Raw genomic sequence first — 57671 nt, forward strand, 5'->3', positions numbered from 1 at the left:
CCGTACCCGGTGAGGAGCCCAAGCCCGACACCATTCGCCTGCTCGGGATGGTGAGCAAGGGACACCCCACGGCGAGGATGCGCACCTCCGGCTGGGCCGCCACCCCCGCCGACCGGATGGCCCAGCTCTGCCGCCACCACGGCGTCGAACTAGGCCTGGTCACCGACGGCCGCTGGTGGACCCTCGTGTGGGCGCCCAGGGGCGGCGTCACCACCACCGCCGTCTTCGACGCGATCCCGTGGCCGGAGGCCGCCGAGCGCGACGTCCTGCGTGCGTTCGTCTCACTGCTCAACGTCGACCGCTTCTTCTCCGTCCCCGAGGGTGAGCGGCTGCCCGCGTTGCTGGCCGCCAGCCTCGACAGCCAGGAGGAGATCACCGAGGCCCTCGGCGTCCAGGTGCGCCAGGCCGTCGAGCTGCTCGTCACCGCGATCGGCCGGGCCGGCGTGCGCGACGACGTCACCGCGCACGACGTCTACCGCGGCGCGGTGGCCGTGATGATGCGCGTCGTCTTCCTGCTGTTCGCCGAGGAACGCAGGCTGCTGCCCGCCGACAACGAGGTCTACGCCGCCTCCTACTCCGCAGGACGGCTCTGCGCCGAGCTGGAACAGCGCGCGATCGAGGGCACCGAGGAGGAGCTGACCCACGGCTACGGCGCCTGGCACCGCCTGCTGGCCGTCTTCGAGGCCGTCTACCGGGGCGTCGACCACCCGCGCCTGACCATGCACCCGCACGACGGCTCGCTGTTCGACCCCGACACCTCCGCGTGGATGCCGCTGACCATCGACGACCGGACCGTCCTGCACATGCTCAGGGCCGTGCAGTACGTCGAGGTCGGCACAGGGAGGAACCGCGAGCGCCGCAAGCTCAGCTTCCGCTCCCTGGACGTCGAGCAGATCGGCTACGTCTACGAGGGCCTGCTGTCGTTCGACGGCCGCCGCGCCGCCGACACCGTCGTGGGTCTCGTCGGCAAGCCGGGCCGGGAGGAGGAGGTCGACCTCGTCGACCTCGAACACCTCGCCGCCGGTTTCGGCGGTACGGCCGACGCCGGGTTCGCCGCCAAGCTCGCCGAGAAGTACAAGGACTCCGGCATCGGCACGGCGGGCGCCCTGACCAAGCGTCTCGCCCCGCTCGACGAGGCGGCCGGGCTGGAGGCGACCCGCAGGCTGCTGGCGGCCACCGACGGCGACGCCGAGCTGACCCGCAGGCTGCTGCCGTTCTTCGGCATCCTCCGGGAGGACCTGCGCGGCCTGCCGGTGGTCATCCTGTCCGGCACGCTGTATGTCACCGAGTCGGCGCTGCGCAAGAACACCGGCACCCACTACACACCGAGGAAGCTCGCCGAGGAGGTCGTCGCCGGGGCGCTGGAGCCGCTGATCTACACGGTAGGCCCGCTCCAGACCGCTGACCGGACCGAGTGGAAGCCGAAGACGTCTCGGGAGATCCTGGCGTTGAAGGTCGCCGACATCGCGATGGGCTCGGCCGCCTTCCTGGTCGCCGCCGCGCGTTACCTGGGTGACGCCCTGGTCGAGGCCTGGTCGCGGGAGGGCGACGAGCGCGCGGTCGCCTACCTTGAGGCCGCCCAGGAGCGTACGGCCGACGCCGACGCCGACCCGCTGGTCATCGAAGCCCGCCGCCAGATCATCGAGCACTGCCTGTACGGCGCCGACATCAACCCCATGGCCGTCGAGATGGCCAAGCTGTCCCTCTGGCTGGTCTCCATGGACCCGGCCAGGCCGTTCACGTTCGTGGACGACCGGCTGGTGGCGGGTGACTCGCTGCTGGGGATCACCTCGCTTGAGCAGCTTGAGTACATGCACATGGACCCGGTGAAGGGCCGGGAGATCCACTCGGGCATCTTCGACTGGACGGCCGGCGTGCGCTCCAAGGTCGCCGAACTGGCCGAGAGCCGCCGGAGAATCGCCGAGATCGAGCTGGGGGACGACCCGATTGCGGCATTGGCCAAGAAGCGGGCGCTGCTGGCCGACGCGGAGGTGGCGTCAGGGCAGTTGCGGTTGTTCGCGGATCTGGCGGTGGGGGCGGCACTGGCTTATGCGGGGAAGGGGGAACGGGGGCTCAGGGCGGGGTCGGAACGGGCGGCGAAGCTGGCGAATGACGTTTATGAGGGGCGGGGGGAAGTTGAGGCTCGGGAGACTCAGAAGAGTTGGCTCGCTACTGATCAGATAGAAGGGAACTTCGACCGGCAGCCGATTCACTGGCCTCTCATCTTCCCTGAAGTCCTCCAGAGATGTGGGTTTGACGCCATTATCGGAAACCCGCCATTTCTGGGAGGGCAAAAGCTCACCGGGACCATGGGAATCTCCTACCGTGAGTATATGGTGGAGGCAATTGGGCGGGGAGCCAGGGGCAGTGCCGATCTTGTTGCTTACTTCGTTCTTCGTGCTCATGAACTGCTGAACGATGGAGGACAGACAGGCCTGATCGCCACTAATACCCTCGCGCAGGGAGACACCCGGGAGGTGGGCCTTGATCGGTTGGTAAAAGGCGGGGTGACGATCAGGCGAGCTGTAAAGAGTAAGCCTTGGCCATCTAAGTCGGCAGTCCTGGAGTATTGTGCAGCGTGGACCAGTCACGCTTTGCTGGGGGAAGGGGCTGAGCGGATTGCAGACGGTCTCGTAGTTCCGATGATCTCCCCCTCTCTCTCCCCTGAGTCTCGGGTTAGCGGTAATCCATACCGTCTTGCTGTAAACGCTGGAAAATCCTTTCAAGGGTCCAATATTCTCGGCTTGGGCTTCACTATGGAGCCTGAAGCTGCGAAATCCTTGATCGAAAGAGATGCTCGGAATGCGAACGTTGTTTTTCCGTACTTAAACGGCCAGGATCTTAATTCTCGTCCCGATTGCTCGGGGAGTCGCTGGGTTATCAACTTCCATGACTGGACAGAGGAAAAGTCCAGTGAATATGTAGAGATATACAATCAAGTGCATCGTCTAGTGAAGCCTGAGCGTGATAAGAATAATCGAGTATCTCGCCGTGATAGATGGTGGCAGTATGCAGAGCGCGCCCCTAACCTATACAAAGGTTTAGTGGATTTGAAGCAGGCTATAGTGATCACGCTGGTGAGCAAGACTGTGATGCCGGTTATCGTACCTACGGGCCAGGTGTTCTCACATGCACTCGGCGTCTTTGCGATGGACGACACGGCGATGCTCTCGTTGCTTTCGAGCGCGCCGCATTACTGGTGGGCGCGTTCACAGGCATCATCGATGAAAGCCGACCTTCGCTATACGCCCTCAGACGTGTTCGAGACGCTACCTTTTCCAGAGCTCACCCAGGAGATGCGTGACCTCGGCAACCAGCTCGATGCCTTCCGTCGGGACCTCATGCTCGCCCGCCAAGCTGGGCTGACCGCGACCTACAACCTCGTCAACGACCCCAAGTGCAAAGACGGGGATATCGTCGAGCTGCGTCGCATTCACAAGGCGATCGACGAGGCAGTCTGTCGGGCGTATGGCTGGGATGATCTGATCGATCAGCTTGACCACGGCCATCACCCCGTGGGCCGGGAAATTCGATACACCGTCGGGCCCGGCGTGCAGCGGGAGCTCGTTGATCGGCTGCTGGAGCTCAACCATGAGCGGTATGCCGAGGAGGTCGCCAAGGGCCTCCACGACAAGGGGGCGAAGAAGGGGGCTCGTGTCGTCCGTTCCACCGCGAAGAAGAGCACGCAGGCCAAGAGTGGGGACGACTCCGCGAACGCGCTCTTCTAAGGGCCGCGCCATGCCGTATTGAGCCATGGTGAGCCGGATTGGGGAAGGCCGACTCACCATGGGGTTTGTGGGAGCGGTTCGAGAAGGCCCGTCGGGGGAGTGAAGGCGGCTATCGGACCAGGCCGAACAGGAGGGCGGTCCACATGGCGTCCGCTTCGGCGATCGGCCAGCGGTCGCTCTCCGCGATGGATGGGCCGCCCACCGTACGTCTCGTGCGGCGGATGAAGCGCAGGCCGCCCGCCTGGCACAGTTCGTAGAAGACCGTCTCGCAGTCACAGGTCCACTGGACGGCCCTGGCCTTCTCTCGTGTTCTTGGAGCGCTCCAGATCAATGGCTCGTAGTGGGAGCGCGGGGAGGCGACGTGGGGGCTCAGGCAACGGGGTGGGTACTCCCACTGGATCATCGTGTCTCACTCGCCCGTCGGCCGAAACCCGCAGGAAGCCGCCGACCCGGCGGAACCAGTTGGAACCAGACCACCCGACCGGCCGGGATCTCGTGCCAGCCCCAGGCGGAGGCGATCTCCTGGACCAGCCACAGACCACGTCCGCCGCCGCTGCCAGCGTCGATCTCCGAGCAGAGACGGGGGTGGCGATCGGCTGATCCGCCGTCGGTGACGTCGATGTGGACCGTTCCATCATGCGCGGCGACGGACACCGTCACCCGTCCGCCGGGGTGGCCCGAGTGGGAGTGACGGACCGCGTTGGCGACGAGTTCGGTGACGAGAAGGAGCGCGTCGTCGTTGTCCGTGTGGCCGATGGAGTCCAGCAACTCGCGGACGTGGCGCCGCGCGGCGGGGACGGAGGAGATCTCCCCCGGGAGAGCGACCTGTCCGAGCATCCCCAGTGTCTTCATGGTGTGACACCCTTCCCGATCTTCCCGAGGGCGGCCCGAATGTGATCGACGACCTGGGGCGCCTGGTTGTCGCGCCGACGCCAGGCGAACACCGAGACGCGGCCTCGGCAGAGTGCCATGCCCCTGGACCTCGACGGCACGAAGATCTCCAGACTCGCCCGCCGCCCGCGCGGAAGCCTGACCGTGGCGTCAAGCCCCAGCTCACCCAACTCCCACGCCAGTTCTACAAGGCGAACCTTCCACCTCTGGTGGTCACGCACTTCCGTCCTCCCTGACTTCTACCGAGGTCCTGACTCTGACCGAACATCTGCCCATCACTCTCAATGAGAGATCCATCACTGTGTGTGCTCAGTCTGTATGATCGAAGAGCTCCCAGCAAGAAGAATCGAAATGAACATCGTGCACGTTGATGAGGGGCGGCCGGTGAGGCAGACTGCGATGGGTCAACTACGGAGAGGAGTGGCGTGGGTGCAGAGCGGGGTCCGTCAGTTCGCAGACGTCGTCTGGCGGCGGAGTTGCAGCGCCTTCGCAGAGAAGCAGGACTGACACGCGACCAGGTCGCTGATCATGCCGGATGCTCGCCCGTCACCGTCACTCGGGTCGAATCCGCCACGAGCGCTGCCAGCGTCGCGCTCGTGGCCATGATGCTCGATCTCTACGGTCTTGTTGGCGAGCGCCGGGAGGCGCTGCTTCAACTTGCGCGCGATGCGCGCAAGAGAGGGTGGTGGTACAAGGTCTCTGAGGCGATCCCGGAATGGGTGCAGAGCTACGTCGGCTTGGAAGAGGAGGCGACGACCTTTCAGGAGTATCAGCCGGAGTTCGTCCCTGGTCTGCTCCAAGCCGAAGGCTACGCGCGAGCTGTGATGAGATCCGCCCCTGTTCTGCCTCCCGAGTCGGAACTGGAACGCCGCCTGTCGATTCGTATGGAGCGACAGCAGCGAGTGCTTGAGCGGGCGCATCCACCCGAGATGTGGTTCATCCTCAATGAGGCGGTCATCCGCCGTCCAGTTGGGGGAGCGGAGGCGGTGCGAGAGCAACTTGAGTTGCTGATCCGGCTCTCCGAGCTGAACCACATCACCCTGCAGATCTTGCCTTTTGCCGCTGGTGTTCATCCGGCCATGGACGGCGGGTTCACGATTTTGAGCTTCCCGAAACCCGCTGATCCTGACACCGTCTACGTGGAGTATTGGCAGGGAAGTGTCTATTTGGAAGATAGATCCGAAGTGGGCGCGTACGTCTTACTCTTCAACCACCTGCGTGCGCGAGCTCTTGGACCAGATCAGACTCGTAGCCTGATCGCGCAGGCTGTGCAGCAGATATGACTGGATGGAGCGGAACAGCCATGATGGGTTTTTCCTCCGTGCTCTGGCGTAAGTCCAGCCTCAGCAATGCCAATGGCGGACAGTGTGTTGAGGTCGGTGTCTGGCACAAGAGTTCCCTCAGCGGAAACGGTCCAGACTGCGTTGAAGTCGCGACCGTCGACGCCACCCAGGAGCAGGAAGGGGCAGCCGCTGACCGGCTCTTCCTGGTCCGTGACTCCAAGGACTCCGACAGTCCGGTGCTGGCCTTCACCCCTCCTGAGTGGGCCGGGTTCCTCGATGTCATCAAGGGCGGCGGCCTCGACGATCTGGTTGTGCCTCCTGAGGTCTGATCCGGTGCGGTGACAGAGAGGGCTCATCGGGCTGGAGGCCGTTCCTCAGCGCCGGCCCCCTCTCGCCTCGCCGCCCGCCGTACCGGCGCCTGGATGACCCCGCATGTGGTGAGGGCGGGCGCCAGGCGCCCATGAAGACGGTGCCGGATGCCTGTGGAGAGGGTGAGGGCAAGCGTCGGACGAGGGCGAACACCCGGTGGATCCGGACATGGCGCCCGCAGGCGGTCGTCGCGTCGGTACGGCGAAAGCCATGATCCTTCATCTCCCCACCCGTCACGCCGGTCGGACAGGCGGTGCCCGGCTTGCCGGTCCTGAGCGTCAGTGTTGGGCGGCGGAAGGTGGGACCTTCTCCGGGACGGCGCGGAGCTCGTCCTCAAGTGTGTCGAGGAGTGCCCTGGCGGCCTGGCGGAGCCGTGCGCGGCGGGCGGTGAGATCCTCGGCGAACGTCCGGGCCTTCGGCCCCGTCCACACCGGCTGGCCGGTGAACTGTCCGTGGGCTGGGTCGAGCGCGGCCTCCAGAATGGCGATCCGTGCCCTGACCTCAACCAATGTCTGTTCCAACACCTGACGTCGCGGGTTGGGCACCAGATCTGTCATATATCCCTCTTCGGATGCCGATACACCGGACGGATCTATTGGACATTATTGGATCTACAACACATCGGCCAGCCCCGGAGGAATTTCATGGGACGTTCTGTACGGCTCGGCGTCGCGGCTTGCGCGGTGACGTTGCTGACGGTGGCCGGCTGCGGCGACAGCGGCCCCACGGCGGCTGAAGCAGGCGAGACCCTCAAAGCGCACATCACCGAGCTGATGAAGGAACGTCACGCTTTGGATGTCCAGATCACCGATCCGGGTGGACGTGATATCCCTTGCGGTGAGGGCAAGGCGAAGCGGACCTTCGCAGCCATCGGTAAGGATTCGGCGGAGCAACGTGAGCCGGACAGCCTCAATGATCTCCTGCTTGGGGCGCTCTCCCGGGTGGCAAACTATCGGATCGCCGAGGATCCCGGAAGAGGTCCTATCCGGCTCGCCAGCGATAAATACAAGACAGTGATCATCTTGGAGTCGCCGAGAAACGGACAGTACGGTGTCCGGGGCGAAACCGAGTGTCTCCCCAATTCCTGAGTTAACTGTCGAAAGCTAAGCCTCGCTCTCTCCCTCGTTTGTTGCGGCTCTCGAATCGGTCTGCCATGGCGCCGGACAGGTCTCCTAGAGAGAGCTCGTCCTTGCTCCCCATCCCATTGGCGGCTATCCACCTCTCGAAGGCCTCAAGCCCCTTGTTCCCCTGCTTGATCAGCTCGGAGAACGGTTTGAGGTCGCCGTTCGCGTCGGCGACGGCCACGCCGGGCGGACAGGCGGCTTGAAACTCGGTGGGTGTCACTTTCGGCTTGAAACCGTTGGCCATGAGGATCTGGGCGTAGGCGTGCTGGCGGCCGAGGGTCTCGATAGCGTCTTTCTTGTCGGCCCGGTCCACCCGGGTCTCCTCTTCGCCGAAGATGTCGTTGGCGGTGTCGTAGGTGGAGAGGGAGAAGCCCACCAGGGTCCAGAAGTACGAAGCCGCGACGGTCGGAGAGAGGTAGAGGCCCGCCGCTCCAACAGCCGTGTCACGCAGATACTTGAGCGCGTCGGCCTGCTGCTTGTCGAGCTTGTCCAGGTTGCCCTGCACCTTCTCGACGGCCGCCAACTCGAAACCACGGACGTTACCCAGAGCGGTGAACACCCGGTCCATGTGCTCGACGTCCCCGGTCCGCCGCGTCTTCGCCGAGGCGTCGGCGATCACCTTCTCGGAGAACCGTCCCATCCCCTCGTCGAACGGAGCGAGGTTCTCGGTCGAGTCGGCGAAGGTTTTCAGGAAACGGTAGGTGTCCTTCGGGCTCAGGGTGAACGTCGACGTTGTGCCGAACGTCGAGGTCGAGGGCTTCAGCGTGCTGTCCTCGGTCATGTTCGCGTCACCGATGTTCGCGCCCTCGGTGATCTCGGTGGCGTACGCGCCGGCGATCTCGGCCAGGTGCTTACGGACCCCCTCGCCGAGTTTGAGGTCGTCGAAGGTCGTCATCACGGTGAAGGCGAGCGCCGCTGACTCCTCGCTGTGCTTACCGTCCTCCTCGTCATAGACCCCGGCGGCCGCGGCGAGCATCCGGCCGAAGGCGTCGGAGCCGGCCGCCGAAGAGACGTACTTGCCTCCGGCGTGGTCGTTGAGGTTCTTCAGGAGCGTCTTCAGCTTCGACTGGTCCTTGGCGTACGGCCCGACCAGCGCTGTGATCGTCTGACGTGCGGCGGCAGGGTTGTTTCCCAGAGCGTAGAGAAGCCCGGGGTTCGCCTTGCCGGTCGCCGACAGGCCGTGGGCCAGTACCGTGCCGGACAGCCATTCGGCGGGAAACCTGCCCGAGCTCAGCAGGAGGCTCGCCCCGAATCGGTCCTCGCCTGACTGGCCTGGATTCCGTACCGCGTCCTTGATCTTCGCGAACCCGGGGACCTGTGAGCCTCCTGAGACGGCGGTGCCGAAGGCTTGGCTCACCGTACGGAGTACCTCGTCGTCGGAACGGGGTGGGCCAAGGGTCGCCTGGAAGTGGGGAGTGTCGATGTTCTTGCGCAGCAGGACCGGGAGTCCCAGAGTCCCCTTCACGCCGAGGGCGGCGAAGAAGGCGGCGGTGTAATCGGAGTCGTTCTTGTGGGCCTCCAGCTGTTTGATGATCTTCTCGTACTCCTCGGACGAGGTGCGCCCGAACCAGGGGACGTCGACCGGTTCGGCGGCCAGCAACTGTTTGGCCAGATCCGTTCCCTGTTTGCGGGCCTCCGCGGGGGAGAGGATCTTCCCCTCGTCATAGGCGACGAGCCGAGAACCCGGCAGCCATGACAGCTTGTCGGCGGCCTGGATCGTCTCCCCGCGTTTGCGTAACCCTGGCAGCTCGCCGTCGACCCAGCCCTCGATCTCCTTGATCGGCCGCAGTCCCACCGCCGACACCTCGGCCCTCGCCAGCAACTGCCGGATCCGCTCGGACTGCTCGCCGATCACGTCGCGGCCACGTTCCAACGCGCCGATGAAGCCCTGCATCAGCTCGGGGTCGATCCCGCTGAAGTCCGGTGACAGAGGCCCCGCTCCCGACGTCATCGACTTCACCGTACCCTCTCGCCCTATATGCAGTTATTTCACTCTAACCACGCAATAGAGGTGCCGAGTGCTGAATGCGAGGTTATGTGCAACACGGTGGCGATCGTCGACCAGACCGTGACTTATTTGATGAGGTGGCGATAGCAAATAAGCGCTGCGGCGATGGCAACGAAGGCTGCGGAGCGGTCTACTCGGCATTTGTAGCAGCGACGGCAGTTGGACAGCCAGGAGACGGTTTCGACGATCCGGCGGTGCCGGCCAAGTCGGTGGGCGGACTCGACGCCCCAGCGGGCGATGCGCGCGACGATGCCGCGGCTGCGCAGTCTTCAACCCCGGTCGTGCCTCAGCACTCATGCTGCTCGGGGCCGTAACCGCGGCATTCCATCGTGAAAGGTACTCGCCGCTCAATACCAATCGAGAGTTCAGCATCAAATCCTCTTAAAACCTGTCCGCCATGGTGATTGAGGCATGCGATCACCATGGCGGCCCCTGGAAGCGGGTTCTTAGATTCGTGAAGGATTCACCCGGCGAGCCGGTTCGGCGGGCACGTTGTCTCTAGCCTGGTTGTTGAGATCTCATCCGGAGAAACCATGAAGCTTGAGACGGTCGATCAGTTCGTCCATGTTCTTGGGCTCCAGCCATCCCGATCGCGCTCCCGCGACGTCCAGCGGTTCGATTCCGCCGACGAGTGTCTGGACACCGGCCTTGTTCTGCTGCGCAAGTCCCTGCTCCTCGAACACGAGGCCCTGAGGAGGGGGGCTGGTGAGAATGGCGTTCTCGGGGAGGGGTGCCCCCGGCTTCACGACGGCTCCGTCGTACGGGAGGTGCTCGTTCACGAAAACCGTAGCCCTGGTGCCGGAGGGAATGGACTTCTCGAAGTCCTCTGGAGACTTCCTGGGCAGCCACTCCTCCGGTTTTTTCGACTCGTCCCGGACGACAGCGCCTCGGTACAGGTCAACAAGGATCACCGAATCGTTTTTGATTTTCCCTTCCCTGAGCCCCTTCAGGGGCTGAGTGACCTTTATTCTGAGGAAAATCCGGTGTTCGAGAGGTCCGTTGGGATAGGAGGCCAGAGCGGGGCCTTCCTGCCAGCCGTCCACGACACCCGCAGCGACAATCGACTGAACCCCGGCCAGCGCCTCCGGCGAGGGTAAGGCCTGGAAGTCGGCTTCCATGATCCGAAGGGCTGATACGTCAAGAGTTTCGCGCCTCTCCTGGGAAGCCTGGGCTGCGGAGATGCCACCGGTGGCCTCCTTCTCCGCACAGCCGCTCAGGCCAAGGGCCGAAACAATGGCGAGGACAGCGACAGACCGCTTCACTGACTGAGTCCTTTCCAAATCAGGGCCACCATGAGTTCGCGTGACTGATGTGGTGACTGTTGTATTGCCATATCCATGATCCGGTAGGATTGCTGGCGTATTTGACATCTCCGCTGGTCATGCAGTCCAGCACGCCTCCGGGCGGGATGGCCGGGGGGCTGGCAAGGGCCGAATAATGATCGAATCCGGCTGTGTGTCCCAACTCGTGACACACCGTCTTAATATACTGATGATGCGGGTACTGTGAGGCCTCGATGGTGCTGGCTGCTATGGTCACCTTTCGCTGGTCGCAGTGAGTACTGTTGGACGCCGTCTCCACGAAACAGGGGGCGGTTCCGAACGCCCCGTTCAGGTTTCCCTGGATCCACATGACGTCGGTCGCCGGGTCGCCGTCTTGATTTGAATTCTGTGAGTCGCATGTGGCATGTTGAGGGACTCCGGGAATGGTGGTCGAGGTGTAGAGATTGTCCATCGCCCCCGGGATGTAGGACTTGAGTGTCGAGCTGACCGATGAGTGATAGCACCAGCTGTGCGTGCTCTTGTCGGGATACATTCCATCGAATGGCCAGGTGTTGGCAAGAAGTGACGTAGGCGTCACGACCGATGCCACCGCGACAGCCATCGCGGAGAGTGCTGAGACGACAATGAAGCGCCACTTACCGGTAATCATTTTCGCCTTTCTGGTGATGACTGAGAGAGGCCCTTACCCTCCTTTGGCTTTGGCCCTCGTGATCTCCTTGAGAAGATCATCTGCACGGATGGCATGACATTCAAGTGTTGACATTTCTTGTCATCTATCATACGGATGGTTCGAAGTTGGACGGCTACTCGGAGTTATTTTCGAGCGACTTTCGACTGAGGGTGGAGACTTCCATCCGGAAGTCTCTGAGAAATGACGTCCAGGTGACTTTTCATGCCGGTCGTCGATCGTCAGCGAGAAGGTATCGGTGTTCGACGGACGCTTCGGGCGGCAGCCTGACCGTCCCCTGAAGCGCGAAGTCATAACGACTTGAAGGCTTGACCGGTCAGGGCTGTAGAAGTCGGGCGCGTGGCGTCGTGGCCCTGACGTGCTTTGATAACCGGCGTGCGCGAGGCGCATCGAGTACGGCAGTCCTCCAGAGGACGGCGGATCAGCATCCGCAGAAGTGGTGCTCCACACAGTACTGAGAGTGAAGCTGGAGGTTGCTCCGAACTGGAGATCGTGAGGCCGCTCGGGTGCTTTACGCGGGCCAGGTCCGCTTGATCCAGGTGGTGACCTCGTTGCCGTCGCGGTGGGCGGCTCGATGAGCGGGGTAACGCCCGGCAGACGGGCGACCTGCGGCGGTGAGATCTTTCCGGCGAACATGTTCGCGGCCTGGAGCCGCAGCGCTTCACGCCGATCTTGTTCCGGCGCGGACAGTCCTCCGCTTCTGTCGAAGTACCGCAGGCTTCCAGGCCGCTATCGAGGGCAAACAGCCGCTGTTGGGCACCCGCTCTCGATCACGTTCACATTTCTGGATCAGTACGTGTGCTCCGGCCACCAGGTCGTCAGTGGTCAGAGGCGTAATAGGCGAATCGCCAGGACGGTTCCGTCCTCGTGGACAGAGACGGGACCTCCCCATTCCTCGTCCCATACCTGCTCGGGCCAGGTCCCACGTCTGTCGTATATCTCTCTGCGGTACTGCTCGACTCCTCCCGGCAGCGGCTTGTCGTTCCTGCCTCTGGGGGAGAGGAGAGTGAACAGATCCTCCGCTACTCCGGAGAACGCCTCCACACGCTTGTCGTTCAACCGGAAGACGTGGTCCGTGCCGACGAACGGGATGTCGAACAGTACATGACCCGCGTCCTTGACACTTCCTGTCGTAGGGTGCGCGAAACCGGTGGCATAGCGATCACGCCCCTGGCGTTTGGTCAGATACTGGGCGGTGGTGCCACCGTCGCCGGCGAATGCCGCCACTCCGGCCGTGGCCGTCCGTGCCAGGACGTGATGGAACCAGGGGTAGTGCTGGAGCTGGACGTGAAACCCAGGTTCGGAATCCGGGACCTTGCTCCCTGTGAGGGGAGGCTGGATTCCCGGCATGAGGTTCAAGTCCCTGGCGACGTCGTCCAGGTTCTCCAGCGGGTGCTTGGGTGAAGGAGACAACCAGCCACCCTCTCCAGAGGCGTGGAGGCAGTGGGTCGTGACGGGACCCTCCGCTGAGAACTCCGTACTGAAGACGAGACAGGGGGTCCGGCCCCATGTTCCGATGTGCACGGCCTCCGCATAGGCCGAGCACGCCGCGAGCTGCCTATAGGAAGAATTAGGCCCTCGCCCGTGGTTCCCCTTGACCGCCATCGGAAAGACTCGCGACGGTTCACCTGGCTTCCAGACCTCTGCGAAGAAGTCAGGCTGGTACGGATAGCCGGATGATCTCTTTGGCCATCCCGCACGGATGACGACGTCTGCGCTGACGATCGATACGAAATGATCCGGGTAGCGCTTTCCGAGAATTTTCCTGGCCAGCGCCAGGGCGAGCCCCTGCGCCAGCTCGTGTGACTGGAGCTTCTTGTAGTTCCGGGCTATGCCCTTGCCTTCGCCGGACAATCGTATGTATGCATCGGGGGCTGCGGTCAGCGCCTGGCAGTATTTAAGGCTTCCCCAGTGTTCCGCAAGGCCGCGACCGGCGCCTTGACGTGACAAGGAGAGAGCCTGGGCGAGATTGTGTAGCAGATGCCACGGAGTCAGTCGAAGTGACTTCCCGACCTCAGAACCCGGAAGGGCAGAAAGACCGCCCTTCCGACGTAGTTGCCGCCCTCCTTTCTCTTTCCGTTTTCGGTCTTCTTTTGCCGCGGTCTTTTCCACGCTGCCGACCAGTGCCGCACTTGAGTGAACCGCTATGTTCGATGGCTTCGCCAACTCCTTGAGCACGTCCTGCGTGGACTTTCTTGTCGGCTTCAACCTCACCCCTTCCGTAGGTGCGGCCGGTGCGCACCACCATGAGCTTGCCACCGAAGGGCGAAAGATCCTCTAACCGGATGGGGAGTGTTCTTTTACCTTGACATCGATTGTTCTGGAGGCATCCTAAGGTCCCATGTAAAGCTGATCACGGATTCATGATCTCTCGTCGATTCGCCACGAGCCCAGGCTCTAGGGATCGGATAATGACTTCGATCTCTCCGCACGGTCACAACCATGGAATTCGCGTCAGCGGCGAGCCCGGCATTCTCCTGCTCCACTTCCCCGCTCTTCGACGTGGTTCGTGATTCCTGTGACCTACCCGGGAGGCCGGGTTCGGCTGATGCAAGGAGCTCGGCGATCCCTGCTTCGGTGTCTCGTTTGATAGTTTTTGGTGTTTTATTTAATGAATTTACCGAACTGTTCGAACGTGCAAAGGGTGGTCCTGGGCGCCCGTGCCATCAGGAGGGGCCGTCGACAGGTTCAGGCCGTATCGTGTTTTGCTCTTTCATCTCCAGGTCATGGCCTTCACCATCCGGAACGAAAGATTTGACTTTCCAACCGGACAGGTGGGCGAGACGGTGACGTTCATCGCGTTCGACAAAGAATCGAATCGGTGAGGCGAAGATCGTGTAACGCCTGACAGGGCGAGAGAGATTTGTGATGATGGGGGCACGAGAGAGCGGCATACGGAATGCGGGAAGGAGAAGCAGTGGTCTACGATCCGAAACTGGCCGCGGCGCTCTCCGGGGCCACGCTTCGCCAGCTCTCACATTGGCGCAATACCGGTGCCAGGCGTGGAGCGGTGCTGATTCCCGAAGTCTCCAGCAGGCGTCCTGTCCTGTACTCCTTCCGTGATGTGGTCGCGTTGCGGACCTGCGTCAAGCTGCGGAACGACGCGTCGCTACAGAAGATCAGGCGAGCGCTCGACACGCTCCGCGACGACCTGAAGGAGCGGGAGCACCTGTCGAGCTACAAACTGGTCGCCGACGCGGGAACCATCTACTTGGCGGCCTCTGACCAGGCCGTCGATCTGGTGCGGAGGAAGGCCAACGTGGTCATCCACCAGATGGTGGACGTTCTGCAGCCCTTCTACCGAGACGGCAGACACATCCCGTCGTTGCTACAGCCTCGCCCCCATGTGACGGTGGATCCGGCGGTTCGCGGGGGAGTGCCGGTGATCGAAGGCACTCGCGTGCCTTACAACGAGGTCGCCGCCCTGCTCCGAGACGGGGTTCCAGCGGAACGGATCTCCGATTACTACCCGAGCGTCACGGCCACCGCGGCCCTGGACGCCGCTGACTTCGCTGAATACGTCGACAGTTACGACCCCGATCCCCCCAGGGAGTCGCGTGAGGCTGCTGCTGGATGAGAACGTCTCCAGACCTCTCCACCAGGCCATCAAGGCCTTCATCCTGAATCATGAGATCGTTCACCTGCTCGACCTCGACCGCTGGTCTGGGACCAAGGACGAGAGCCTCTACCCTCGTGCGGCGGATGAGGGATTTCACGCCGTTCTGACGAACGACGCCCGGCAGATGCAGCGTTCCAGGGAGGTCGCGGCGATCGCGGCTTCCGGGCTGCACCGGATCGAGTATCCCCACCGGCATCCAGGGCTGGCCGGAGTAGGGCTCGCGATTGCCACGGTCGCCGCCGGTCTTCCCGTCGCCTTGGAGCTTCTCACCGAAGCGGAGGGGCAGCGTCCGGTAATCCTGCGAGGCATCGATCCGATGCCTGCCAGCCGTCTACGCGTCGTGGACCCGGCCGTCTCTCCGCCCAAATACTGGCCGGACTCGGCGTGACCTGACGTGCTCTGGCCGTGGGCGGGTCCGAGTTCGGCTTCCGGAACGACGATCCGCGACGCCGTCGGTTCTTTTGTGCGATTTTCCCGCCGGGACCCGAGAGGTTCGTATTATTTTCAGCGTGCATCCCGCCGGTGGTTCCGCCTCCTATCATCACCGCGACACCGGCGGGCGTATTCCCGACCGGCCTTCCTGGCGGGGTTTTCCCCTCAGCCTGGTCTGGGCGCTGGCGCCGCTGTACACCTGCGGATTCGCGACGCCCTTCATCGTCGGGCACGCCGCACTTCGTCTGAAAAACCGGAACCTGAGCTTCGCGACCGGTGCCTACGGCCTACTGCTGATGGCCTATTGCACGATCGCCATCACTTTCAGTGACAACAATCCGGCGACCCAGGATCCTCACGTCAACACGGCCGCGACGATCTGGATGCTCACAGGCTGGCTAGGCGGCACGATACACACGCTTGTGCTCCGGTCGGTGGTCTTCGGGCCTCGACCGCCAAGGCATGCGCCCTCGGTGGTGCGGCGGCACCACCCCATGCCACCGGTATACCAGGCTCCGCCCGCTGCAAGTTCGTACCAGGCTCCGCCTGCCGCGCCGCCGTACCGGCCTCCCACCGTTTCGTATCAGACTCCGCGGGCTTCTCCGTCGTACCGGTCTCCCACCAGCCCCTACCAAGCACCGTCAGTTCCTCCGACGCCTTCCTCACCCTCGGTGAACGGCATGGTGGATGGGGCCATCTTCCGCTCCCTCGGCATGGTTGGGCCGTACCCCCTGATTAGGAAGCTCGGTGAGGGAGGCCAGGGGACGGTCTACCTCGCGCAGGGGCTGGACGGGCAGCAGGTGGTGATCAAGGTGATGCACAATCGGATCGTGGGCGGCGCGGCCGAACGCGAGAACTTCGTCAGGGAGGCCGCGATGGCCCGGCGGGTGCGTCCCTTCGCCACGGCGAGAGTGATCGACGCCGACGTCGCCGGAGACCTGGCCTACATCGTCAGCGAGTACGTCCCCGGCCCCTCCCTGGACCGACTGGTCAGGGAGAAGGGGCCACGGGACGGCGACAGTCTGACCCGGCTGGCCGTCGGGACGGCGGCGGCGCTCAAGGGCATCCACACCGCAGGAATCGTGCATCGGGATTTCAAACCGGCCAACGTCCTGCTTGGCCCGGACGGTCCTCGCGTGATCGACTTCGGGATCGCCAGGGCGCTGGACCAGATCACGATGACCTCCGGCGTTCTCAAGGGCACTCCGGCCTACATGTCTCCCGAGCAGATCTCCGGTGAGCCGGTCGGGCCGGCGTCCGACCTATTCAGTTGGGGTGCGACCATGCTTTTCGGCGCAACGGGTAAGCACGTCTTCGACGCCTCCTCCCTGCCTGCGGTCTACAAGATGATCGTCAACCATCACCCAGATCTGTCCGTGCTGCCTGTGGCGCTCCGAGCGCTGGTGGCCGACTGTCTGGCCAAGGACCCCCGGGAACGGCCGACGGCCGCCGAGGTGATGCTGGGGATCACCGGCTGAGGGGCTCTCCCCGAAACGGTCACCAGCCGATCCGGGACACCGCCCCGGCGTACAGATGGATCGGTCTCGGCGCGCGGTCGATCACGCCGGGCAGCGGTGGCAGCTTTTGGACGAACGGCAGCAGCCGGTGGAAGACCTCGTTGGCTCGTTGTGGACGCCGGCCAGGATCCTCATCGAGCAGGGCCGTCACCAGGGCGTCGAGTTCCCGAGGCGCCGAGGTCTCCAGCAGCGCCGCGGGATATGGGGTAGGGAAGAGATGTCCGCCGGTCGTCGTGTGGAAGACCTGTCCGGTGAGCATCTCGTACAGGATGCAGCCAACGGAATACAGGTCGGTCAGCGCGTTGGTTTTGCCGCCATAGGCCTGCTCGGGAGCCATGTACCGGTCGGTTCCAGGGGCCCCGAGTGTTCCGGTGATCACTGAGAATTCGGGTGAGCCCGGTACGGCCGCGACGCCGAAGTCCAGCAGGACGAGGGTCGCGTCGCGGCGGAGCATGAGGTTGCCCGGCTTCAGATCACGATGAACGAGTGAATGGTCGTGCGCCGCCGCCAGCGCGGCGCAGAGCTGCGCGCCGATCAGGGCCGTCCATGCCACGGGAAGCGTGTCGTGCGCGTCGAGCACATCCGTGAGGGTCCAGCCGTCGATGAACTCCATGACGAGGAAGAGCCCATGCTCGTCCTCCCCGAAGTCGTAGACGACAGGCACGCCGGGATGGCGGAGCAACGCCATGATCCGCGCTTCACGCTTGAAACGCCGGACGAACTCCTCGGTGATCCTGTCCTGTCGGACACGCTTGAGGGCCACCTGGCGGTTCAGGCGGACGTCGACGCCCTCCCACAGCTCTCCCATGCCCCCACGACCTATCAGCCGACGCAGTTCATAACGCTGTGCGACCACCATGGAATCCTCGGCCTCTTTTCACCATGGAACCCGGCTCCCCTGCGGGGTTCTCCATTCGAAGTATGCTGATCTATGCCTCACAAAGGGGTGCGGCGATCAAGAACATATGTTCAGATGTATTGGCCGTGCAAAGTGAAAGCAAAGCTGCTTGCGGCTAGCATGGTTTTTCGAGGATGTTTCCGGTGAGCCGCGCATTGTTCGTGGCGGCCAGACGGGAGGCCTCGTCGAAGTCGGCGGCGCACACGAATCCTCGGCGTGTGGTGGAGTATGGCTCCGACACCCAACGCCCCGGGTTCGCCAAACAGGCGGCTTCGCTGTAGCCGATGGCGGAGCACGCCGGGCTGTTGATGTGGACCTGTCTTGTCCGGATCGTGGTCCACTCGGTCTCGTAGGCGATGTCGGCGCCGGTGGCGCCGCCGCCGGTGGCGGTGTCCGAATCGTCGGTGACGGCGGAGTTTTTAGTGATGGCTGGGCTGTCCTCGCTGCTCCATATGAGAGGTCGAAAAAGGAACAGCCCGATCGCAAGGATCGCTGCTCCGGTTGCCGCTCCGGCCAGTACCGCGCCGCGTAGTGAGACCTTCTCAGTCTTTTTCGCCTGGTCTTCTCGACCTTCAGGGGGAATGGCAGGGCTGGTTGCGGATTCCGTGACTCGTGGGACACTTTCTGGAACGATCCACCAGTTCCAGTACGGCGGAGCCGGTGGCCAGTCCTCCTCAGGGCCTCCCCAGGCTTCCGTCGGCTCCCAGTCGTCCAGGACAGGTGGCCAGCCTGGTGGGGGATTGAACTGCCACGTGGGGCCGGGACGAGGGGGAATCCGCATGAAAAACCCTGCCGATCAAGAAGTCGGGAGATCAATCAGGACGCGATTATCCTCATGACGACAATCCCTGTCCATCGGATGCGCGGCCACCGGGCGGAGATCCGCATCCCTGTCATCCGGTGCTGACCGTTCAAGATGTGAACGACCTCCTCCAGATCATCCGCGTACCCTTGAAGCGAGCACCCTTGAACATCCCCCCATGTCCTGGCGAGAACTGGCGGTTCAACGCCCCTCCCGGTTGGCCGACTCCTCCAGAAGGTTGGGTTCCCAGCGTGGCCTGGGGAGGGCCGGAAGACGACTGGCCCTCGGCGCCGCCGTACTGGCGCTGGTGGGTTCGGGCGGACGGTGGCCCTGCGGCACCTCCGGCGATTCCGGAACCCGATGAGCCGAAAGGGCTGACATTTCGAGGCCGCAGGGCTGCAGCGGTCTCCATTCTGCTCGCAGCAGGGTTGGCCGCGACGCTTGCCGGAGTTTCGGTTTACCTCTCCCAGCGGGAGCGGCCCCAGGAACGACTCGTGGCCGAGGCGCGAGAGGCACCGGCACCGTCCGCTTCCTCGGTGTTCGTGGAAACAACCCCTCCGACGCCCTCCCCAACGTCGGTGGCTCATGAGCAGGCCGTAACCGTCGACGAGATCCTCGCCCTGAGCGAACCCAGCCGAGGGGCTCTGCGCCGCGGTATCGGGCAGGTCCTCGCGTGCACCGAGGCCGAACAGGGCATCAGGACCATTCGTCAGGTCACCCATGAGCGAAAGGAGCAGCTTGAACGGGCTGAAGGCCTTGCGCTCGACGCTCTCGACGGCGGCGACGAGTTGAAGTCGACGCTCATGAACGCGCTCTCGGCCTCCCACCGCGCCGATAAGTCGTACCTCAAGTGGGCCAAGCGTTTCGAAGCCGGCGGATGCCAAGGCGCGACGGTCGGTGATCCGCTCTATGACGCCGGAAACGCCGCATCGGCTACAGCCTCCAGGGCCAAAGCCGAATTCGTGGCTCTCTGGAACTCGATCGCCCGTCGTGAAGGTCTTCCCACGCGTTCCTCGGACGAGATCTGACACCTCGACGCACCACCACCATCCAAGATGATCCTTTCGGGTCACCCGGACGCGGGAGGAAGGAGCTTGGCTAGGAAGCCCTGTGTCTCCGAATCGGTCGAGTACAGAACCGTACCCGTCAGACCGCGGGTGAGGAGAACTTTGTAGGTGTTACGGACGAACCGGTCCGCCTGTTCGGCGGTCGTTCCTCTTGTCAGGGCCGGGTCTTTGCTGGCGGAACGCATGGTGACCAGCCTGCCGTCGCGATAGACCAGATCGGGTCCGATGATGACGCCGTTCCAGTCGTATTCGAATCCTTGAGCAGCGTAAACGCTTCCTACCTGCCCGAAGCCGCCTTCCTGAGTTGCCCACAGGGCACTCGCTGGCGCTTCACCGACGGCTCGGTCACCCTTGACGGTCCATGGGCGGGACCAGTCTCCTATCCGAACATCGCGCACGAGAGTGTCGTCCTCGCGGGGATCGCTCCACGGCCAGCAGAATCCGGCCGTCACGCGTGCTGAGTAACCCTGGTCGTGTTTGACCCGTAGAAGTGCTTCGAGCTCATGCGGCGACGCGGCGAGAGAGACGTCGAAGTGGTCGTCGCCCATCCACGGCTCGGGAGGGTCGTCGTGAAGGCCGAGGAGCCGCAGCACCCACTCGTCGTAGGCACGGCTACCGCCGTAGCGAAACTGCTCATCAAGAGAGACCTCATGAACACGGAATCCACGCGCTGCCGCGCGGCCTCTGATCGCGGCCGTGGTGCCCATCTCGCCGGGGCGTATCACCTGATGTTCGTCAAGGAAGAAGACGGGGACTCGCGCGGCGTCGATTAACTCATCTATCTGGAGCCGATCGCTACGTAGGCGAGCCGGGGTGTATCGGTTCTGCGAGGTCTCGCGGATCCGGTGGGCCTCATCGCATATGAGCACATCAAGGCCATCTGGATCGGCCTGCATGAAGCTGTTGAAATACCTGAAGAGGTTCTTCACCTTGCTGGATCCCCTGCCTGGGACTCGGCGCAGGGTCTCGGTGAACGAGCGGGAACCCGTGGCATGCATAACACGATGTCCTCGCCGTGAGAGTTCGCCGAGCAAAGATAGGGCGATAGCGCTTTTTCCACTTCCTGGGCCGCCGGTGATGATGACGACCTCTTTGGAGTTTGCGGTGCGGGCCCTGTCCACGGCGTTCAGAACGATCTCGTAGGGGAGTCGTTGTTCCGCCAAGAGGACAAGTTGTTCGCGATGCCTGATTTCCTCAGTGGCGATTTTGATGAGCTGTTTGGAGGGGCGGACGGCGCTGCTCAACAGCCGGTCGGCAGCACCGATGCCGGGCAGAGGGGCGAACCGCTCCTGGAGGTAGTCGAGAAAGGCATCGCGCCGTGTCCTGCTGAACAGTCTGGCCCGCTCGTCCTGAGCATGGCCGTACAGGTCCTTGATGTTTTCGTCACCTGCCTCATACAGGTAAACGACACCGCTGACCCTCTCGTGGTGATGTTCCAGCGTACTGATGAAGTCGGAGAGATAGTCGCAGTAGCCAAGCACCTGAACAACCGGGTGCAGCTTGGGCTGGTCGTTCTCCGTGGAGGCAACCACGAGGTTCGGATCACCCTCGTACAGTTCGGCCTGGCTCCACTGCTTCAGTTCGACGATGACGTAGGCGTCCTCGCCGGTGCGCGGATCGATTCCCGCCAGGATGACGTCAGCTCGCTTGCTGGTGAGCGGCAGCTTGAACTCGACCAGCATCTCCACATCACCGAGCCCGGCCTCGATCAGGTCCCGAGAAAGAATCGCCAGGCCGCTCTGCAAGGACTCAGTCTCCGCCGAGGACGGCCCTGTGTTCTGGGGGGCACTCAGCTCGGCGGCGATCAGCTTGCTGACCGCGCTGCCGTCCTTCGACGTCAGCGCGGCAAGGTCCCGTGCTGAACGACGGACCGCGGCCGAACTGTGGTTAGACATGCTGAACGCTCCTACGATCGAGTGCCGGGTTCGGCGGTCACCCAGTACCCGTCTGCCAGTGGTAACCCCCTCCCGTCTGAAGACGAGGTTACCCATTGCGAGGAACCTCGACGGGAGACCGTCCTGAGCAGGCAAGGGAGCCCGGCAACGCCCACGACGCCGTTCCGAGGTGTTTCGTGGCCGTCAACTGTCATCGACGCTCCGGGGTCAGCTCCTCCAGCCAGCCGAGAAACTCGGTGAGCTGGTTGTTCTCGGCCTCGGAGAGCTGGCTGGCGTGATAGTGCGCAAACTTATTGCGAATTCTTCGCACAACCCTGAGCTCTCCTGTGAAGACATCCTGATCGATGTCCCAGCCGAGCCTGGTCCAGCAGTCTTCACTGCTGAAAGCACGTTCCAGGTCACCCATGGTCAGCTCGCTGGGAGCTTCAACGGCCCGCCTACCGGTAGCGCTTCGCAGCTCGTCGACCGTGGGGCAGACATGAGTGAGAATCTCACGAAGCCGTGACTCGATCTCTCCGATGAGAATATAGGGACCGCTCAGCTTCTGGTGGGCCTTGTTGACATCGGACAGTGTGACGATTCCACTGATCAGCCCGCCTTCATCGCGAACGAGGACGAAGCGAGGCGCGCCAACGGTGGGGAAGACTTTCCTGACCTCCTCGTCGATCGACGCCACTTTGACCGGCTCGGTAACGGAGGTCAAGGTGAGAAGGCGGCCTGTCATGTCCGCAGACATGATGCTCTTTCGCGTCACGGCCCCGGCAGGAGTTGAGGAGTCGGTCAGCACGGGAAACTGGGCGTACCTGTGCCTGGTGAAGAGAGTCTTGACGCGTTTCAGAGTGTCGTCCGGAGTGACACTGACGAGTCTGGGCAGACGTGCGGTGGGAAGGTGCTCGATGCGCAGCGTAATGCCGCGCTCGCCGTTTGCGGGCAGCATGAATCACTCCACGGGTAGGGGCTTCCCTCAACCGCTTGCGCGGCGGGAGCCCGACGGGCCGTACGTGTCACGGAACACCGTAGCGGTCCCCTGTGACATTCGCGACAAGTATCCCTCCCGTGCGTTCCGAAGAACGCGGAAGGCGTGAACACCATGTCGTTTGACGTCAAATGGTGAATGGTTTTGAGAGAAGCGGAAATTATTTCGGTCTTCTCTTCATAGGGAGACATCGCTGCTCTTCGGTTGTTCTGTGGTTGTAGATGCGGTCAAGTTCGCCCCAACTCTGCTCTAATGGACGGTCATAACGTAGGCGTCAGCGAGAGGTGTCGGCGGGCGTGGCGGATGACCAGGAAGACCTGTTTCCCGAGCTAGGGGACAGGCAGCAAGGGCTCGACCTGACGGCCGGGGCCGTACCGGAGTCGATGAAAAAGCAGGTGTCCCACGCCCTGGACGTGCCGCAGAGTTTCGTACCAGCCACATCCTTCGGGGTCCGTGATGCCTTCGAGGAGATCGTCCGGCGTGACCTGCTCGGGCCGTGGGGCGGTGACACCGAGGAGTTTCCCCCCAAGGCGGGCGGGCCGCGGGAGCGGTACCTGGTCGGCATGCTCGGGCCCAAGCCGTCGCGCCGGTCACCCGACGAGGACGCCGGGGAGGTGCCGGAAACCGAGATCGGAGTCGAAGGCGACGGCTCGGAGGGAGAGCTGCCGGAGGTGCTCACCCCGCAGAACCTCGGCCGCATCTGGGCATCCTCCATGGGGTTGTCGTTCGCGGTGCCCGGCGACGTTGACGCGATCTCCGTCAAGGCTTCCTGGGGGCGCTACCACAAGACCGAGGTCGTGGTCGAGGACGCCAGGGGGCGGGAGCGGACCGCCCGGGCTTGGTCGCGGGAGCCGGTCAGCCATCCCCTGGAGGTCCAGCTCGACGGCGAGGCGACGCAGCGTCTCCCGCTCACGATGGAACGTGCCGAAGAGCCGGGCGTCCTGCTGGTCGCCGCTGTACGGCCACAGCGTGACGGGCGGCGCGTGGTCGAGCTGACGCTGGTCAACCAGCAGGCCGAGCCCGAGAGCGGCGGCGCCGACACCGCATGGCTGTTCCAGACCGAGTTGCGCGTGACCGCCCTGGACGGAGCCGCCTGCCTCTTCCTGCCGATCGACGACCCCTTGGACGACCTGGAGGCCGTCGGCGACGACGCCGAGGAGCTGCACCTGCGGCTGCTCTACCGCGACGAGCGCCGCTACGCTTCCGGGCGCAATGTCGCCGTGCACGCGACGGTGGACGCTGGGGAGCGGTGCGCCCGCGAACTGCGGACGACCTGGTTGCCCGCCTACAACGTGCCGGCCACCGTCGCTCCGGTCGGTGAGGGCACCGACCTGGCCGGTGCCGGGCTGTCCATGGACGCCCTTGCGGCGGCCTCCCCTGAGGAGCTCGCGGCCGGGCTGCTTCCCCTCGCTGACGGGTACGCCGCCTGGCTGGGACGGCAGCGGGATCGGATTCCCGGGCTGCCCGGGCCGCTTCGCGACACCGCGGCGGCCGCCGTGTTCGAGGCTGAGAAGGCCGCGGCTCGCATCCGCGAGGGCGTCGCCCTGCTCAGCGACCCGAACCGCCCTCGTCACGCCGACGCGCTGGCGGCCTTCAGGTTCGCCAACGAGGCCATGGCGGCGCAGCGCCGCCGTACCGAGGTGGGAAGACTCCGCGACGAGCAGGAGATGACCTTCGAGCAGGCCATGGCCGAGGTGGAGGAGCGGGGAAGCAAAGCCGCCTCCTGGCGACCCTTCCAGCTCGCGTTCGTGCTGCTCAACCTGCCCGCGCTGACCGACCCCGAGCACACTGAGCGGGCCGCGGACTCCTCAGCGGTCGTCGACCTGCTGTTCTTCCCGACCGGAGGCGGCAAGACCGAGGCCTACCTCGGCCTGACCGCCTACACCTTCGCGATCCGCAGGCTCCAGGGGGTGGTCGGCTCGGGGGCAGACGCCCGCGACGGCGGGTACGGGGTGGCGGTGCTGATGCGCTACACCCTGCGGTTGCTGACCGCCCAGCAGTTCCAGCGGGCCGCCGCCCTGGTGTGCGCCGCCGAGGCGCAGCGCCGCCGGGATCCGGCGACGTGGGGCGAGGAGCCGTTCCGCATCGGCCTGTGGGTCGGCGGCTCCGTCTCGCCGAACAGTTACAGGGAGGCGGCCGAGCAGGTCGATGACGCCCGGCAGAAGGGCAACGACCGCAGGACCAACGTGCTGCAGACGCTCACCTGCCCGTGGTGCGGCGAGAAGCTCACCGGCGACCGCAACCTCCACCTCGACGAGGACCGTCAGCGGGTGCTGTTGTACTGCGGCAGGGGCATGGAGGGCGACCCCGACCCGTGCCCGTTCTCCCGGCTCGGTGAGGACCGCCTGCTCACCTCCCGCTTCGACGACCCCGGGGAGATCGCCTCCCACAGGGAGGGGCTGCCGATCCTCACCGTCGACGAGGAGATCTACCGGCTGGTGCCCAGCCTCGTCATCGCCACCGTCGACAAGCTGGCCCAACTCCCCTGGCGGGGACAGGCCGGACACCTGTTCGGCCGGGTCGGGCAGCGCTGCCCCCGGCACGGCTACCGCCACGGCGACCTAGACGACCAGGTGAAATGCAGCACCAAGCACCACGCCAAGGGCAAACTTCCCAAGGTCGTCAGCCAGCCGGTGATCCGGCTCCGCCCGCCTGACCTGATCATCCAGGACGAGCTGCACCTGATCTCCGGTGCCCTCGGCACCGCGGTCGGTCTGTTCGAGGCGGCCGTCGACGAACTGTGCACGTGGAGCCCATCACCGGGGAAGCTCACCGGACCGAAGATCGTCGCCTCGACCGCGACCACCAAACGGGCCAGGCTTCAGGTGCTCCGGATCTTCGGGCGGGAACTCGCGGTCTTTCCGCCCCAGGTCGTCGACGTCTCCGACACCTTTTTCTCCCGGCAGGTGCCGGTTACCCCGAAGACCCCGGGGCGGCGCTACCTCGGTGTGTGCGCGCACGGAACCCGGCTCAAGTCCGCCGAGATCAGGCTCGCCGAGATCCTCTTCCTCGCCGGGCAGACCATGTTCGACCGGTACGGCGAGGCGGCCGACCCCTACATGACCCTGGTCGGCTACTTCAACGCCACCCGCGAGCTGGCCGGCATGCGCCGCTACCTCGACGACGACGTGACCACCCGGATCCGGACCCATGGCAGGAAGAAGGGGCTGTCCAACCGGCTCGCGAGCAAGTTCGACCTGCTCACCGTCGTCGAGCTGACCTCCCGCATCTCCTCCGGCGACATCAGCGAGGTGCTCAAGCGGCTGGAGATCGGCTTCGACCAGGACGTCGACACCTCGCGCCGCAGGACTGAGGTACGCGAGGAGTACGCCAAAGCGCGGAAGGAGAAGCATCCGAAAGTCCACCCGCTCGCCGAGCGGTACTACCGGCGGGGCACCGACCGCCAGCCGGTGGACGTCGTGCTGGCCACCTCGATGCTTCAGGTCGGCGTCGATGTCTCCCGGTTCGGCCTCATGGTGGTCACCGGGCAGCCGAAGAATACCGCCGAGTACATCCAGGCGTCCTCCCGTGTCGGCCGAGACAGTGAACGCCCCGGCCTCGTCGTTACCCTCTACAACTGGTCGCGCCCCCGGGACCTGGCCCACTATGAGGACTTCGAGCACTACCACGCCACCTTCTACCGCCAGGTCGAGGCCCTGTCGGTTACGCCGTACACCCGTAGGGCGCTGGACCGCGGAGCCACCGGGACGTTCGTCGCCGCGGTGCGCAACGCCGAGGAGTCCCACTCCCGCAACCGGGACGCCGAGGATGTGCCACTGTCCGGCGAGGTCGTCGACCGGATCGTCGACCGTTTCCTCATCCGTGCCGAGGCGGCGGGGGACGAGCGTGGCCGCGACTACCTCCACGAGCGGATCAAGGTCGTGATCGATCGGTGGGAGCAGGCCAAGACCAACGCCGCCCGTCTCGGCTACGAACGGCGCAAGAGCGGTGGGGGAGAGATCGTGGTCAACCTCCTGGAGCGGGCGGGCAACGGCCGGTGGGGTGACCTGACGGTCGGCAACTCGATGCGCGAGACGGAGAACGAGATCAACCTGCTGCTGCCGCCCAGCGGGGAGTTCTTCAACCCCGCCTACGGGGCCACGGAGTGGGCGTTCCAGACGACGACAGAGGACGGTCCGGACGTGGAGTTCGCATCGGGAGACGAGATGGGCGTGTCCACGCTGGACGAGAAAGGAGGTCGGTGATGGCGGACGTCGCACCGTACCGGCGCAGGGTGGGCGCGATCCGCCCGAGCCACCTGATGTTCACCTCGGGTGTTGGCTCCCTGGTGGACCTGCCGAACTTCTCCGTGCTGGTCAGCGGGGTCGACGAGTGGCGTTTCGACAAGCTCGGCGACAACCGGCAGAGTATCGTCGAGCCCAGGCTGCTCGCCGCCGTCCAGCGGGTCCTCAAAACGGTCAAGGAGCTCAGGCCCGCTCCGTGGATACCGGGGCTCGACAGCAACCCCAACGGCGACGCCTCCCGGGTCGGGGTGCCGGTCACACCGTTCCCGAGCTGGATGCGCTGCACCGCCTGCAACCTGCTGGCACCGATCGAGACGCGGGCCTTCGAGTTCCGCAACGATACCCCTCGCAAGCCGCACGAGGCGAGGTTCTTCCACCAGTGCGGGAAGGGCAACAAGCAGCGCCTCGTGGTCGGCGCCCGTTTCGTCTTGTCCTGCGCGGCGGGGCACTTGGACGACTTCCCCTACCAGGAGTTCGTGCACCGGGGCGGGACGTGCCCGAAGGCGGCCAAGCCCAACCTTTTGATGGAGGATTACGGGGGCAACATCGGCGCCAACGTGCGCATCGTCTGCCAGCGCTGCGGGGAGGACCGCAACATCCGCGAGGCCATGGGGCGGCGCGGCCGGGACCGGCTCCCACGCTGCCGGGGCCGCCACCCCCACCTCGGAACGTTCGCCGAGCAGGGGTGCGACAGACAGCCACATCTCCTCGTCGTCGGTGCCTCCAACCTGTGGTTCGCGCAGACCCTGTCGGCGCTGGCCGTCCCCGAGGCCGGGACGGACGCGCTCGACGCGAAGGTCGAGCAGCACTGGGAAAGCCTGCAGCATGTCGCCGGACCGAACTTCCTGCCGTTCATGCGGTCCATGCCGCACCTGTCGCACGAGTTCGAGAAGTGGCCCGACGACGAGGAGGTCTGGGCGGCCATCGAACGCCACCGGGCGAAGCTCGACGGCGTGAGCGCGGTGGCGGAAGGCCACCCGGACCTGCTCACCCCCGAGTGGCAGGTCTTCTCCGGGCCCACACTTCCCGAGCCGAGCGCCGACTTCGCCCTGCGCAGAGACCCGGACGGCGTGCCCGCAGCCTTGAAGGAGTTCTACGCCGACGTCGTCCAGGCCGAACGGCTGCGCGAGGTCCGCGCCATGATCGGCTTTACCCGGCTGGACGCCCCCGACTTCGAGGACCCCGAACTGGTCACCCGGGCGCCCCTCGGCCGGTCCAAGCCCGCCTGGGCGCCCGCCAGCGAGGTGCGCGGCGAAGGCGTCTTCCTGAGGGTGCCGGAGGAGGCACTGGCCGACTGGGAGGAACGGGTCGTCGACTCCGAGGTGATGAGGCGGCATCGCGAGGCGTACGGGCGTTTCCGCGAGCACCGCTACTCCGACCGGCTCCCGCTGGGGTTCGACAAGTACAGGGGATGGCCGGGGCCCCGCTACTACGCCCTGCACACCCTGTCTCATCTGATGATCCGCACGATCGCCCTGGAGTGTGGCTACAGCTCGGCGAGCCTGTCCGAGCGGATCTACTCCAGCACGGAGGTGGACGACGACCCGCGCAGCGGAATCCTCATTTACACCGCCGTGCCCGATGCCGAGGGCACCCTGGGTGGCCTGGTCTCCCTCGGCGAGCCCGACGAGCTGGTACGGCTGACACGCCGCGCCCTGTCGGAGGCCCGGCACTGCTCCTCCGACCCGCTGTGCGCCGAACGCCTGCCCCGCAAACCTGAGGACTTCCTGCACGGCGCCGCCTGTCACGTCTGCCTGTTCGTCTCCGAGACGACCTGTGAGCGCGGCAACCGCTTCCTGGACCGTAGACTCGTCGTGCCCGTCGACGACATCGCACTGGCCCTCTACCCCGAGATGCCGTGACGCCGGGGTTGGGCTTCGAGCGGGTGGCGGCCGAGTTCGTCGCCCGCCTCGGCCCGGTCCGCCTCCGCACACTGGCCCAGCGGATCGCCAAGGGATGGCCTCGCCCGGCGATCCCCGAGTCGGTGCCGGTTCCTGGGTTCGCCGATGCGGCACGGGCCGTGCTCGCCGCGCAGCAGGCGGCGGCGATCCCCAACGGTGAGGCGGCGGCCTATCTCAGGGGCGTCGCCGACGGGTACGCGCAACACGCGGAGAAGGTTCACGTCGAATCGGTCTGGAGTGGGCCGAGCTCGCATCCCGTGCCGGTCAGGGCCACCGCGCAGGTTCTGGTGGAGGTCGTGGAGGAGGCCTCGCACGAGCTGTTGATGATGACCTACTCCGCGAGGCCGTACGCGCCCGTGCTCGACGCCCTGAACGGGGCGGTGAAACGCGGGGTCGCGGTGACGGTGGTGGTCGAGACGTTGCAGGGAGCGGGGTCGGCGCTGGGCGGCCTGGAACCCGCGGCGGCGTTCGCATCCGTCAAGGGGCTCCAATTGTGGCACTGGCCGAGCGGAGGACGAGCCGAGCAGGGGGCGAAGATGCACGCCAAGCTGGCCGTCGCCGACCGGCGGGTGCTGTTGGTCTCCAGCGCCAACCTCACACAGTCCGGCGTCTCCAGGAACATCGAGGCGGGTCTGCTCGTGCATGGTGGCACAGCGCCTGTACGGGCCGCTGAGCACGTCGCCGAGCTGCGCGCCGCGGGTGTGCTGGAAAGGCTGCGCTGAACGCCTTCGACGTGAAGCGCGAACATGTATGTTTTTGTGATCAAGCCCTGGTTTTCGGGAAGTTGGTCGTGTCTTTCCCAGAACCTCTCCCGGTGTCGAAGCCCTTGCGAAAGGCGGCTGCTGTGGGCAGGCGGACGGTCATCGCGGAACGGTACGAATTGGACCCTCTGTCCCGTCGTTCGGGAGGGATGGGAGAGGTCTGGTTCGGTTATGACAACAAGCTGGACCGGCCGGTCGCCGTTAAGTTCGTCCGCATCGACAGACAGTCGGACGCCGCCGACGAACTCACCAAGCGCTTCGTGCGCGAGTCACGGATAACCGCTCGCCTTGAGCACCCCGGCGTACCCGCCGTCTACGACTGTGGATCGCACGGTGACGACCTCTACCTGGTCATGCAACTCGTCGACGGATGTCCGGTCTCCTCAGTCCTCGACGAGACCGAGGTTCCCGTCGCCTGGGCCGTGGCGATCGCGGCCCAGGCGTGTTCGGTCCTCGCCGTCGCCCACGCCAGGTCACTGGTCCACCGGGACCTTAAGCCCGCCAACCTGATGCTCTGCCCGGACGGCACGGTGAAGGTACTGGACTTCGGGATCGCCGCCGCGTTCGCTCCCAACCTCGCCACCAGACTCACAAGAACGGGAGTGGTGGTCGGCACACCTGACTACATGGCGCCTGAACAGGCCGTGAACGGAACGACCACCGCGCAGAGTGATCTGTACTCCCTGGGTGTGGTGCTGGACGAGTTGCTCGCCGGTGACAACCAGTTCGCCGGGGCCACGGCCCTGGCCTCGATGCGTAACCACGTCGAGGTGGCGCCCAGGCCGTTGCGCACCAGGAGGCGGGACGTTCCGGAGGGGCTGGAGCGCCTTGTCCTGTGGCTGCTGGCCAAGTCGTCCGACGAACGGCCGGCCACGGCGGGCGTGGTCTACGAGCGGTTGATGGACTTCTGCCGTGACCTGCCGCCGTTCCCCGGATACGTCGACCTCGGCTCACCTCACCCGGTGCGCATGTACGCGGCCGTCGTCGGGCGGATCACCTCCGCCGTGCCGGGCGCCGTACGGCGGCAGACCCAATCGGCGCGGCCCCTTCCCGCCCGACAGGCGGAGGACCGGCACCGCGCGGACCCGGCGGGGATCGACCGCGAGGATGTGGAGCTCGCCCGCCGGGACGCCGAAGCCCTCAAGGCCCAGTCACGGTTCGCCCAGGCCGCCGACGTGCTGGCGGAGGCGGTCGCCCCCGCGGGCCGCGCCTTCGGGGCGAAGGACCCCGACGTGGTGGACCTGCGGATCGAGCTGGCCGACGCGCTGTTCCTCGGCGGAGACTACCGCAGGGCCGCCCCCGAGTTCCGCAGGCTGGCGGCCGACCTCGCCGAACGTGAGGGACCCGGGCACGACCTCGTGTTGCGTTGCCGCCTGATGGAGGCGAACTGCCACGCGGCGGTCGGTGAGACGAGGCGCGCCCTCGCCCAGCTGGGCGATCTACTCCGGGATGAACGGAGACTCGGCGTCGACGAGGAGCGGATCCTGGAACTCCGGCGCCAGATCGGGCTGCTGGTACTGGGCGCGGGCGACCGGGCTGGGGCGCGGATCGCCCTGAGCGGACTGCTGCCGGACCTTGAAAGGAGGTACGGTCCCGGCCACCCCACGGTCGGCCAAGTCCAGGAGATTCTCAAAAACCTCGACGGTTCATGAAGAGGACGAGCATTCTTGTAGCCCGTTTCCGCCGGTTCATTCCGGCTGGTTTGTTTTGATCGACACATTCCGGTGGATTTGTTTCCGCTGGGATGCTCCCGCAGTGAGAGCACTTCGGAGGACATCGCGTGGCAAGACTCGGAATCGACAAGGACTTCCTTCGGGACTTCGGAAAGCTGGAACGCTCCGTGCAGGCACGCGTCGCGGAGGTGTTCGCCAAGTTCGAGGAGGCCACGCATGCCGGTCTGCATCTGGAGAAACCGAACGACGCACGCGACCCCCGGTTCCGTACCATCCGCATCGACAAGTTCTGGCGTGGGGTTGTGCTGGCCCCTGAGACCGGAGACTCCTACACCCTGCTGAAGGTCCTTCCGCACGACGACGCCTACACGTGGGCGGAACGGCGGCGGGCGTCGGTGAACTCCGCGACCGGGCAGATCGAGATCCGGGACGGTGCAGCGATCGACGCCACCTTGCCCGAGCTGACCAAAATGGCGGACCGGGCACCTCGAAGGCTGTTCGACGACGCCGCCGACACCGACCTCAAGCAGCTCGGCGTCGACGAGCAGACCCTAGCGTTCGCCAGGGTGCTCACCGACATCGTGCAGCTGGAGGCGGCCGGAGCCTTCCTGCCCCAGAGCCAGTGGAACGTGCTCTACGGGTTGGCCGCCGGTATGACCCCCGAGGAGGTCTGGGCCGAACTAGGTGCCGTCCCCGGGCAGGTGCCGTACGACGCCGAAGACATCACAGCGGCTGTGGAACGCACCCCCGAGCGGGTCGTGCTGGTCGAAGGGCCGGATGAACTCATGGAGGTGTTCCGGCATCCCTTCGCGCTGTGGAGGATCTATCTGCACCCCGCACAGCACCGGCTGGCGCGGGCTTCGTTCACGGGATCGGCTCGTATCACGGGCGGCCCCGGCACCGGAAAGACGGTCGTCGCACTGCACCGTGCCCATCACCTGGCGAAGCACGGCAGGGGGTCTGTGCTGGTCACCACCTTCACCTCGACCCTGTCCGCCTCGCTGGAGGCGGGACTGCGGCTGCTGGCCGATTCGCCGGAGGTGCCTGACCGTGTCGAGGTGCGCCATGTGGATCAGCTGTCCTATCAGATCTTCGCCGAGCGGCACGGTCGTGCCGCGATCCTCCGGGACAAGGAGGAGAAGGAGATCTGGCGGCGCGTCGTCAAGAAGCTTGAGGTGCCCTTCACGGAGACGTTCCTGGCCGAGGAATGGCGGCATGTGGTGCTCGCCCAGCAGGTGACCGACGCTGCCGGATATCTGCAGGTCAAGCGTCAGGGACGAGGACGAGGACTGGGTGTCCGGCAGAAGGCTCAAGTGTGGCAGGCGATCTGGGAGTTCCAGGAGGAGCTCGGACGGCGGAAAGTCTGGACGCACGAGACGATCTGCGTTGAGGCGACCCGGCTGCTGGGGGAACGGGCGGACAGGCCGTATCGGCACATCGTCGTTGACGAGGCACAGGACCTGCATCCGGTTCAGTGGCGGTTTCTGCGTGCCGCCGTGCCCGAGGGGTCCGACGACCTGTTCATCGCCGGGGACGCCCACCAGCGGATCTACAACAGCCGTGTCTCTTTGCGGGAGGTCGGTATCAACGTGGCCGGACGCTCATCACGCCTGACCGTCAACTACCGCACAACCGCGGAGATCCTTGCCTGGAGTCTCGGCATGCTCAACGGAGAAAGTGTCGACGACCTGGATGACGGTCTGGACACCGTGGCTGGCTACCGGTCACAGGTGCACGGTCGCCTCCCGGAGCTTCGTGGGTTCACCGTCCAGAAGGGCGAACTGGAGGCACTGACCGACAGGGTCCGGCAGTGGCTGGACGCCGGCGTCGAACCCGGAGAGATCGGGGTCGCGGCGAGGTCGAACATGCTGGCCGGCGCGGCGGTCGCCGTACTGGAACGAGCCGGTGTCCCTGCGCGCTCCCTGGCCAAGGGGCAGGAGACGGACGACAGCGTGCGGATCGGCACCATGCATCGTATGAAGGGCCTGGAGTTCCGCTGTATGGCGGTCATCGGGGTCTCCGAACGTCAGGTGCCGCCGCCGAGCGCTGTCACTCCGGTCGAGGAGGACCCCCTGACCCACGCCCAGGACCTGCAACGTGAGCGCTGCCTGCTGTTCGTCGCGTGCACCCGCGCGCGGGAGCAGCTCCACGTCTCCTGGCACGGTACGGCCAGCCCCTTCCTGGCGGGCCTCACCGGCCGTTGACTGTCCGTGAAACACCCGGCGCGGACCGTACGACAACAGATAAGAACATCATTCGGCGTGACGAAGGCGGGACATGGCCAAGCTCTCGGTACTCCTCCACGAGATCGACAACGGGACGATCCTCCTGCCGGAGTTCCAGCGAGGATACGTCTGGAACCGCGACCAGGTTCGCGGTCTCATGCGTTCCCTGTATCGCGGGTATCCGGTCGGCGGACTGTTGCTGTGGGAGACCGAACCGGACCAGGCGTCGATACGCGGCGGTGCGACCGACGGAGGCGTACGGCGGCTGCTGCTCGACGGTCAACAGCGCATCACCTCGCTCTACGGGGTGATCCGCGGTCACGCACCGGCCTTCTTCGAGGGGGACGCCTCCGCGTTCACCGGTCTCCGGTTCAACGTCGAGGATGAGAACTTCGAGTTCTACGCCCCGGCGAAGATGCGCGACGATCCCCGGTGGGTGGATGTGACTCTCCTGTTCACCGAAGGGCTGGACTCGTTCATCCAGGACTTCAGCGCGGTCCCCGACAAGCTGGTCGTCTACATCAAGCGGCTGAACCGGCTGACGCAGCTCCTCGACCTGGAATTCCACGAGGAGAAGATCGCCGGCCCGGACAAGGATGTCGAGGTCGTCGTCGACATCTTCAACCGGGTGAACTCCGGCGGCACCGCTCTGTCCAAGGGCGACCTCGCGCTGGCGAAGATCTGCGCGCACTGGTCCCCGGCCCGTCAGGTGATGCGCGATCACCTCAAGCGCTGGAAGGACGCGGGATTCGACTTCTCCCTCGACTGGCTGCTGCGCAACGCCACCGCGGTGGCGACGGGCAGGGCCGTGTTCACGGCGCTGGACACCGTGTCGGCCCAGGAGTTCGAAACCGCCCTGGCCAAGTCCACGGGATACGTCGGCAACTTCCTCGACGCGGTGTCGGGGCGTCTCGGCCTGGACCACGACCAGGTGCTGATGGGCCGGTATGCGATCCCCGTCATCTCGCGGCTGCTTCACCTCAGCCCGGGAGGTAAGTTCACCGACTCGGTGCACCGGGACAGGGTGCTGTTCTGGTACGTCCAGTCGGCGTTGTGGGGACGCTTCGCCGGTTCGACGGAGACCGTGCTCGCCCAGGACTACGAGGTGGCGAAGGAGTCAGGCATCGACGGCCTCATCGCGTCACTGGAACGATGGCGCGGCGGAAACCTGGAAATCCGGCCGCACGACTTCGAGGCCTCGACCCGTGGATCCCGGTTCTACCCGCTGCTGTACATGCTCACCAGGGTCAATGGGGCCAGGGACCTCGGTAGCGGGCTTGAGCTGCGTGCCGAGATGCTCGGTAAGCACGCCTCGCTCCAGGTGCACCACATCTTTCCCAAGGCGCTGCTGTACAAGGCGAAGTACGAGCGGGACCAGGTCAACGCCATCGCGAACTTCTGCTTCCTGACCCAGGACACCAACCTCGTGATCGGCAAGCGTGACCCTCAGGAGTATTTCACCGAGGCCGAGGAGAAGCACCCAGGGGTGCTCGCCTCACAGTGGATTCCGGCCGACCCCGACCTGTGGCGGGTCGAGCGGTATCCAGATTTCCTGGCCGCGCGGCGAGAGCTGCTGGCTCAGGCCGTGCAGTCCTTCCTCACCGAGCTCAGGAACGGCACCTCGGCCGAGGTGCCCGCCGACCTCCAGCCCGTGGCGGTGGTCACGGTCGAGCAGGACGACGTGCGTGCCGCCCAGGTCAAGGCCATGGCCGAGGAAATCGTACGGCTGGGATACACCGAACCCGCGCTCGACAGCGAGATCGCCGACCCCATTACGGGACGCGCGCTGGCCGTCGCCGAGGCCTTCTGGCCGGATGGTCTTCAGGCGGGACAGGGCAAGCCCGTGGTGCTGGAGCTCGATCCCGACGTCGCGGACCTGCCGAGGCTCGAAGAGCTGGGATACGAGGTCTTCACCTCGGTCGACGCCCTTCTCGGCTACGTGACCCGCCGCAATGAGAACGCTGCGGGAACCGCCGTCGACGAGCCCGTCGAGCGGGGAAGACCGGTCACCGCCGGAGCCGGTGAGTTCGACCAGGCGATGCGCTCGATCTACGACCGGGCGCGTGGCGAGGCGAACTACCATGCGGCGTATTTCCTCAGCATGCTCGCCGAACACGGCAGCCTCGTGACCGCCCGCAGGCTTCTGCACGCGCCGACCGTCTCCGACGGTTTCGCCGCCCTCTGGGAGCGCGGCAGGCTCGATCTGACCGTTGAGGCGTTGGTCGTTCAGCCGAGATTCGTAGATCTTTTCACTCCGGCCGAAGTGGAGATCGCCTGGCACCGTCTCGGGCAGTTCGGTTATCACGCTGATCGGTGAAGGCCCCTCATCCTCCGGGTAGCGAGCTGATCGGCGATGGGAGGTCCGGAAGCCGGCGGTTGGGATTTTCCTGACCGCCGTTCACCAGATGGCGTCCTGAGCGGGGCGTTTTCCTGAAGACGGGAAATGCGGCGGCCTGGGGCGTTACCCGCCCCTGACCTGCTGTTCGAGGTCAGGGGGCGGTCGCGTTGGAGGTTAGGCCTGGGCGTTGTCCTTCAGGGTGCCCCAGCCGTGCCAGCGGTCTATCTCTATCAAGGCGCTCACCCGGCGGCGGTCCCGGCGGGGGTACTTCTCTCCGGTGTAGTGCTCGGAGACCCGGTCGATGTCGGTCAGGTCCTTGTCGTCGCGGATCTCGGTGACGCGGCCGATGACGCTGATGTGGGTGTACCAGTCGCCCTCGTCGAGCACGGTGAGGGTGACGCGGGGGTCGTTGCGGAGATGGTCGAGACGTTTGCGGCCCTCGTCCATGTTGACCAGGATCCGGCCGTCGTCCCAGAGGTACCAGGTGGCCGTGGAGACCGGCTGACCGTCGGGCTGGAGCGTGGCGATGACGGCGGGGTTCGCCTTCCTGAGTACGGCGACGGCCTCTTCGGGAAGTGGCGGCTTCGACATGATCTCTCCAGTCCTTGATCATCCGGTGTGTGCGTCCACGGTGCCACATCCCCCGTGGGGGTGGCTTCGCGGCCCTATGCGAAGGACGTTTTCTCGGAGATGGGGAAGTGTTGGTGACCCAGGACCGCCAGAAGGCGGAGCTTCTCGTGTGCCTCGGTGTGCGGGGGAGCGGTGAGCACGAGCAGGGCCTGGGACTGGTCCTCGGTGAACAGGACCTGACAGTCCAGCTCGATCGGGCCGAGTTCGGGGTGGATCAAGGTCTTGTGATCCTCGAAGCGCCTGGCGACCTCGTGCCGGTCCCACAGTTCGGCGAACTCGGCGCTCGTCTTCCGCAGCGCCCGGACCAGCTCGCCCGCCCTGGAGCGGGGGCCCATCGATCCGTAGGCGGCCCGCAGGTTCGCGACCTGGGTACGGCTGTGCCTGTCGTGGTCCTCCTCGGGGTAGCGCGACCGCGCCGAGGGGAGCGGTAGGTCTCGCTGCGGGCCAGGCCCGTGTGGTGGGACCTGTCGCCGAGCAGGGCGTCGGCCATCCGGTTCTGCACCAGCGGTTCGGCCAGGTTGGACATGATGAGCGCCGGGGTGTCGTCGAGACGGTCGAGCACCCGCAGCAGGGCCGGAGCCACGTGCGCCGCGACCGAGACCGGCGCCGGAGGGTTGTGCCCCGCCATCTGGAACAGGTAGTCACGTTCGTCGGCCGTCAGCCGTAGCGCGCGGGCGAGCGAGGCGAGCATCTGCTCACTCGGCTGCGGGCCGCGACGCTGTTCGAGTCGCGTGTAGTAGTCGGCAGACATCGCGGCGAGGGCCGCCACCTCCTCGCGCCGTAGCCCCGGGGCCCGGCGGCGCGCGCCGGTCGGCAGACCCACGTCCTGCGGCTGGAGCGCCTCACGACGGCGGCGCAGGAAGTCGGCGAGTGCGCTGCGATCCATGGATTCAGTATCCGCTCCACACTCCCGTGCCGAGGGCCGTGAACCAGGGATCGCCGATCCCCCGATGGGGGGTTCCCTGCACACGAGGGAGGCACCGGAGCAGGCTGGACGTATGAACATCTCAGGGAACACCGTCTTCATCCCGGGCTCGACGAGCGGCATCGGCCTGGCTCTCGCCCTCGAACTGGAGGCCAGGGGGAACAAGGTCATCGTCGGCGGCAGGCGCGTGGACGTGCTCGAACGGATCGCCGCCGAGCATCCGGGCGTCGACACCGTACGGATCGACACGGCGGACCCCGCGAGCATCGAGTCCGCCGCCAAGGAGGTGCTGGCCGGGCACCCGGATCTCAACGTCCTGATCACCATGGCCGGGATCATGCGCGTCGAGGACTGGCACCGGCCCGAGACGTTCCTCGCCTCGGCGGAGGAGATCATCACCACCAACGTGCTCGGCCCGATCCGTCTCATCGCCGCCTTCGTCGAGCACCTGAGGGAGCAGCCGGACGCCACCATCGTCACCGTCTCCTCGGGCCTGGCGTTCGCGCCGCTTCGGGCCACACCCAGCTACAACGCCTCGAAGGCCGCGATCCACATGCTCAGCGAGTCGATCAGGCTGCAGTTGGCCGACACGAACGTGAAGGTCGTGGAGCTCGAACCGCCGGCCGTCCGTACGGCCCTGCTGCCCGGCCAGGAGGACAGCGACTTCGCGATGCCGCTCGACGAGTTCGTGACGGAGGTCGTCACCCTGTTCAGGGACCAGCCGGACGCCAGGGAGATCCAGGTCGAGCGGGTGAAGTTCCTGCGCTACGGCGAGGCGCGCGGCGACTACGACCAGGTCGTCGAGACGCTCAACGCCTCCGACCCACACGGCAGGTAGCCAACAGCCGAACGTGTCAGGCCCGTACGGCAGGTGGTGAACAGCCGGACGCGCATCAGATCCGTACGGCGAGCGGTCGAACGCGCGTAGGGCCCGTACGGTGGACGGGCCGCCTCAGGCGTCGCCGACCCGTTCCAGAGGGTCGAGGAGAATCCAGAAGCCGTCCTGACCGGCCTCCGCCAGGACCGTCCGCCGGCCGGTGTCCGTCTCGTGAGAGCGGAACTCCAGAGGGATCGGCGTGTCCTCGGACTCGATCCACAGGCGCGCCCGGCCCAGCATGCGCCAGCGGAACTCCAGGGTCTCCGCGCCGAAGGCCACCGAACGGGTGTGGAGCACGCCCGTGCCGTCCGGGGCGAACACCACCTCCTCGCCGACCAGCACGGCCGCCGTACCGCAGGCCGTACGCCAGCGACCGATCGGCCCTTGCTCCAGGACGTCGTCCACGTCAGGGGCTCCCTTTTCCACGTGTCGCATGATCCCAGAGGTCATCACGGTCGAGACGCGAGGGGATCAGCGGTCGGCATGGGGCTGTTCCTCACCCTCGAACACCTCGATCAGCTTTTCGTGGAACCTCTCGTGTTCCCTGTTCTCCCTCGACCAGGACGGGCTGGTCACCACTGACGTTTTGGCGTCCCCGAGGGAGAGGGAGAGCACTTTGGAGACGAGGTATATGGACTCCACCATCGAGCGGCCGTCTCTCTTGAGGGCGGTGATCAGATCGGCCGGTCCTCTTTCTCCGGCGCCTTGTTCGATCAGGCTCACCGACAGCAGCTCCAGCTCGTCCCGGTCCATCTAGGAGCCGGACACCGGGGAGCAGCTGTAGGTCATGAGGTAGATCTCCATGGAGATCGAGCCGGGAGGGGCGGCGAGGTCGTGGAAGTTGCGGGTCACGGCGGCGCCGAAGATGCGCGGGTAGGTCTCGCGGATGGCCGTGTTGACCCGGGTGGCCAGCCGGACGCCGTTGTCCGCGCCGCCGTCGGCGCCGAAGGTCAGCACCATGCCGGCGTGCCGTCCGGCCAGCTGGTCGCGGTGCCGCAGCAACTCCTGCCTGACCTGTACGGCGAGCGCCTCGTCACGCATGCCTGGGGAGAGCTGGAAGGAGATCGTGATCGGCTTCGCCTGGACGTCCCCGAGGCGGCTGACACAGGGGGACGGAGTGGGTTTGCGGGGGGAGCGAGGCTTGGTGGTGGGCACAGTGGTGGGCACGGTGGCGTCCGGTGAGGGCCGGTCGGGCGTGGGGGTGGGGGTCGGCAGGGCCCGGACGGTGTCCCGCAGTGGACGGGTGGTGCCCGTGGCCGCGGGACTCGCCCCCTCGGAAGGCCGAGGCGCCGTGGAGGACGGAGCCTCCGTGGAGGGCTGTGATTCCGTGGTGGGCTGGGGCTCCGTGGTGCCCTGAGGCTTCTCGTCGTCCTGAGAACCGGTGCCGGTGTCCTGGGGTCCGGCGGTCTCGGGCTTCCCCGCGCTCTGGGAGGCGGCCGAAGCCTGAGTGCCCGCCGACGCCTGAGTTCCTGCCGTGGGGCGGGTCTCCGCGGCGGCCTGGGACGGAGCGGCGGGGGACTGGGCGCCCAGCATGATGATCGTGACGCCGAGCAGCAGGTCGGCGAAGAGCCAGCCCGCCAGCAACGTCGAGGTCGAGGTCCTGCGGCGGGGGGTCACCGGACCCGCCGGACGTCCTGGTCGCCGTCGGCACCGCTCACACGGGAGCCGTCGGCACCGCTCACCCGGAAGCCCTCGGCACCGCCCGTGCGGGAGCCGTCGGTACCGCCGACACGAGAGCCGTCGCGGTAGTCGTCATCCGAACGAGCGTCCGAACGAGCGTCCGGACGAGCGCCCGCGCGGGCGGCCAGGCGTTCGACGCGGGACAGACGGGTCTCGGTGGTGGCCGACCAGCCTTCGAGGGCCTCCCTGATCTCGGCGCCGGTGCCGCCGAAGGTGCGGCGGAACTCCTCGGTCGTGCCGAGGAGGGTGTCGTTGACCCGCTCCCCGAGGAGGTCGACGGCCTTCTCCGTCGAGGAGCCGACCGCGTCGATCGACAGGGCGGCGCGGTCGACCGCGTAGCCGATGCTCTTGGTGGCGTCGACCAGCTTGTCGATCCGGCTGTCCAGGCCCGAGACGGTTCCCTGCACCGAACGCATGGAGCGGACGAGCTCGTCGTTGAACGAGCGCCGCATGTCGAGGGTGGTCTGCGAGATGGTCGTCGAGAGCTGGTTGCCCGCCTTGGCCACGGCCTGGCCGGTCTTGGTGCCCGCGCTGTCGATCATGGCCGAAGCCCGCGCGACGACCGTGGTGAGGTCGTCGCAGGTGCTGTTGACGGCCGCCAGCTGCCTGCCGAGGAGTTCGACGCCGTCGCGCACGTCGAGCGCGCTCGCGGTCAGCGCGTCGGTGGTCTTCCTGGTGGCCTCCAGGGTCAGGGTGAGCGCCTCGACCAGTTCGGTGTGCACCTTGCGCGCCATCGTGCCGACGGAGCCGATGTCGGCCGCCGTCCTGCTCAGTTCGGTGCCGAAGCGGGCGGGGGAGGACAGCCGTACGGCGCCGAGCAGGAGGCTCGCCCGGGTCAGCGCGGCGCGCAGCCGTACGCGCAGGGCGGCCAGGTCGCGTTCCGCGTTCTCCTCCTTCCTGTTCTTCGTGACGTTCTCCAGGACCGTCCAGAGGATGAGGCAGAAGATCGCCGCGAGGGTGCACAGCGCGATGTTGTCGAACTTGAAGAACTCGGGCAGCCTGCCGTCGAAGCCCTGCTGCCACATCTCAAGGAAGGGGCGGCGGGCCGCCTCCGGGCCTCCCTCGTCGAGGACGTCGCCGTAGGCGCCCGTGGCCATCATCAGCCCGAGCCAGGTGATGAAGATCGGCACGAAGACCAGGGCGGGGCCGACCGCGGCGCCCAGCCCGAACCGCCGCCCGCGCTCCCGCCCGGCGTCGGTGAGGATGGTGTCTTCGGGGGAGAAGGCGGCGAACAGGTCGATCTCACACCAGCGTTCCGCCTCGCCGGGGTCGACGACCGCCTCGGCGAGGTCGTACAGCTGGTCCTGGCGGGCCGCCAGGTGGGGGTGATCGGCAAGCTCGCGAAGCTCGGCGGCAAGCTCCTGGTCCGTCACGGACACTCGACGTCCCCTCCTCGATGACGCTGGGCGCCGCCCGCCGGTCCGATGGACCCGGTGCACGCCGCCGAAAAGCGTGATCATTTCGGCATACGGCGGATCTGTCAAAGGAAGAAAGGCGTGATCGTTACGGTGACACGGAGAATCGCCGTAATGACGGGTTGTGTCCTTCGTGCCGGATGTTCAGACGTCATCCGGTCGCGCGCGGGGCGCCCTGAGACGCCGTACGGCGGAGGCCACGGCGGCCAGCAGCGCGAGGAACAGCAGCCCGCCCCGTACGGCACGGGCGTCCGGGCGACGCCGGGGAAGCCGGGGGAACCGGGAAGGCCGTCTGGGAGGCTCGGGGCGGCGGGCGGCCGGGGCGGGGACCGTACGGTAGACCTCGTCGAGGATGCGGTTGAAACGTCGTTCCCTGCGGGTGCCCGCGCTCACCAGGCGGCGTCTCCTGGCGTCGGTCCAGAACCGCCACCCCATGGGGCCGGCCAGCACGACCGCCGCGACCGACCGTAGGTGCGCCTCGGTGATGGCGCGCAGTTCCCACATCATCAGCCAGTGGTTGACGATCATGTTGACGTACATGTGGGCGCGCTGCTCGTCCGCGTCCTGGGAGGTGAAGAACGTCCCCCAGCAGGCCCGGTAGAGCGGGTCGTCCATGGCCATCCGCATGAGGTCGGTGTGCAGGGCGCGCAGCGTCTGCTCGCGGCCCGCCTTGGCCTCGCGGGCCTGCAGGATCAGCGAGGCCGTCACCCCCATGAGGGCGAAGACGGCCAGGACGGCCGAGGCCGCCCCGTAGGTCTGGCCGATGTCGCTCAGCCTGCTCCAGTCGGCGCCCTGGTCGTTGAGCAGGGTGAGGAAGAAGGGAGATATCACCACGAAACCGGGTACCGCCAGAACCAGAAGGAAGAGCAGTGCGACGAGAAGGAAGCGGCGCCCGCCTCCGGCGAGTCGGTTGAACAGGGGGCCGCCGCGCACTACCCGAGCTTTCTGCCCGTGGTCGGTAACAGGGGGGGAAGCGCCTGACGCTCCCGGTCGAGGAAGGGCAGCAGGTCCTCGCCGCGCGCGTAGAGGTCCTCAAGTTCGCGCGTGCAGGCCTCGATCAGACCGGGGTCGGCGATCTTACGGGCGCCGCTGAGCGTACCGCCCTCGTCGTAGACGACCTCGTACATGACCGAGGATCCCAGGATGACCAGCTCGGGCAGGTCGCGGCCCTCGCCCAGCTCCCCGGCGTCCAGGACGCGGATGAGTTCTCCCGCCTGTGCCCTCAGCCGGATGAAGTACAGCTCCCAGCGCAGATAGGGCGTGTACGGCCGCCGCACGACACGCAGGCGGCGCATCGGGAACCCGGGCGCGTCGAGGACGGGACCCTGGATCTCGTCACGGGTCTCGTCGATGATGCGCAGCGCCTCGTCCCAGTCTCCCCGGTCCAGGGCCTGCCAGCTGGGGTTGCGTGGCTCCCGGAACGACTGGCGGTATTCGAGCTTCCAGAAAACCCCTTCGATCTCCTGAAAATATGGCCAGAAATCCGAAATATACTCTTCTGCGCTCAGGGTCTCCGCTTTATATGTGCTTATATCATCAATCATCTGGTATATCCCGTTTTGCGGAGATGAGCTGGTTCCGGGGAATCACCACGAGGCGCTCGTCACGCGAGAGGCTCACCCCTTCGGGGAGCCGGTTCAGGTAGGCCTCGGTGAGGTCGCGGCCGATCACGGCGATGTCCCCGTTGGAGAGTTCCCAGATGTCCGGGCAGTCCGGGCTCGCGGTCGTGTTGCCGAGTTCCAGCGGTGAACTGCCGAGGCGCCTGCGTAGCTCGGCGCGCGGATCGGCCTCCCAAGGACGAGGCATGATGCCCTCGATTCGTCGATCTCCCCAACGTCCCCCGAGTTTCACATGATCCATTCGGGCTCGCAATGGACCTCGCCGATGGCTTTTCCTGACGGCCCGGCAGAAATCCCGCCGGATGGGTAAGATGGATGGCTTTTTTCGGGCGACCCTCTCAGTCGAGGGGATACCGCTCCGCCCAGGAGTCGTTCATCGGGGGCTCCCCGGCCGTCCAGGCCGCGAAGTCGTCGGCGATTTCGGTGATGGTCTCGCGGCCTTCGAGGTCGGTGAGCCAGTCGGCGGGCAGGGCCCGCTGCCCGTGCAGGGCGCCCAGGAGGTTTCCGCAGACGGCGCCGGTCGAGTCGCTGTCGCCGGAGTGGTTGACCGCGAGCAGCAGCGCCTGCCGCAGTTCGCCCGGCCAGGGGTGGGCCAGCGCGCAGTAGACCGCGATGGCCAGCGCCTCCTCGGCGACCCAGGCCCCGCCGAGCGACTCGACCCGTTCCGGGCTCGGGTCACCCTGGGCGGCGAGGCGGACGGCGGCGCGCAGGGCCAGGCTCGTCTCCTCGTGGGAGGGGTAGTCCGTCAGCAGGTCGGCGGCCCCCCGTACGGCCTGGGCCAGCGGCTCACCGGCCAGCACGAGATGGATCATGGCGGCGAAGGCGCCCGCCGCGAGATAGCCGGTCGGATGGCCGTGGGTGATCTGCGCGCACCGGGCCGCGAGTTCGAAGGCGTGCCGGGCGTCCGGCGCGCCGTACCCGAAGGGGGCCGAGCGCATGACCGTGCCGCAGCCCTTCGAGCCGGGGTTGACCGGCCCCGGCTCGCCGAAGGGCGCCGGGGTCGCGGGGCCGTACGCGAGGCCGGACAGGCACGCGTTGCCCGGGGCCCGCCGCGCGTAGAGCCAGCCCTGCTCCCGCAGCCGGCCCGTTCCGTGTGGCCGGTCCCGCTGGGGCGCCGGGTACCGCTGGGTGTCCAGCCAGCGCAGGTAGGCGTGCCGTACGGCGGGGACGTCTCCGCCGCGGATCAGGCCCTCGACGGTGAACAGCGTCATCTGCGTGTCGTCGGTGACCAGGCCGATCCTGCCGCGGTGGTCGGGGACCAGGCCGGTCACCCCCGCGAAGCCGTACCGGCCCCGGATGTCGGTGATCGAGTCGAACTCGACGGGCGCGCCGAGCGCGTCACCCAGGGCACCGCCGAGCAGGCTGCCCCGCACGCGGCTGCGGTGGTCGGCGAGGTCGTCGGTGGAACGTCGCACGGTCATGATCCTCCTGCTCCCATGGGCCCGTAACTCTACGGGCTCTCCGCTGACCTCGGCCGATGCCTCCGGCCTGGCGGGAGCTTGGCTTCCCATGATGTGGCCTCCGTGCCTTGATGATCGAGATCCTGGCATCAGGAGGCTGGAAGTCATGACATTTCCGATCCCATGATGTGGGATACAGGTTGACGTGGATTAAACCTACCTGAAATATAGGAAATGTGTCGCGAGTACCCCTGACCCTCCGGCGGGTCGTCGATCTCATGCGCCTGGACAGCAGCCTCTGTCCGTGACGCGCTCCGTCCTCCACGTTGAGCCTGTCGACCTCTCCTCCTCCCGTCTCCGTGCGCCCGCGCCCGTATGTCCGAGGGCCGTCGTTCCCGTGCGCCGGACACGTGTGTCTCCCATATCCCGACCTTTCTCGTCTTCTCGACCTTCCAAAGGGGCCAGTCATCATGCGGACATCTCCTCCACGGACGCGCGCCGCGCTCGTGCTCGCGGCGCTGTCACTCACCGCCCTCACCGCCGCCTGTGGGGGAACCGGCTCGGGAGGTACGGCGGTCGCGGCCGCCGGGAACCCGGCGGGCAAGGACGGCGGAGCCGTACTCAGGATCAAGGACCCGGGCAACGCGGGACCGCTGGCGGTGGCCAAGAAGGAGGGAATCCTGGAGAGGCGGCTGGCCGAGGTCGGGGCGAAGGTGGAGTGGGGCGGCTCCTACGCCTCCTTCACGGCCACCGTGGACGCCGTCCGCTCCGGCTCGATCAACGTGCTCGAAGGGGCGATCTCCCCGGTCCTCGGCTACCTCGTCAGCAGCAAGGACATCAAGATCTTCGCCTTCACCGACCCGGAGACCGACGCCGCCGCGCCGCAGACCGACGGCCTCGTCGTCAGGCCGGACAGCCCCGTCAGGACCGTCAAGGACCTGGTCGGCAAGCAGGTCGCCGTCAACAAGGGCGGACGCGGGGAGTATCTCCTGCTGCTCGCCCTCCAGGAGGCCGGGATCCCCGCCGACCAGGTCAAACGGGTCTACCTCAACCCCGACCAGGGCGCCTCCGCCTTCGCCACCGGCAAGGTCGACGCCTGGTGGGCGATCGTGCGGGCCTACCCCGAGGCGGTCGCCAAGGGGGCGCGGGTCGTCGTGCACGGCCGTGACCTGCCGGACAAGGACCTGAACATGCAGGCCGCCAGGACCGAACTGCTCACCGAGCACCCCGAGGTCGTCCGGGTCTACCTCAAGGTCCTGCAGGAGCTCACCGAGGAGGCCAGGCGCGACCCGGGCAAATTCCAGAACGTCTTCCTCACCCAGGGACCGACCGCTCTGTCCGGCGCCCGCCTTGAGGAGGAGAACGCCAAGTCCCGGTACGCCAACGTGCCGCGCTTCGCCACCCCCGCCGACGCCTCCTACGTGGCCGACGTGGCCTCGGTCTTCCAGAGGTACGGCGTGCTGCCGGGCGCGATCGACCCCAAAGCCGTGATCTTCGACCTCAAGCCCGCGTCATGACGCTGGAGAAGATCCCCACGGCCACACGGCTGTCCCCGCTCGAACCGCCCCGCTACCTGGGCTCCCGCAGACGCGCCCCCGGGCTGTCCGTCCCGCTGCGCCTGCTGGTCCCGCTGGTGCTGCTGGCCGCCTGGTGGTACGGCACGGCCGGTGGCCTCATCTCCCCGGAGATCCTCGCCGGACCGGGAGCCGTCGTCGGGGCGCTCGGCGAGCTGGCCGCCACCGGGCAGCTCGGCGACTACCTGCTCGCCTCCGCGCGGCGGGCCGGGCTCGGCGTGCTGGCCGGTGGGGGCGTCGGCCTCCTGCTCGGCGTGGTCGCCGGACTGTCCGTCCTGGGGGAGGAACTGGTCGATCCGACCATGCAGATGAAGCGGGCCGTGCCGTTCCTGGCCCTGGTCCCACTGTTCATCTCCTGGTTCGGCGTCGAGGAGACGTTCAAGGTGGTCCTGATCGCGGTCGCCGCGGCCGGCCCCATGTACGCCTACACCTATCTCGGCGTCCGCGGCGTGGACCGGAAGGTCGTCGAGGCCGCCAGGGGCTTCGGGCTCACCGGGGCGGGACTCGCCTTCGGCGTGATCATCCCGACCGCCCTGCCCAGCGTCCTGATGGCCCTGCGCGTGTGCCTCTCGGTCTCGCTCACCGGCTTGATCGCGGCCGAGCAGATCGGCGCGACCGAGGGGATCGGCTACCTCGTCACGCTCGCCCAGCAGTACTACCGCACCGACTACATGGTCCTGTGCGTCGTGATCTACGCCGTGCTGGGCCTGCTGATCGACCTGGTCATCCGGGCCGTCGAACGGGTCGCCATGCCCTGGCGCGGGCAGGTGACGGCCCGATGAGCGCCACCGCCGTGGACATCAGGGGGCTGCGCAAGGCCTTCGGCGCCAAGACCGTCCTGGACGGGATCGACCTGGAGATCGGGCGGGGGGAGTTCTTCGTCCTGCTCGGGCCGAGCGGCACGGGAAAGACCACGCTGCTGCGCATCCTGGCCGGTCTCGAACTCCCCGACTCGGGAACCGTCCTGGCGCCGCGGCGCCGTACGACCGTCTACCAGGAGCCGCGCCTGGTCCAGGCCCGCAGAGTGCTCGCCAACGTCGTCCTCGGGCTGCCCAGGTCGGCGCGCGAGGCCGGGCTCGCCGCGCTTGAGGAGGTCGGCCTCGCCGGGTACGGCGGGGCGTGGCCCGCGACCCTGTCCGGCGGGGAGGCGCAGCGGGTCGCCCTGGCCAGGGCCCTGGTCCGCGACCCGGAGCTGCTGCTGCTCGACGAGCCGTTCGCCGCGCTCGACGCGCTGACCCGCCTGCAGATGCAGGAGCTGGTCGCGGAACTGTGCGAACGGCACCGGCCCGCCGTCGTGCTCGTCACCCACGACGTCGACGAGGCCGTACGGCTGGCGGACCGGGTCGTGGTGCTGCGGGACGGCGCCTTCGCGGTCGAGCAGCCGATCGACCTGCCCCATCCGCGTGACCGCAACGACCCGGCGTTCATCGCCCACCGGCGGCTGTTCCTGTCCCATCTCGGCGTCGCCGCCGCCGCGCACTGACCACCCGAAGAACAGTACGGAGGACTCGCATGTCCGCGATCGACAAGATCTGGTTCACCCGTTGCCCGGTTCCCACCGCGAGCGGGCTGGCCTACAACCTGGGCTGGCTCGACGAGGAGTTCGGCGAGGTCGGCGTCCTGCAGGACGCGGGCCCCGAGCTGTCGGAACACCACTTCGACCACCGGCTCCTCGGGCTGTTCCGGGAGGGCGGGAACGTTCCCGCGCTGGCCGCCCGCTCAGAGGGGGCCCCGACCCGCCTGATCGGGCTGACCTGGATCGAGGAGTGGCAGTCGATCCTGGTCCGCCCCGACTCGGGGATCACCGACGCGGCCGGGCTGCGCGGCGCCCGCGTCGCGCTGCCGAGGTGGGCCGAGACGCGCGCCAGGAGCTTCCCCAGGGCGATGGCGCTGCACGGGTTCAAGGGGGCGCTGTCCCAGGCCGGGCTCGGCTTCGACGACGTGACGTTCGTCGAGGTCGGCCAGCCGAGGTCCGACGTCGGGCGGGGCGCCGCGGAACGGGCCTGGTCCTGGCCGGGCATCGAGGAACTGGCCGCGGGCGAGGTCGACGCGATCTACGTCAAGGGCGCCCGCTCCGCCGACCAGGCCAGGGAGATCGGCGCCGTCGTCGCCGTCGACCTGGACGCCGCGGAGGACCGCCGTACCCGCGTCAACAACGGCACCCCCAGGCCCATCACCGTGCACGAGGACCTGCTCGCCGAGCACCCGGACCTGGTCGTCGCCTTCCTGGCCCAGACGCTGCGGGCCGCGGACTGGGCGGCGGACAACCTGGAGGCCGTACGCGGCATCCTGGCCGCGGAGACCCGCTCGGAGGCGGACGGCGTCGCCACCGCCTACCGGGGCGACTTCCACCGTGGCCTCCACCCGGACCTGTCGCCGGAGCGGCTCACGCTGCTGGGGCGGCAGAAGGACTTCCTGCTGCTGCACGGCTTCCTCGCCGCCGACGTCGACCTCGACGCCTGGACGGCCCACGAGCCACTGGCCGCGGCGCGGGAACTGCTCGCCGGGCGGCGCTCCGACGGCCTTTGGACGGACGCGCCCGGCGAGGTGACGGCCCGGTTCGGCGGCGCGTTCATCGGGGAACGGCTGGCGGTCCGATGACCACGTTCCTGATCACACTGCCGACCCGCGACAACGGCGGGCGCGGGGCCAGGGCCGACCTGCCGGGTTTCGTCACCGACCCCAGGGCGCCCTTCGGCCCGTTCGACCACCTGCTGCAGGCGGGCAGGGCCGCGGAGCTGGCGGCCTTCGACGGCGCGTTGCTGCCCTTCGACCCCCGGGGAGAGGAGTCGCTGGTCGCCGCGGGGAGCCTGCTCAGGCAGAGCCGCTGGCTGCGGGTCGCCGCCGGGTTCCACCCCGGCGTCGCGACCCCCGTCTACGCAGCCAAGGTCTCGGCCTCGCTGCAGCGCTTCTCCGGCGACCGGCTCGACTGGCGGGTCGTCGTCGACCTTGACCCCGAGGTCGCCAGGGCGCAGGGCGACTTCCTCGAAGGGGCGGACCGCTACGCGCGGGCCGAGGAGTTCCTCACCGTCGCCAAGGGGGTCTGGACGCAGGAGGGCTACGGCTACGAGGGACGCTTCTACCAGGTGCTCGCCGGAGGCTTCCTGTCGCCGCTCGCCGGCAGGGCCTTCCCCAGGGTCCACCTGTCGGGGACCTCTCCGCAGGCCCTCGAACTGTCCGCGCGCCACGCCGACGTGCACGTCTTCGACCCCGGCGACGACTTCGAGGCCTCCGGCCTCCAGGGCGTCACCTACGGCCTGCGCCTCCCGGTGCTGGCCCGCGACGACGACGCCGAGGCCTGGCGGGCGGCACGCCGCCTGTGGCTGCGCGGCGGCGGCACCGAGGACACCCTGCCCGAACCCGACCCGCAGACCCGGCTGTGGAACGGCTTCCCCGGCCCCGGCCTCGTCGGCTCCTACGAGAGCGTGGCGGCCGGGATCAGGGACTACGCGGACCGGGGGATCGGCGCCTTCGTCCTTGAGGCGACGCCGTACGTCGAGGAGACCTATCGGCTCGGGGAGCGGCTGCTGCCGCTGCTGGTCAAGGAGAACAGCCATGTCCGTTGACATCTACTGGCGGATCGGCACGCACGGCGACCAGCCCTCGCTGCGCAGGAGGGTCGCCAGCCGGGGGGAGTGGGCCCCGGTCGTGCCGGGCAGCCTGGCCCCGGGAGTGCGGGACGGGCGGCGTGACGGCTACAGCTACGTCGAGCACATGGGGGACGTCGCCAGGGCCTCCGAGGTCTCCGGCTTCGTCGGCGGGCTGCTGCCCTCCTTCCCCAACACCGACGACCCGTGGGCGACGGCGGCGACGCTGGCCAGGGAGACGACGACCTACCGGTTCATGATCGCCTTCCAGCCGGGCTTCCTCCACCCGGTGCAGGCCGCGCGCATGTCGGCGAGCCTCCAGCGCGCGACGGGCGGGCGGGTCGTCTACAACGTCATCTCCGGTGGCGGCGGCCCCGACCAGCTCTGGTGGGGCGACAAGGTCGCCCACGACGACCGCTACGCGCGGACCTCGGAGTTCCTCGACGTGCTCAGGGGCGTCTGGGACGGCGGGCCGTACGACTTCGAGGGGCGTTTCTACCGGGTCAGGGGCGCCGGGCTGCCCGAGGAGCTGACCGGGCAGCCGTTCCCCGAGATCTACTTCTCCGGGTCGTCGAAGGCGGCCATCGACGCCGCCGGGCGGCACGCGGACCACTACCTGTCGTGGCTGGAGCCCTTCCACGCGTTGCGCGAGAAGTTCGACCAGGTCAGGGCCAACAGCGACCGCACACCCAAGTTCGCCGTCCGCATCGACGTGCTCGCCCGCGAGACCGAGGAGGAGGCCTGGGAGGAGATCCGCAGAGGCTGGGACAACATCGACCCGTCGGTGCTCCGCGGCGCGACCGGCGACTCCATCGGCTGGCAGCGCAGCCAGTCGTTCGTCACCGGCGCGGTCAACGGCCACCGCGACCTTGAGGTCACCCCCAACGTGTGGGGCGGCTTCCACCTGCTGCGGGGCGGGCCCGCCTTCGGGCTCGTCGGCAGCTACGAGCAGGTCGCGGAACGGCTAGACGAACTGATCAATCTTGGCGTCGGCGCGTTCATCCTCGCCGGCGTGCCCCATCTGGAGGAGGCCTACCGCGTCGGCGAGAACGTTCTGCCGCTGCTGCGTGGCCACGACCTCCGCGTCGCATCACCCCTACTGGAAGGAACACCCTCATGAGCGTCCGCGTCGGCTACTTCCCGCACAACAACTCGCTGTGGGTCCTGCGTCACCGGGGCATCCTGGAGCGCGCGATCCCCGACGTCGAGTGGGTCGACCTGCGCGACCTCCCGGCCGGTGACAGGACGGACCCGACCAAGGGCCTGCCCTCGGTCCACGGCGACCACCTCTTCGACGGCGGCTACGACTTCATCGGCACCGGTTCGACGCCGCCGGTCACCGCCCAGGGCAAGGGCCACGACGTGGTCTACGTGGCCGTCTCCGGCTCCCGCCACGAGAACGGCAGGCTGGTGGTGAAGGAGGACTCCCCGATCACCTCCCTTGCGGACCTGAAGGGTAGGAGGGTCGCGCTCGGGCACGGCTCCTGGCAGACGACGTTGCTGCTGTTCGCCCTCGACAAGGCCGGGCTGACCTGGAAGGACATCGTTCCCGTCGACGCCGGGGTGGACGCGGGCGAGTTGTTCCTCAACGGGGAGGTCGACGCCTGGGTCGGCTCCTACCCCTCGCTCAGCACGGTCGAGGCGCAGGCGCCGGTCCGTGAGCTGGTCGCCACCGACGGGCTGTTCAGCCACCGTTCGCTCTGGTTCACCCGGCGTGACTTCGCCGAGAAGCACCCCGAGCAGCTCGCCGCGATCGTCGCGGCACTGCAGGAGTCCGACGCCTGGATCACCGAGAACCATCGTGAGGCGGCCGGGCTGTTCGCCGCCGACGACGGCGGTGACCTCGACCACTGGGAGAACGCCCTGCGCAAGCGTCCCTTCGGGCTGCACCCGGTGACCGAGGAGTTCGTCGCCGAGCAGCAGCGCGCCGCCGACCTCTTCCACGCCAACGGCCTCATCGACCGGAAGATCACCGTCGCGGACGCCGTCGACCCGGAGATCGCCAAGCTGCTCCGGTGACAGCAGGGGAAAGGCCCCTCCGAGAACTCGGAGGGGCCTTTCCCTGAATGGTTCTGTCAGGATTTTTCCGTCTTCCCGAGTGTCGTCGCTTTGAGCACCCGAACAGGGGTATGGCGTACCGCCACCGGGTCTCCGCGGCCCGACCGGCGCCCGGTCCTCACCCGAGGAACCGCCACCGCAGCTCAAGGAGAGAACGATGGAGAAGTCCAACCCGGTCAAGGGTGTCATTGACAAGATAGCTGACAAACTGTCGGACCATTCTGCGGAGATTCCCGGCCGCCCGGGAAGCGAGCCGCCGTCGGTTGACGAGCCGACCGAGCCCAGGGGGCCGCTCAGGCCCAAGCCCGACCAGCGCGGCCCCGACCCGTACAGCCCCACCGGACAGGAAGAGGACGTGACGCCCGAGGAGCGGGCACAGGGCGGTGACCGCCTCACCACGGCCCAGGGGCTGCGCCTGGCCGACACCGACCACTCGCTCAAGGCCGGTCCCCGAGGGCCGGTGCTGCTGCAGGACCACCACCTGCGCGAGAAGGTCATGCACTTCGACCACGAGCGCATCCCCGAGCGCGTCGTGCACGCCCGCGGCGCCGCCGCGCACGGCGTCTTCCGGTCGTACGGCACCGCGGCCTCGGTGACCAGGGCCGCCTTCCTCGCCAAGGACGTCGAGACGCCGGTCTTCGTGCGGTTCTCCACGGTCCTCGGATCGAGGGGCTCGGCCGACACGGTGCGCGACACCCGGGGCTTCGCCACGAAGTTCTACACCGACGAGGGCGTCTTCGACCTGGTCGGCAACAACATCCCGGTGTTCTTCATCCAGGACGCGATCAAGTTCCCCGACGTCATCCACGCGGCCAAGCCGCATCCGGACCGGGAGATCCCCCAGGCGCAGAGCGCGCACGACACGTTCTGGGACTTCGTCTCCCTGCACACCGAGGCCACCCACCACACGCTGTGGAACATGTCCGACCGCGGCATCCCCCGCTCCTACCGGACCATGGAGGGTTTCGGCGTCCACACCTTCCGGCTGGTCGACGCGGAGGGGGCGACGACGCTGGTGAAGTTCCACTGGAAGCCCAAGGCCGGAGTGCACTCCCTGGTGTGGGAGGAGGCGCAGCTGATCGGCGGCGCCGACCCGGACTTCCACCGGCGTGACCTCGCCGACGCGATCGAGGCCGGTGCCCACCCGCAGTGGGAGCTGGGCATCCAGGTCTTCCCCGACACCCCGGAGCAGACGTTCGAGGGCATCGACCTGCTGGACCCGACGAAGATCGTCCCTGAGGAACTGGCGCCGGTCCAGCCGATCGGCCTGCTCACCCTCAACGCCAACCCGGTGAACTACTTCGCCGAGACCGAACAGGTCGCCTTCCACGTCGGTCACCTGGTGCCCGGCATCGACGTCACCGACGACCCGCTGCTCGCCGGGCGGCTGTTCTCCTACTTGGACACGCAGATCACCCGCCTGGGCGGTCCCAACTTCGGGCAGATCCCGATCAACCGCACGCACGCCCCCGTCAACGACATGCTGCGCGACGGCTTCCACCAGGACGCCGTGCACGCGGGCGTGGCGCCGTACAAGCCGAACTCGCTGGACGGCGGCTGCCCCTTCTTCGCGGGGGCGCACGAGGGGGGATACGTGGAGACGCCCGTTCGGGTGGCCGCGGCACGGAAGGTGCGTGAGGCTCCGGCGTCGTTCGCCGACCACTTCAGCCAGCCTCGCCTGTTCTGGCTGAGCCTGAGCCCGGTCGAACGCGAGCACGTCATCGCCGCCTACACCTTCGAACTCGGCAAGGTCTACGAGCAGGCGATCAAGGAGCGCAACCTGCGTGTTCTCGCCGAGATCGACCCCTACCTGTGCGAGCAGGTGGCGCAGGGCCTCGGCCTGCCCGTTCCGAAACCGGTCAACTCCCTGCCGGCCGTCGATCCGAGCCCGGCCCTGTCCCAGGTGGGCAGGACCTGGCCGACCACCGGCCGGATCATCGGCATCGTCGCCGACGGCCACGGCGACCTGGCGACGGTCGAGGCCGTCCGCAGGGCGGTCCTGGACGGCGGCATGGTACCGCTGGTCATCGCCCCGGCCGGTGGCGTGCTCGGCGCGGACGGCGACGGCCCCGTAACGGTGCAGCGCACGTTCGTCACCGCCAGGTCCGTCGAGTTCGACGCCCTGCTGCTGGCCGGAACCCCGGCGCGGGGCAAGGACGCGGACGGCGCCAGGGACGCCAAGGCCGGGAACGGCACCGCGGGGGCGCCCACCGACCCGCGGGTGCTGCTCATGCTCGGTGAGGCGTTCCGGCACGCCAAGCCGATCGGCGGCTGGGCGGACGCCGTACAGGCGCTCACCGCCGCCGGGATCGATCCGGCGGCGCCCGGCGTGGTCGTCGGGGACGGCGGCGAGGCGGTGCTGGCGGAGGTCGTCCGCCTGCTGGGCGGGCACCGGGTCTGGGAACGCTTCCCTGTCCCGGTCGAACCCGTCTGATCCGCCACGCCACGAGGCCGGACCTTGGGGACCCCGAGGTCCGGTCTGTCGTTTTCCCAGGTCAAAGAGGGGGCAGCCCCTAGGCGAGGGAACGGGGGTTTCATGGCGCAGATGTTCGACCCGTCCGCGTACGGCCGTGCCGTCGCCGATGTCTACGACGGCGTCTACGGGACGACCATTCCCGACACCGAGTCCGCGGTGAACCGGCTGGCGGAACTCGCCGACGGGGGGCCGGTCCTGGAGTTCGGCGTCGGCACGGGACGGCTGGCGCTGCCGCTCACGGCGCGAGGACTGGTCGTCGCGGGCGTGGACGGCTCGGCGGAGATGGTGCGGCGGTTACGTGCCAAGCCCGGCGGCGACCGTGTCCCGGTGACGCTGGGAGACTTCGCCACGACCCGGGTCGAGGGCGAGTTCGGCCTGGTCGTCCTGGCGATCAACACGATCTTCGCGTTGCCCTCGCAGGAGGCGCAGGTCGCCTGCTTCCGCAACGCGGCCGCCCACCTGCGCCCGGGGGGCCGGTTCGTGGTCGAGGCGTGGGTCCCCGATCCCGGGGCGTTCAGGGACGGCACGGCGTTGCGTCTGCTGTCGCTGAGCGAGGAGAGGGTGCTGGTCGAGGCGGCGCGGCTGTCGGCCGCCGACCAGATGATGTACACGACGAAGGTCAACCTGACCTCCGACGGACTGAGGTTGCTGCCCGCCAACCACCGCTACGCCTGGCCCGCAGAGCTCGACCTGATGGGGCTGCTCGCCGGCCTGGAACGTGAGCACCGCTGGGCCGGCTGGGACGGCTCTCCCTACACCGACGACAGCCGCTCGCACGTCTCGGTCTACCGCTCGTCCCCAGGGAGGCCGTGATGCGTCTGCCCGCGCCGCGAGGCCCCGTCACCACGGTGCTCTTCGAACGGCTCACCCGCCCGCCCCACCCGTTCGATCCGCCGTCCCTCGGCGTGGAGGACGACGAGGACCTGCAGCTCGCGCTCTTCACCTGTTACGAGCTGCACTACCAGGGGTTCGAGGAGGTCGACGACGCCTGGGAGTGGGAGCCGTCGCTGCTGGCGGTCAGGCGGACGCTGGAACGGCGCTTCGAGGAGTGGCTCGCGCGGGCCGTACCGCCCCCCACGGCCGGGGAGCCGGAGCGGGTCTGCCGTGCCCTGACCGATCTGGTCGCCGAGGCGGAGGGGCCGCCGCTCGCGGCGTTCCTGGAGAGGAAGGCCGGTCCGGACCAGTTCAGGGAGTTCGTCGTCCACCGCTCGATCTACCACCTGAAGGAGGCCGACCCGCACACCTGGGCGTTGCCCCGGCTGTGCGGCCGCGCCAAGGCGGCCCTGGCGGAGATCCAGGCCGACGAGTACGGCGGAGGCCGCCGGGAGCGGATGCACTCGGAGCTGTTCCGGGCCACGATGCGCGGGCTGGACCTGGACGACTCCTACGGCGCCTACCTCGACCGGGTGCCGGCGATCACGCTGGCGACCGTCAACCTCATGTCGCTGTTCGGCCTGCACCGCGCGCGCCGGGGAGCCCTGCTCGGGCACCTGGCGGTCTTCGAGATGACCTCCTCGCTGCCCAACCTCAGGTACGGCCGGGGCCTGCGGAGACTGGGCGGCGACGCGACGGCCTGCCGCTTCTACGACGAGCACGTGCTGGCCGACGCCGTACACGAGCAGATCGCCGCGCACGACATGTGCGGCGGGCTGGCCGCCACCGAACCCGCCCTGACCGGCGACATACTGTACGGCGCCGCCTGCGCCCTGACCCTCGACCGCCTCTTCGCCGAGCACGTCCTGGACCGCTGGACCCGGGGGACCACGTCGCTGCGCGAGGCGAGCCTGGCGGTGGGGAGTCCGTGACGGACCTGGACTACGTGCTGCCGCTGCGCTGGGAGGACGACTCGGGCCTGACGGAGCTGACCGGCTACCTGCGGTGGCTGGGGAGCCGGGTCCGCGTCATCGTCGTCGACGGCTCCCCGCCCGCGCTCTTCGACCGGCACGCCGCCCGCTGGAACGGCCTCGTCCTGCACGTGCGGCCCGACGCCGACCTCCGCTTCGCCAACGGCAAGGTCAACGGGGTGATCACCGGGATGCGCCTGGCCCGCGCCGAGCACGTGGTCATCGCCGACGACGACGTCCGTTACGGCGCGGCGGAACTGGCCAGGATGGACACCCTGCTGGAGACGGCCGACCTGGTCAGGCCGCAGAACCACTTCGACCCGCTGCCCTGGCACGCCCGCTGGGACACCGCCCGCATGCTGCTCAACCGTGGCTTCGGCGCCGACTACCCGGGCACCTTCGGGGTGCGCCGGTCGGCCTTCCTGAAGATGGGCGGCTACGACGGGGACGTGCTGTTCGAGAATCTGGAGCTCATCCGCACGGTCCGCGCCAACGGCGGGCGCGAACACCGCGCGCACGACCTCTACGTCCGCCGTCTGCCGCCCTCCGCCGGGAGGTTCTGGTCCCAGCGCCTACGGCAGGCCTACGACGACCTGGCGCAGCCGCCCCGGATGCTGTTCTTTCTGGCCGTGCTGCCGGTGTCGGCCGTCGCCCTGCTGCGACGCAGGTACGGGGCGGTGCTGACAGGAGCCGCCGTCTGCGTGGGGGTGGCGGAGATCGGCCGCCGCCGGGCGGGTGGCCGGCGGGTCTTCCCCTTCACCGCCTCGTTGTTCGCCCCGGTGTGGGTGCTGGAACGGGCCGTCTGCAGCTGGCTCGCTCTGGTGGCCCGGTTCCTCTGCGGCGGGATCCCCTACGCGGGGCACCGGATGCTGACCGCCGCGCATCCGGTTCGCGGGCTCGGGGAACGCGCTCAGAGGTCGGGTTCGCTCGTGGCCCGGAACCCGGTGGACTTGTGCGAGCCGTCGCAGAACGGCTTGGCCGAGGAACGCCCGCAGCGGCACAGCGCCACCGTCGCCCGGCCGGGGTCGATGACCTCTCCATCCTGAGTCGTCAGCGTGAACGTCCCCCGGAGCAGCAGCGGCCCGTCCTCACATGGAGTGATTATGGCGGGATAGTCCGTTTTGTGACTCATGGTGGGTTTGTGCCCGGCGAGGTGGGCGGAAAACGCCGCCCTCCGGCGGTGGAAGCGGGTGAGAGGGGGAAGGGGTGTGGCGTGAAGGTGGTCGTCCTCGCTGACACGCACGCGCCCCGGCGCTGGAAGTCCTGCCCGCCACGGGTGGCGGAGCACTTGCGCGGCGCGGACCTGATCCTGCACGCGGGAGACGTCTGCGTCCCCGGGGTCCTGGACGAGCTGGCCGCCTACGCCCCGGTCCACGTGGTCAAGGGCAACAACGACGGGCCGGACGTACGGGCGCCGGAGACGCTCGAACTCGACCTCGGCGGACTGCGGGTCGCGATGATCCACGACAGCGGCGCGGCCAAGGGGCGGATCGCCCGGATGCGCCGCCGGTTTCCCACCGCCGACCTCGTCGTCTTCGGTCACTCCCACATCCCGTTCGACGAGAGCGAGGGCGGCTTCCGCGTCTTCAACCCCGGCTCGCCCACCGACCGGCGGCGCCAGCCCCACGGCACCGTGGGCCTCCTGCGGATCGAGGACGGCCGTCTCGTCGACGCCGAGATCGCCCCCGTCACCTGAGAGCCACGGTCCCCGGGGGCCGCGGCACCCGGCCTGCGGGGTCGTGGGCCGTGATCGCGGAGTCAGTCCGGGTGGTGCTGATGTTGCAGGTAGGCGGCCGTCTCCGGGTTGGCGGGGAAGTAGGCCTCGATGGCCAGCTCGGCGACCGTGATGTCGAGCGGCGTGCCG

General features: G+C 67.3%; 49 protein-coding genes and 3 pseudogenes (2 of these 52 running past the window's edge). 27 read left to right on the forward strand and 25 right to left on the reverse strand.

The genetic code is table 11. From position 1 onward, the window contains the following. A protein-coding gene (locus ACIBVQ_RS16305; protein WP_399178210.1) for an Eco57I restriction-modification methylase domain-containing protein crosses the window boundary here: on the forward strand, nt 1-3728 show its 3' portion. It extends 319 nt beyond the left edge of the window; the window shows 3728 of its 4047 coding nt (coding positions 320-4047); the start codon falls outside the window, past its left edge; it ends in the stop codon at nt 3726-3728. 109 nt (nt 3729-3837) lie between these two features. On the opposite strand, the gene ACIBVQ_RS16310 is transcribed toward ACIBVQ_RS16305, so the two are convergent. From ACIBVQ_RS16310 to ACIBVQ_RS16320, 3 genes are read right to left on the reverse strand one after another with little or no spacing between them, the layout of a single operon-like run. Beyond that, a complete protein-coding gene (locus ACIBVQ_RS16310) occupies nt 3838-4131 on the reverse strand; it encodes a hypothetical protein (RefSeq protein WP_399178212.1) in 294 nt (97 codons plus the stop codon). Continuing rightward, nucleotides 4128-4580 carry an ATP-binding protein gene (locus ACIBVQ_RS16315; protein WP_399178213.1) on the reverse strand — a complete coding sequence of 151 codons (453 nt, stop codon included), beginning with the start codon at nt 4578-4580 and terminating at the stop codon, nt 4128-4130. Before ACIBVQ_RS16315 ends, ACIBVQ_RS16310 begins: the two co-directional genes overlap by 4 nt. Further along, nucleotides 4577-4840, reverse strand: a complete 264-nt coding sequence (locus ACIBVQ_RS16320) for a hypothetical protein (protein ID WP_399178215.1) — start codon at nt 4838-4840, stop codon at nt 4577-4579. The genes ACIBVQ_RS16315 and ACIBVQ_RS16320 overlap by 4 nt, the downstream gene beginning before the upstream one ends. Before the next feature lie 204 nt (nt 4841-5044). Between ACIBVQ_RS16320 and ACIBVQ_RS16325 the strand changes: the two genes are divergently transcribed. Both ACIBVQ_RS16325 and ACIBVQ_RS16330 read left to right on the forward strand, forming a co-directional pair. Continuing rightward, nucleotides 5045-5902, forward strand: coding sequence for a helix-turn-helix domain-containing protein (locus ACIBVQ_RS16325; protein WP_399178217.1), 858 nt, complete (start codon nt 5045-5047; stop codon nt 5900-5902). Between the two features lie 20 nt (nt 5903-5922). Further along, complete coding sequence (locus ACIBVQ_RS16330) at nt 5923-6231, forward strand: DUF397 domain-containing protein (RefSeq protein WP_399178218.1); 309 nt, start codon at nt 5923-5925, stop codon at nt 6229-6231. A gap of 318 nt (nt 6232-6549) precedes the next feature. Here ACIBVQ_RS16330 and ACIBVQ_RS16335 read toward each other — a convergent pair whose 3' ends face one another. Then, complete coding sequence (locus ACIBVQ_RS16335) at nt 6550-6828, reverse strand: hypothetical protein (RefSeq protein WP_352010415.1); 279 nt, start codon at nt 6826-6828, stop codon at nt 6550-6552. 87 nt (nt 6829-6915) lie between these two features. Here ACIBVQ_RS16335 and ACIBVQ_RS16340 point away from each other — a divergent pair, with 87 nt between their 5' ends. Further along, a complete protein-coding gene (locus tag ACIBVQ_RS16340) occupies nt 6916-7359 on the forward strand; it encodes a hypothetical protein (RefSeq protein WP_352010416.1) in 444 nt (147 codons plus the stop codon). Between the two features lies 1 nt (nt 7360). On the opposite strand, the gene ACIBVQ_RS16345 is transcribed toward ACIBVQ_RS16340, so the two are convergent. The 4 genes from ACIBVQ_RS16345 to ACIBVQ_RS16360 form a co-directional block, all read right to left on the reverse strand. Next, the gene (locus tag ACIBVQ_RS16345; protein ID WP_399178219.1) at nt 7361-9346 is read right to left on the reverse strand and encodes a DUF6571 family protein; all 1986 of its coding nucleotides are present in this window, start codon (nt 9344-9346) and stop codon (nt 7361-7363) included. Nucleotides 9347-9921: 575 nt separating this feature from the next. Then, nucleotides 9922-10665, reverse strand: coding sequence for a hypothetical protein (locus ACIBVQ_RS16350; protein WP_399178221.1), 744 nt, complete (start codon nt 10663-10665; stop codon nt 9922-9924). Between the two features lie 19 nt (nt 10666-10684). Beyond that, complete coding sequence (locus tag ACIBVQ_RS16355) at nt 10685-11335, reverse strand: hypothetical protein (RefSeq protein WP_399178222.1); 651 nt, start codon at nt 11333-11335, stop codon at nt 10685-10687. Nucleotides 11336-12199: 864 nt separating this feature from the next. Then, on the reverse strand, nt 12200-13582 hold the full coding sequence (locus tag ACIBVQ_RS16360) for a hypothetical protein (RefSeq protein ID WP_399178224.1): 1383 nt from the start codon (nt 13580-13582) through the stop codon (nt 12200-12202). 709 nt (nt 13583-14291) lie between these two features. Here ACIBVQ_RS16360 and ACIBVQ_RS16365 point away from each other — a divergent pair. The 3 genes from ACIBVQ_RS16365 (at nt 14292) to ACIBVQ_RS16375 (ending at nt 16903) form a co-directional block, all read left to right on the forward strand. Continuing rightward, a complete protein-coding gene (locus ACIBVQ_RS16365) occupies nt 14292-14951 on the forward strand; it encodes a DUF433 domain-containing protein (protein ID WP_399178225.1) in 660 nt (219 codons plus the stop codon). Beyond that, nucleotides 14932-15381, forward strand: a complete 450-nt coding sequence (locus tag ACIBVQ_RS16370) for a hypothetical protein (RefSeq protein ID WP_399178226.1) — start codon at nt 14932-14934, stop codon at nt 15379-15381. Before ACIBVQ_RS16365 ends, ACIBVQ_RS16370 begins: the two co-directional genes overlap by 20 nt. A gap of 121 nt (nt 15382-15502) precedes the next feature. After that, on the forward strand, nt 15503-16903 hold the full coding sequence (locus ACIBVQ_RS16375; protein WP_399178228.1) for a serine/threonine-protein kinase: 1401 nt from the start codon (nt 15503-15505) through the stop codon (nt 16901-16903). 19 nt (nt 16904-16922) lie between these two features. On the opposite strand, the gene ACIBVQ_RS16380 is transcribed toward ACIBVQ_RS16375, so the two are convergent. After that, nucleotides 16923-17801, reverse strand: a complete 879-nt coding sequence (locus ACIBVQ_RS16380) for a serine/threonine-protein kinase (protein WP_399178230.1) — start codon at nt 17799-17801, stop codon at nt 16923-16925. Between the two features lie 154 nt (nt 17802-17955). Next, nucleotides 17956-18621, reverse strand: a complete 666-nt coding sequence (locus ACIBVQ_RS16385) for a hypothetical protein (protein WP_399178232.1) — start codon at nt 18619-18621, stop codon at nt 17956-17958. A gap of 515 nt (nt 18622-19136) precedes the next feature. Here ACIBVQ_RS16385 and ACIBVQ_RS16390 point away from each other — a divergent pair. After that, nucleotides 19137-19670, forward strand: coding sequence for a hypothetical protein (locus ACIBVQ_RS16390; RefSeq protein WP_399178234.1), 534 nt, complete (start codon nt 19137-19139; stop codon nt 19668-19670). A 41-nt stretch (nt 19671-19711) separates the two neighbouring features. Here the strand turns inward: ACIBVQ_RS16390 and ACIBVQ_RS16395 are convergent, their stop codons facing one another. Together ACIBVQ_RS16395 and ACIBVQ_RS16400 are read right to left on the reverse strand one after the other, a co-directional pair. Then, nucleotides 19712-21604 carry a DNA/RNA helicase domain-containing protein gene (locus ACIBVQ_RS16395; protein WP_399178236.1) on the reverse strand — a complete coding sequence of 631 codons (1893 nt, stop codon included), beginning with the start codon at nt 21602-21604 and terminating at the stop codon, nt 19712-19714. Between the two features lie 190 nt (nt 21605-21794). Then, nucleotides 21795-22541, reverse strand: a complete 747-nt coding sequence (locus ACIBVQ_RS16400) for a CBS domain-containing protein (RefSeq protein WP_399178237.1) — start codon at nt 22539-22541, stop codon at nt 21795-21797. A gap of 335 nt (nt 22542-22876) precedes the next feature. Between ACIBVQ_RS16400 and drmA the strand changes: the two genes are divergently transcribed. The 6 genes from drmA to ACIBVQ_RS16430 all read left to right on the forward strand — a co-directional run bounded on the left by drmA (nt 22877) and on the right by ACIBVQ_RS16430 (nt 35701). Then, entirely contained in the window at nt 22877-26785 is a 3909-nt protein-coding gene (gene drmA / locus ACIBVQ_RS16405; RefSeq protein WP_399178239.1) for a DISARM system helicase DrmA, read from the forward strand. Beyond that, entirely contained in the window at nt 26785-28686 is a 1902-nt protein-coding gene (gene drmB, locus ACIBVQ_RS16410; RefSeq protein WP_399178240.1) for a DrmB family protein, read from the forward strand. The genes drmA and drmB overlap by 1 nt, the downstream gene beginning before the upstream one ends. Beyond that, on the forward strand, nt 28683-29447 hold the full coding sequence (drmC, locus tag ACIBVQ_RS16415; RefSeq protein WP_399178242.1) for a DISARM system phospholipase D-like protein DrmC: 765 nt from the start codon (nt 28683-28685) through the stop codon (nt 29445-29447). Before drmB ends, drmC begins: the two co-directional genes overlap by 4 nt. Nucleotides 29448-29635: 188 nt before the next feature. Continuing rightward, nucleotides 29636-31138, forward strand: coding sequence for a protein kinase (locus ACIBVQ_RS16420; protein ID WP_399178243.1), 1503 nt, complete (start codon nt 29636-29638; stop codon nt 31136-31138). 128 nt (nt 31139-31266) lie between these two features. Next, nucleotides 31267-33363: a UvrD-helicase domain-containing protein gene (locus tag ACIBVQ_RS16425; RefSeq protein ID WP_399178245.1), complete on the forward strand. Its 2097-nt coding sequence runs from the start codon at nt 31267-31269 to the stop codon at nt 33361-33363. A 73-nt stretch (nt 33364-33436) separates the two neighbouring features. Next, a complete protein-coding gene (locus ACIBVQ_RS16430; RefSeq protein ID WP_399178247.1) occupies nt 33437-35701 on the forward strand; it encodes a DUF262 domain-containing protein in 2265 nt (754 codons plus the stop codon). Nucleotides 35702-35896: 195 nt separating this feature from the next. On the opposite strand, the gene ACIBVQ_RS16435 is transcribed toward ACIBVQ_RS16430, so the two are convergent. The 3 genes and pseudogenes from ACIBVQ_RS16435 to ACIBVQ_RS16445 all read right to left on the reverse strand — a co-directional run. Continuing rightward, nucleotides 35897-36313 carry a PPOX class F420-dependent oxidoreductase gene (locus ACIBVQ_RS16435; RefSeq protein WP_399178249.1) on the reverse strand — a complete coding sequence of 139 codons (417 nt, stop codon included), beginning with the start codon at nt 36311-36313 and terminating at the stop codon, nt 35897-35899. Nucleotides 36314-36387: 74 nt separating this feature from the next. Beyond that, nucleotides 36388-36714, reverse strand: a pseudogene (locus tag ACIBVQ_RS16440) (transcriptional regulator); the annotation flags it as partial. A 137-nt stretch (nt 36715-36851) separates the two neighbouring features. Beyond that, nucleotides 36852-37448: pseudogene (locus tag ACIBVQ_RS16445) on the reverse strand (helix-turn-helix domain-containing protein); the annotation flags it as partial. Between ACIBVQ_RS16445 and ACIBVQ_RS16450 the strand changes: the two are divergent. Further along, nucleotides 37351-38115 carry an SDR family NAD(P)-dependent oxidoreductase gene (locus tag ACIBVQ_RS16450; protein ID WP_362773890.1) on the forward strand — a complete coding sequence of 255 codons (765 nt, stop codon included), beginning with the start codon at nt 37351-37353 and terminating at the stop codon, nt 38113-38115. The pseudogene ACIBVQ_RS16445 and the gene ACIBVQ_RS16450 overlap by 98 nt on opposite strands. 114 nt (nt 38116-38229) lie before the next feature. Here the strand turns inward: ACIBVQ_RS16450 and ACIBVQ_RS16455 are convergent, their stop codons facing one another. The 8 genes from ACIBVQ_RS16455 to ACIBVQ_RS16490 all read right to left on the reverse strand — a co-directional run bounded on the left by ACIBVQ_RS16455 (nt 38230) and on the right by ACIBVQ_RS16490 (nt 44289). Further along, on the reverse strand, nt 38230-38559 hold the full coding sequence (locus ACIBVQ_RS16455; protein ID WP_399178251.1) for a hypothetical protein: 330 nt from the start codon (nt 38557-38559) through the stop codon (nt 38230-38232). Between the two features lie 66 nt (nt 38560-38625). Further along, on the reverse strand, nt 38626-38907 hold the full coding sequence (locus ACIBVQ_RS16460) for a hypothetical protein (RefSeq protein WP_399178253.1): 282 nt from the start codon (nt 38905-38907) through the stop codon (nt 38626-38628). Then, nucleotides 38908-39771 carry a hypothetical protein gene (locus tag ACIBVQ_RS16465; protein WP_399178255.1) on the reverse strand — a complete coding sequence of 288 codons (864 nt, stop codon included), beginning with the start codon at nt 39769-39771 and terminating at the stop codon, nt 38908-38910. Then, a complete protein-coding gene (locus ACIBVQ_RS16470) occupies nt 39768-41213 on the reverse strand; it encodes a hypothetical protein (protein WP_399178256.1) in 1446 nt (481 codons plus the stop codon). Before ACIBVQ_RS16470 ends, ACIBVQ_RS16465 begins: the two co-directional genes overlap by 4 nt. Nucleotides 41214-41393: 180 nt before the next feature. Then, nucleotides 41394-42182 (reverse strand): DUF6082 family protein, encoded by a 789-nt coding sequence (locus ACIBVQ_RS16475; protein ID WP_362909255.1) that lies wholly within the window; start codon nt 42180-42182, stop codon nt 41394-41396. After that, the gene (locus ACIBVQ_RS16480; RefSeq protein ID WP_399178259.1) at nt 42182-42793 is read right to left on the reverse strand and encodes a DUF6879 family protein; all 612 of its coding nucleotides are present in this window, start codon (nt 42791-42793) and stop codon (nt 42182-42184) included. The genes ACIBVQ_RS16475 and ACIBVQ_RS16480 overlap by 1 nt, the downstream gene beginning before the upstream one ends. After that, on the reverse strand, nt 42786-43055 hold the full coding sequence (locus ACIBVQ_RS16485) for a hypothetical protein (protein WP_399178260.1): 270 nt from the start codon (nt 43053-43055) through the stop codon (nt 42786-42788). Before ACIBVQ_RS16485 ends, ACIBVQ_RS16480 begins: the two co-directional genes overlap by 8 nt. A gap of 151 nt (nt 43056-43206) precedes the next feature. Next, the gene (locus ACIBVQ_RS16490; protein WP_399178262.1) at nt 43207-44289 is read right to left on the reverse strand and encodes an ADP-ribosylglycohydrolase family protein; all 1083 of its coding nucleotides are present in this window, start codon (nt 44287-44289) and stop codon (nt 43207-43209) included. Nucleotides 44290-44738: 449 nt separating this feature from the next. On the opposite strand from ACIBVQ_RS16490, the gene ACIBVQ_RS16495 reads away from it, so the two are divergent. The 11 genes from ACIBVQ_RS16495 to ACIBVQ_RS16545 all read left to right on the forward strand — a co-directional run bounded on the left by ACIBVQ_RS16495 (nt 44739) and on the right by ACIBVQ_RS16545 (nt 56853). Then, nucleotides 44739-45785, forward strand: a complete 1047-nt coding sequence (locus ACIBVQ_RS16495; RefSeq protein ID WP_399178264.1) for an ABC transporter substrate-binding protein — start codon at nt 44739-44741, stop codon at nt 45783-45785. Further along, nucleotides 45782-46624: an ABC transporter permease gene (locus ACIBVQ_RS16500; protein ID WP_352010447.1), complete on the forward strand. Its 843-nt coding sequence runs from the start codon at nt 45782-45784 to the stop codon at nt 46622-46624. The genes ACIBVQ_RS16495 and ACIBVQ_RS16500 overlap by 4 nt, the downstream gene beginning before the upstream one ends. After that, nucleotides 46621-47325 carry an ABC transporter ATP-binding protein gene (locus tag ACIBVQ_RS16505; protein WP_386187047.1) on the forward strand — a complete coding sequence of 235 codons (705 nt, stop codon included), beginning with the start codon at nt 46621-46623 and terminating at the stop codon, nt 47323-47325. Before ACIBVQ_RS16500 ends, ACIBVQ_RS16505 begins: the two co-directional genes overlap by 4 nt. 29 nt (nt 47326-47354) lie before the next feature. Further along, nucleotides 47355-48443 carry an ABC transporter substrate-binding protein gene (locus ACIBVQ_RS16510; protein ID WP_352010449.1) on the forward strand — a complete coding sequence of 363 codons (1089 nt, stop codon included), beginning with the start codon at nt 47355-47357 and terminating at the stop codon, nt 48441-48443. Continuing rightward, complete coding sequence (locus ACIBVQ_RS16515) at nt 48440-49408, forward strand: LLM class flavin-dependent oxidoreductase (RefSeq protein WP_362773860.1); 969 nt, start codon at nt 48440-48442, stop codon at nt 49406-49408. Before ACIBVQ_RS16510 ends, ACIBVQ_RS16515 begins: the two co-directional genes overlap by 4 nt. Further along, nucleotides 49398-50549, forward strand: a complete 1152-nt coding sequence (locus ACIBVQ_RS16520; protein ID WP_399178267.1) for an LLM class flavin-dependent oxidoreductase — start codon at nt 49398-49400, stop codon at nt 50547-50549. Before ACIBVQ_RS16515 ends, ACIBVQ_RS16520 begins: the two co-directional genes overlap by 11 nt. Next, on the forward strand, nt 50546-51448 hold the full coding sequence (locus tag ACIBVQ_RS16525) for an aliphatic sulfonate ABC transporter substrate-binding protein (RefSeq protein WP_399178269.1): 903 nt from the start codon (nt 50546-50548) through the stop codon (nt 51446-51448). Before ACIBVQ_RS16520 ends, ACIBVQ_RS16525 begins: the two co-directional genes overlap by 4 nt. A 196-nt stretch (nt 51449-51644) precedes the next feature. After that, nucleotides 51645-53921: a catalase gene (locus ACIBVQ_RS16530; protein WP_399178271.1), complete on the forward strand. Its 2277-nt coding sequence runs from the start codon at nt 51645-51647 to the stop codon at nt 53919-53921. Between the two features lie 111 nt (nt 53922-54032). Beyond that, a complete protein-coding gene (locus ACIBVQ_RS16535) occupies nt 54033-54776 on the forward strand; it encodes a class I SAM-dependent DNA methyltransferase (protein ID WP_399178273.1) in 744 nt (247 codons plus the stop codon). Continuing rightward, on the forward strand, nt 54776-55768 hold the full coding sequence (locus ACIBVQ_RS16540) for an iron-containing redox enzyme family protein (protein ID WP_399178275.1): 993 nt from the start codon (nt 54776-54778) through the stop codon (nt 55766-55768). The genes ACIBVQ_RS16535 and ACIBVQ_RS16540 overlap by 1 nt, the downstream gene beginning before the upstream one ends. Further along, a complete protein-coding gene (locus ACIBVQ_RS16545; RefSeq protein ID WP_399178277.1) occupies nt 55765-56853 on the forward strand; it encodes a glycosyltransferase in 1089 nt (362 codons plus the stop codon). Before ACIBVQ_RS16540 ends, ACIBVQ_RS16545 begins: the two co-directional genes overlap by 4 nt. Here the strand turns inward: ACIBVQ_RS16545 and ACIBVQ_RS16550 are convergent. Next, nucleotides 56817-56939: pseudogene (locus ACIBVQ_RS16550) on the reverse strand (hypothetical protein); the annotation flags it as partial. The gene ACIBVQ_RS16545 and the pseudogene ACIBVQ_RS16550 sit on opposite strands and share 37 nt — an antisense overlap. A gap of 81 nt (nt 56940-57020) precedes the next feature. Between ACIBVQ_RS16550 and ACIBVQ_RS16555 the strand changes: the two are divergent. Continuing rightward, nucleotides 57021-57503 (forward strand): metallophosphoesterase family protein, encoded by a 483-nt coding sequence (locus ACIBVQ_RS16555; protein WP_399178279.1) that lies wholly within the window; start codon nt 57021-57023, stop codon nt 57501-57503. A gap of 62 nt (nt 57504-57565) precedes the next feature. On the opposite strand, the gene ACIBVQ_RS16560 is transcribed toward ACIBVQ_RS16555, so the two are convergent. Further along, nucleotides 57566-57671, reverse strand: partial view of a helix-turn-helix transcriptional regulator gene (locus ACIBVQ_RS16560; protein ID WP_352010458.1) — the 3' portion only. Its footprint extends 698 nt past the window's final position; the window shows 106 of its 804 coding nt (coding positions 699-804); its start codon lies off the right edge, out of view; it ends in the stop codon at nt 57566-57568.

The sequence above is a fragment of the Streptosporangium sp. NPDC049376 genome, from assembly GCF_044466505.1.
Taxonomy (GTDB): domain Bacteria; phylum Actinomycetota; class Actinomycetes; order Streptosporangiales; family Streptosporangiaceae; genus Streptosporangium.

Bases quoted from the DNA above. Each gene is read 5' to 3' on its own strand.
- ACIBVQ_RS16460 (WP_399178253.1), bottom strand. From the start codon at position 38,907: ATGGACCGGGACGAGCTGGAGCTGCTGTCGGTGAGCCTGATCGAACAA.
- ACIBVQ_RS16525 (WP_399178269.1), top strand. From the start codon at position 50,546: ATGAGCGTCCGCGTCGGCTACTTCCCGCACAACAACTCGCTGTGGGTC.
- ACIBVQ_RS16395 (WP_399178236.1), bottom strand. From the start codon at position 21,604: ATGTCTAACCACAGTTCGGCCGCGGTCCGTCGTTCAGCACGGGACCTT.
- ACIBVQ_RS16340 (WP_352010416.1), top strand. From the start codon at position 6,916: ATGGGACGTTCTGTACGGCTCGGCGTCGCGGCTTGCGCGGTGACGTTG.
- ACIBVQ_RS16495 (WP_399178264.1), top strand. From the start codon at position 44,739: ATGCGGACATCTCCTCCACGGACGCGCGCCGCGCTCGTGCTCGCGGCG.
- ACIBVQ_RS16500 (WP_352010447.1), top strand. From the start codon at position 45,782: ATGACGCTGGAGAAGATCCCCACGGCCACACGGCTGTCCCCGCTCGAA.
- ACIBVQ_RS16345 (WP_399178219.1), bottom strand. From the start codon at position 9,346: ATGACGTCGGGAGCGGGGCCTCTGTCACCGGACTTCAGCGGGATCGAC.
- ACIBVQ_RS16505 (WP_386187047.1), top strand. From the start codon at position 46,621: ATGAGCGCCACCGCCGTGGACATCAGGGGGCTGCGCAAGGCCTTCGGC.
- ACIBVQ_RS16355 (WP_399178222.1), bottom strand. From the start codon at position 11,335: ATGATTACCGGTAAGTGGCGCTTCATTGTCGTCTCAGCACTCTCCGCG.
- ACIBVQ_RS16510 (WP_352010449.1), top strand. From the start codon at position 47,355: ATGTCCGCGATCGACAAGATCTGGTTCACCCGTTGCCCGGTTCCCACC.
- ACIBVQ_RS16435 (WP_399178249.1), bottom strand. From the start codon at position 36,313: ATGTCGAAGCCGCCACTTCCCGAAGAGGCCGTCGCCGTACTCAGGAAG.
- ACIBVQ_RS16485 (WP_399178260.1), bottom strand. From the start codon at position 43,055: ATGCCTCGTCCTTGGGAGGCCGATCCGCGCGCCGAGCTACGCAGGCGC.
- ACIBVQ_RS16535 (WP_399178273.1), top strand. From the start codon at position 54,033: ATGTTCGACCCGTCCGCGTACGGCCGTGCCGTCGCCGATGTCTACGAC.
- ACIBVQ_RS16515 (WP_362773860.1), top strand. From the start codon at position 48,440: ATGACCACGTTCCTGATCACACTGCCGACCCGCGACAACGGCGGGCGC.
- ACIBVQ_RS16530 (WP_399178271.1), top strand. From the start codon at position 51,645: ATGGAGAAGTCCAACCCGGTCAAGGGTGTCATTGACAAGATAGCTGAC.
- ACIBVQ_RS16480 (WP_399178259.1), bottom strand. From the start codon at position 42,793: ATGATTGATGATATAAGCACATATAAAGCGGAGACCCTGAGCGCAGAA.
- drmB (WP_399178240.1), top strand. From the start codon at position 26,785: ATGGCGGACGTCGCACCGTACCGGCGCAGGGTGGGCGCGATCCGCCCG.
- ACIBVQ_RS16490 (WP_399178262.1), bottom strand. From the start codon at position 44,289: ATGACCGTGCGACGTTCCACCGACGACCTCGCCGACCACCGCAGCCGC.
- ACIBVQ_RS16540 (WP_399178275.1), top strand. From the start codon at position 54,776: ATGCGTCTGCCCGCGCCGCGAGGCCCCGTCACCACGGTGCTCTTCGAA.
- ACIBVQ_RS16400 (WP_399178237.1), bottom strand. From the start codon at position 22,541: ATGCTGCCCGCAAACGGCGAGCGCGGCATTACGCTGCGCATCGAGCAC.
- ACIBVQ_RS16335 (WP_352010415.1), bottom strand. From the start codon at position 6,828: ATGACAGATCTGGTGCCCAACCCGCGACGTCAGGTGTTGGAACAGACA.
- ACIBVQ_RS16380 (WP_399178230.1), bottom strand. From the start codon at position 17,801: ATGGTGGTCGCACAGCGTTATGAACTGCGTCGGCTGATAGGTCGTGGG.
- ACIBVQ_RS16520 (WP_399178267.1), top strand. From the start codon at position 49,398: ATGTCCGTTGACATCTACTGGCGGATCGGCACGCACGGCGACCAGCCC.
- ACIBVQ_RS16430 (WP_399178247.1), top strand. From the start codon at position 33,437: ATGGCCAAGCTCTCGGTACTCCTCCACGAGATCGACAACGGGACGATC.
- ACIBVQ_RS16315 (WP_399178213.1), bottom strand. From the start codon at position 4,580: ATGAAGACACTGGGGATGCTCGGACAGGTCGCTCTCCCGGGGGAGATC.
- ACIBVQ_RS16330 (WP_399178218.1), top strand. From the start codon at position 5,923: ATGATGGGTTTTTCCTCCGTGCTCTGGCGTAAGTCCAGCCTCAGCAAT.
- ACIBVQ_RS16450 (WP_362773890.1), top strand. From the start codon at position 37,351: ATGAACATCTCAGGGAACACCGTCTTCATCCCGGGCTCGACGAGCGGC.
- ACIBVQ_RS16310 (WP_399178212.1), bottom strand. From the start codon at position 4,131: ATGATCCAGTGGGAGTACCCACCCCGTTGCCTGAGCCCCCACGTCGCC.
- ACIBVQ_RS16385 (WP_399178232.1), bottom strand. From the start codon at position 18,621: ATGCGGATTCCCCCTCGTCCCGGCCCCACGTGGCAGTTCAATCCCCCA.
- ACIBVQ_RS16420 (WP_399178243.1), top strand. From the start codon at position 29,636: ATGGGAGAGGTCTGGTTCGGTTATGACAACAAGCTGGACCGGCCGGTC.